Annotated in this window: 53 protein-coding genes and 2 pseudogenes (1 of these 55 cut by a window edge); 38 read left to right on the top strand and 17 right to left on the bottom strand. The window is 68.6% G+C overall.

Annotated elements, in window-relative coordinates; translation table 11 throughout:
• Window positions 1–364, bottom strand: a pseudogene (locus BLP73_RS10795) (transposase); the annotation flags it as partial.
• Between the two features lie 97 nt (window positions 365–461).
• Between BLP73_RS10795 and BLP73_RS10800 the strand changes: the two are divergent.
• From BLP73_RS10800 to BLP73_RS10825, 6 genes are all read left to right on the top strand, one after another.
• On the top strand, window positions 462–1718 hold the full coding sequence (locus BLP73_RS10800) for an MFS transporter (protein ID WP_281179928.1): 1257 nt from the start codon (window positions 462–464) through the stop codon (window positions 1716–1718).
• Complete coding sequence (locus BLP73_RS10805; protein WP_090743962.1) at window positions 1712–2350, top strand: class I SAM-dependent methyltransferase; 639 nt, start codon at window positions 1712–1714, stop codon at window positions 2348–2350. Before BLP73_RS10800 ends, BLP73_RS10805 begins: the two co-directional genes overlap by 7 nt.
• Before the next feature lie 94 nt (window positions 2351–2444).
• Window positions 2445–3194 (top strand): zinc ABC transporter ATP-binding protein AztA, encoded by a 750-nt coding sequence (gene aztA, locus BLP73_RS10810; RefSeq protein WP_090743965.1) that lies wholly within the window; start codon window positions 2445–2447, stop codon window positions 3192–3194.
• The gene (aztB, locus tag BLP73_RS10815; protein ID WP_090744602.1) at window positions 3194–4060 is read left to right on the top strand and encodes a zinc ABC transporter permease AztB; all 867 of its coding nucleotides are present in this window, start codon (window positions 3194–3196) and stop codon (window positions 4058–4060) included. Before aztA ends, aztB begins: the two co-directional genes overlap by 1 nt.
• 19 nt (window positions 4061–4079) lie before the next feature.
• Complete coding sequence (gene aztC / locus BLP73_RS10820) at window positions 4080–4991, top strand: zinc ABC transporter substrate-binding protein AztC (RefSeq protein WP_090743968.1); 912 nt, start codon at window positions 4080–4082, stop codon at window positions 4989–4991.
• 26 nt (window positions 4992–5017) lie between these two features.
• The gene (locus BLP73_RS10825; RefSeq protein WP_090743970.1) at window positions 5018–6256 is read left to right on the top strand and encodes a metallochaperone AztD; all 1239 of its coding nucleotides are present in this window, start codon (window positions 5018–5020) and stop codon (window positions 6254–6256) included.
• Window positions 6257–6275: 19 nt separating this feature from the next.
• On the opposite strand, the gene BLP73_RS10830 is transcribed toward BLP73_RS10825, so the two are convergent.
• Window positions 6276–6551, bottom strand: a complete 276-nt coding sequence (locus BLP73_RS10830; protein WP_090743974.1) for a hypothetical protein — start codon at window positions 6549–6551, stop codon at window positions 6276–6278.
• A 47-nt stretch (window positions 6552–6598) separates the two neighbouring features.
• Here BLP73_RS10830 and BLP73_RS10835 point away from each other — a divergent pair, with 47 nt between their 5' ends.
• The 4 genes and pseudogenes from BLP73_RS10835 to BLP73_RS10850 all read left to right on the top strand — a co-directional run bounded on the left by BLP73_RS10835 (window position 6599) and on the right by BLP73_RS10850 (window position 9890).
• Complete coding sequence (locus tag BLP73_RS10835) at window positions 6599–7738, top strand: CobW family GTP-binding protein (protein ID WP_090743977.1); 1140 nt, start codon at window positions 6599–6601, stop codon at window positions 7736–7738.
• A gap of 6 nt (window positions 7739–7744) precedes the next feature.
• Entirely contained in the window at window positions 7745–8329 is a 585-nt protein-coding gene (locus tag BLP73_RS10840; protein WP_217630670.1) for an amino acid ABC transporter permease, read from the top strand.
• Window positions 8326–9060 carry an amino acid ABC transporter ATP-binding protein gene (locus tag BLP73_RS10845; protein ID WP_090743980.1) on the top strand — a complete coding sequence of 245 codons (735 nt, stop codon included), beginning with the start codon at window positions 8326–8328 and terminating at the stop codon, window positions 9058–9060. The genes BLP73_RS10840 and BLP73_RS10845 overlap by 4 nt, the downstream gene beginning before the upstream one ends.
• A 61-nt stretch (window positions 9061–9121) precedes the next feature.
• Window positions 9122–9890 (top strand): annotated as a pseudogene (locus BLP73_RS10850) (IS5 family transposase).
• A gap of 400 nt (window positions 9891–10290) precedes the next feature.
• Here BLP73_RS10850 and BLP73_RS10855 read toward each other — a convergent pair.
• The gene (locus BLP73_RS10855; RefSeq protein WP_090743983.1) at window positions 10291–11154 is read right to left on the bottom strand and encodes a sugar phosphate isomerase/epimerase family protein; all 864 of its coding nucleotides are present in this window, start codon (window positions 11152–11154) and stop codon (window positions 10291–10293) included.
• Window positions 11155–11209: 55 nt separating this feature from the next.
• Between BLP73_RS10855 and BLP73_RS10860 the strand changes: the two genes are divergently transcribed.
• The 10 genes from BLP73_RS10860 to BLP73_RS10905 all read left to right on the top strand — a co-directional run bounded on the left by BLP73_RS10860 (window position 11210) and on the right by BLP73_RS10905 (window position 21806).
• On the top strand, window positions 11210–12052 hold the full coding sequence (locus BLP73_RS10860) for a phosphogluconate dehydrogenase C-terminal domain-containing protein (RefSeq protein ID WP_090743986.1): 843 nt from the start codon (window positions 11210–11212) through the stop codon (window positions 12050–12052).
• Window positions 12053–12178: 126 nt separating this feature from the next.
• Entirely contained in the window at window positions 12179–13210 is a 1032-nt protein-coding gene (locus BLP73_RS10865; RefSeq protein WP_245686631.1) for a Gfo/Idh/MocA family protein, read from the top strand.
• A gap of 103 nt (window positions 13211–13313) precedes the next feature.
• Window positions 13314–14315, top strand: a complete 1002-nt coding sequence (locus BLP73_RS10870; RefSeq protein WP_090743989.1) for a sugar ABC transporter substrate-binding protein — start codon at window positions 13314–13316, stop codon at window positions 14313–14315.
• Between the two features lie 123 nt (window positions 14316–14438).
• A complete protein-coding gene (locus BLP73_RS10875) occupies window positions 14439–15599 on the top strand; it encodes an ABC transporter permease (protein WP_245686645.1) in 1161 nt (386 codons plus the stop codon).
• Window positions 15596–17095: a sugar ABC transporter ATP-binding protein gene (locus tag BLP73_RS10880; RefSeq protein ID WP_090743999.1), complete on the top strand. Its 1500-nt coding sequence runs from the start codon at window positions 15596–15598 to the stop codon at window positions 17093–17095. Before BLP73_RS10875 ends, BLP73_RS10880 begins: the two co-directional genes overlap by 4 nt.
• Complete coding sequence (locus BLP73_RS10885) at window positions 17092–18105, top strand: ABC transporter permease (RefSeq protein WP_090744003.1); 1014 nt, start codon at window positions 17092–17094, stop codon at window positions 18103–18105. The genes BLP73_RS10880 and BLP73_RS10885 overlap by 4 nt, the downstream gene beginning before the upstream one ends.
• A 78-nt stretch (window positions 18106–18183) precedes the next feature.
• A complete protein-coding gene (nanR, locus tag BLP73_RS10890; protein ID WP_090744006.1) occupies window positions 18184–18903 on the top strand; it encodes a transcriptional regulator NanR in 720 nt (239 codons plus the stop codon).
• Between the two features lie 77 nt (window positions 18904–18980).
• Window positions 18981–19952, top strand: coding sequence for a TRAP transporter substrate-binding protein (locus tag BLP73_RS10895; protein WP_217630671.1), 972 nt, complete (start codon window positions 18981–18983; stop codon window positions 19950–19952).
• 118 nt (window positions 19953–20070) lie between these two features.
• Window positions 20071–20535 carry a TRAP transporter small permease gene (locus BLP73_RS10900; protein WP_175453327.1) on the top strand — a complete coding sequence of 155 codons (465 nt, stop codon included), beginning with the start codon at window positions 20071–20073 and terminating at the stop codon, window positions 20533–20535.
• Window positions 20532–21806: a TRAP transporter large permease gene (locus tag BLP73_RS10905; RefSeq protein WP_090744012.1), complete on the top strand. Its 1275-nt coding sequence runs from the start codon at window positions 20532–20534 to the stop codon at window positions 21804–21806. The genes BLP73_RS10900 and BLP73_RS10905 overlap by 4 nt, the downstream gene beginning before the upstream one ends.
• Window positions 21807–21811: 5 nt before the next feature.
• Here the strand turns inward: BLP73_RS10905 and BLP73_RS10910 are convergent, their stop codons facing one another.
• Window positions 21812–23182 (bottom strand): four-carbon acid sugar kinase family protein, encoded by a 1371-nt coding sequence (locus BLP73_RS10910; RefSeq protein WP_090744015.1) that lies wholly within the window; start codon window positions 23180–23182, stop codon window positions 21812–21814.
• 92 nt (window positions 23183–23274) lie between these two features.
• Here BLP73_RS10910 and BLP73_RS10915 point away from each other — a divergent pair, with 92 nt between their 5' ends.
• From BLP73_RS10915 to BLP73_RS10925, 3 genes are read left to right on the top strand one after another with little or no spacing between them, the layout of a single operon-like run.
• Entirely contained in the window at window positions 23275–24105 is an 831-nt protein-coding gene (locus BLP73_RS10915) for a phosphogluconate dehydrogenase C-terminal domain-containing protein (RefSeq protein WP_090744018.1), read from the top strand.
• Window positions 24102–25790 carry a D-apionate lactonase family protein gene (locus BLP73_RS10920; protein ID WP_483824908.1) on the top strand — a complete coding sequence of 563 codons (1689 nt, stop codon included), beginning with the start codon at window positions 24102–24104 and terminating at the stop codon, window positions 25788–25790. Before BLP73_RS10915 ends, BLP73_RS10920 begins: the two co-directional genes overlap by 4 nt.
• On the top strand, window positions 25787–27052 hold the full coding sequence (locus tag BLP73_RS10925) for a ribulose-bisphosphate carboxylase large subunit family protein (protein ID WP_090744023.1): 1266 nt from the start codon (window positions 25787–25789) through the stop codon (window positions 27050–27052). Before BLP73_RS10920 ends, BLP73_RS10925 begins: the two co-directional genes overlap by 4 nt.
• Here BLP73_RS10925 and BLP73_RS10930 read toward each other — a convergent pair.
• The 3 genes from BLP73_RS10930 to BLP73_RS10940 form a co-directional block, all read right to left on the bottom strand.
• Window positions 27049–28032 carry an ABC transporter permease gene (locus tag BLP73_RS10930; RefSeq protein WP_090744026.1) on the bottom strand — a complete coding sequence of 328 codons (984 nt, stop codon included), beginning with the start codon at window positions 28030–28032 and terminating at the stop codon, window positions 27049–27051. The two genes, BLP73_RS10925 and BLP73_RS10930, sit on opposite strands and share 4 nt — an antisense overlap.
• The gene (locus BLP73_RS10935) at window positions 28029–30401 is read right to left on the bottom strand and encodes an ATP-binding cassette domain-containing protein (RefSeq protein ID WP_245686646.1); all 2373 of its coding nucleotides are present in this window, start codon (window positions 30399–30401) and stop codon (window positions 28029–28031) included. Before BLP73_RS10935 ends, BLP73_RS10930 begins: the two co-directional genes overlap by 4 nt.
• Window positions 30402–30568: 167 nt before the next feature.
• On the bottom strand, window positions 30569–31585 hold the full coding sequence (locus BLP73_RS10940) for an ABC transporter substrate-binding protein (protein WP_090744033.1): 1017 nt from the start codon (window positions 31583–31585) through the stop codon (window positions 30569–30571).
• A 470-nt stretch (window positions 31586–32055) separates the two neighbouring features.
• On the opposite strand from BLP73_RS10940, the gene BLP73_RS10945 reads away from it, so the two are divergent.
• Window positions 32056–33096 carry a hypothetical protein gene (locus BLP73_RS10945; RefSeq protein WP_090744037.1) on the top strand — a complete coding sequence of 347 codons (1041 nt, stop codon included), beginning with the start codon at window positions 32056–32058 and terminating at the stop codon, window positions 33094–33096.
• Window positions 33097–33144: 48 nt separating this feature from the next.
• Window positions 33145–35337 carry an AAA family ATPase gene (locus BLP73_RS10950; RefSeq protein ID WP_090744039.1) on the top strand — a complete coding sequence of 731 codons (2193 nt, stop codon included), beginning with the start codon at window positions 33145–33147 and terminating at the stop codon, window positions 35335–35337.
• Between the two features lie 482 nt (window positions 35338–35819).
• Here the strand turns inward: BLP73_RS10950 and BLP73_RS10955 are convergent, their stop codons facing one another.
• On the bottom strand, window positions 35820–36062 hold the full coding sequence (locus BLP73_RS10955; RefSeq protein WP_090744042.1) for a type II toxin-antitoxin system PrlF family antitoxin: 243 nt from the start codon (window positions 36060–36062) through the stop codon (window positions 35820–35822).
• A 76-nt stretch (window positions 36063–36138) separates the two neighbouring features.
• Window positions 36139–36645, bottom strand: coding sequence for an AMP-binding protein (locus BLP73_RS10960; protein ID WP_245686633.1), 507 nt, complete (start codon window positions 36643–36645; stop codon window positions 36139–36141).
• 52 nt (window positions 36646–36697) lie between these two features.
• Between BLP73_RS10960 and BLP73_RS10965 the strand changes: the two genes are divergently transcribed.
• Window positions 36698–37165, top strand: coding sequence for a MarR family winged helix-turn-helix transcriptional regulator (locus BLP73_RS10965; RefSeq protein WP_175453328.1), 468 nt, complete (start codon window positions 36698–36700; stop codon window positions 37163–37165).
• A gap of 55 nt (window positions 37166–37220) precedes the next feature.
• On the opposite strand, the gene BLP73_RS10970 is transcribed toward BLP73_RS10965, so the two are convergent.
• The 4 genes from BLP73_RS10970 to BLP73_RS10980 all read right to left on the bottom strand — a co-directional run bounded on the left by BLP73_RS10970 (window position 37221) and on the right by BLP73_RS10980 (window position 40529).
• On the bottom strand, window positions 37221–38666 hold the full coding sequence (locus BLP73_RS10970; RefSeq protein WP_090744051.1) for an aldehyde dehydrogenase: 1446 nt from the start codon (window positions 38664–38666) through the stop codon (window positions 37221–37223).
• A 22-nt stretch (window positions 38667–38688) separates the two neighbouring features.
• Window positions 38689–39033 carry a hypothetical protein gene (locus tag BLP73_RS19035; protein WP_139165946.1) on the bottom strand — a complete coding sequence of 115 codons (345 nt, stop codon included), beginning with the start codon at window positions 39031–39033 and terminating at the stop codon, window positions 38689–38691.
• A 152-nt stretch (window positions 39034–39185) separates the two neighbouring features.
• Window positions 39186–39998 carry an anti-sigma factor family protein gene (locus tag BLP73_RS10975; protein WP_090744054.1) on the bottom strand — a complete coding sequence of 271 codons (813 nt, stop codon included), beginning with the start codon at window positions 39996–39998 and terminating at the stop codon, window positions 39186–39188.
• A gap of 3 nt (window positions 39999–40001) precedes the next feature.
• A complete protein-coding gene (locus BLP73_RS10980; RefSeq protein WP_090744057.1) occupies window positions 40002–40529 on the bottom strand; it encodes a sigma-70 family RNA polymerase sigma factor in 528 nt (175 codons plus the stop codon).
• A 174-nt stretch (window positions 40530–40703) separates the two neighbouring features.
• Between BLP73_RS10980 and BLP73_RS10985 the strand changes: the two genes are divergently transcribed.
• On the top strand, window positions 40704–41702 hold the full coding sequence (locus tag BLP73_RS10985) for a DUF2333 family protein (protein ID WP_090744060.1): 999 nt from the start codon (window positions 40704–40706) through the stop codon (window positions 41700–41702).
• 73 nt (window positions 41703–41775) lie between these two features.
• Here BLP73_RS10985 and BLP73_RS10990 read toward each other — a convergent pair whose 3' ends face one another.
• Complete coding sequence (locus BLP73_RS10990) at window positions 41776–42153, bottom strand: hypothetical protein (RefSeq protein WP_090744063.1); 378 nt, start codon at window positions 42151–42153, stop codon at window positions 41776–41778.
• A 192-nt stretch (window positions 42154–42345) separates the two neighbouring features.
• Here BLP73_RS10990 and BLP73_RS10995 point away from each other — a divergent pair, with 192 nt between their 5' ends.
• The 5 genes from BLP73_RS10995 to BLP73_RS11015 are packed head-to-tail and all read left to right on the top strand — an operon-like array spanning window position 42346 to window position 45772.
• Window positions 42346–42921: a Na+/H+ antiporter subunit E gene (locus BLP73_RS10995; protein ID WP_139165947.1), complete on the top strand. Its 576-nt coding sequence runs from the start codon at window positions 42346–42348 to the stop codon at window positions 42919–42921.
• On the top strand, window positions 42918–43181 hold the full coding sequence (locus BLP73_RS11000) for an MrpF/PhaF family protein (RefSeq protein ID WP_090744072.1): 264 nt from the start codon (window positions 42918–42920) through the stop codon (window positions 43179–43181). The genes BLP73_RS10995 and BLP73_RS11000 overlap by 4 nt, the downstream gene beginning before the upstream one ends.
• The gene (locus tag BLP73_RS11005; RefSeq protein WP_090744075.1) at window positions 43178–43471 is read left to right on the top strand and encodes a cation:proton antiporter; all 294 of its coding nucleotides are present in this window, start codon (window positions 43178–43180) and stop codon (window positions 43469–43471) included. Before BLP73_RS11000 ends, BLP73_RS11005 begins: the two co-directional genes overlap by 4 nt.
• The gene (locus BLP73_RS11010) at window positions 43464–44429 is read left to right on the top strand and encodes a Na(+)/H(+) antiporter subunit B (protein ID WP_090744078.1); all 966 of its coding nucleotides are present in this window, start codon (window positions 43464–43466) and stop codon (window positions 44427–44429) included. The genes BLP73_RS11005 and BLP73_RS11010 overlap by 8 nt, the downstream gene beginning before the upstream one ends.
• An 8-nt stretch (window positions 44430–44437) precedes the next feature.
• The gene (locus BLP73_RS11015; protein ID WP_090744080.1) at window positions 44438–45772 is read left to right on the top strand and encodes an ATP-dependent nuclease; all 1335 of its coding nucleotides are present in this window, start codon (window positions 44438–44440) and stop codon (window positions 45770–45772) included.
• A 123-nt stretch (window positions 45773–45895) separates the two neighbouring features.
• Here the strand turns inward: BLP73_RS11015 and BLP73_RS11020 are convergent, their stop codons facing one another.
• Both BLP73_RS11020 and BLP73_RS11025 read right to left on the bottom strand, forming a co-directional pair.
• A complete protein-coding gene (locus tag BLP73_RS11020; RefSeq protein WP_090744083.1) occupies window positions 45896–46240 on the bottom strand; it encodes a hypothetical protein in 345 nt (114 codons plus the stop codon).
• A gap of 234 nt (window positions 46241–46474) precedes the next feature.
• Window positions 46475–47359 (bottom strand): LysR family transcriptional regulator, encoded by an 885-nt coding sequence (locus tag BLP73_RS11025; RefSeq protein ID WP_425415689.1) that lies wholly within the window; start codon window positions 47357–47359, stop codon window positions 46475–46477.
• Between the two features lie 96 nt (window positions 47360–47455).
• Between BLP73_RS11025 and BLP73_RS11030 the strand changes: the two genes are divergently transcribed.
• Entirely contained in the window at window positions 47456–48985 is a 1530-nt protein-coding gene (locus BLP73_RS11030) for a proton-conducting transporter transmembrane domain-containing protein (protein ID WP_090744089.1), read from the top strand.
• A gap of 24 nt (window positions 48986–49009) precedes the next feature.
• Window positions 49010–51370 (top strand): YbcC family protein, encoded by a 2361-nt coding sequence (locus BLP73_RS11035; RefSeq protein ID WP_090744092.1) that lies wholly within the window; start codon window positions 49010–49012, stop codon window positions 51368–51370.
• 22 nt (window positions 51371–51392) lie between these two features.
• Here BLP73_RS11035 and BLP73_RS11040 read toward each other — a convergent pair whose 3' ends face one another.
• Entirely contained in the window at window positions 51393–51959 is a 567-nt protein-coding gene (locus tag BLP73_RS11040; protein ID WP_090744095.1) for a cytochrome b, read from the bottom strand.
• A gap of 53 nt (window positions 51960–52012) precedes the next feature.
• Here BLP73_RS11040 and BLP73_RS11045 point away from each other — a divergent pair, with 53 nt between their 5' ends.
• The 4 genes from BLP73_RS11045 to BLP73_RS11060 all read left to right on the top strand — a co-directional run.
• Entirely contained in the window at window positions 52013–52786 is a 774-nt protein-coding gene (locus tag BLP73_RS11045; RefSeq protein WP_139165948.1) for a CDP-alcohol phosphatidyltransferase family protein, read from the top strand.
• Window positions 52783–54315, top strand: a complete 1533-nt coding sequence (locus BLP73_RS11050) for an alkaline phosphatase family protein (RefSeq protein ID WP_090744101.1) — start codon at window positions 52783–52785, stop codon at window positions 54313–54315. Before BLP73_RS11045 ends, BLP73_RS11050 begins: the two co-directional genes overlap by 4 nt.
• Window positions 54316–54389: 74 nt before the next feature.
• A complete protein-coding gene (locus BLP73_RS11055; RefSeq protein WP_245686634.1) occupies window positions 54390–55403 on the top strand; it encodes an ABC transporter substrate-binding protein in 1014 nt (337 codons plus the stop codon).
• Window positions 55393–55777 carry the 5' end (the start) of an ABC transporter ATP-binding protein gene (locus BLP73_RS11060; protein ID WP_090744104.1) on the top strand. 404 nt of this gene lie beyond the right edge of the window, so only the first 385 of its 789 coding nucleotides appear in the window; its start codon is at window positions 55393–55395; its stop codon lies beyond the right edge, outside the window. Before BLP73_RS11055 ends, BLP73_RS11060 begins: the two co-directional genes overlap by 11 nt.

Raw genomic sequence — 55777 nt, forward strand, 5'->3', positions numbered from 1 at the left:
CCGATCAGACGTCCGCGCTTGTCATCGGACCCCCCTTTTTCACCCGCAGGCTCGAGGCTGTGCGATGCGCTTTCAGATACGTTGCGTCGATCATGACAACCTTCTCCTCGCCGCCTTCGGACGCCAGCCCCTCCATCATCCGGGCGAAGACCCCCATATCGCCCCACCGCTTCCAGCGATTGTAGAGGGTCTGGGGCGGGCCATATTCCCGAGGCGCATCGCACCACCTCAACCCATTGCGATTGATGAAGATTATTCCGCTCAGCACACGCCGGTCATCGACTCGCGGCTTGCCGTGGGACTTCGGGAAGAACGGCTTCAACCGCTCCATCTGCGCGTCGGTCAACCAGAAAAGATTGCTCATCATCACCCCCGTCAGTTCGGGAGCATGAATCACGCGGGCCGGACAGCCTCAAGCAAATCAATGGATCCTGACCCTAGGCACCGGGCCGCTCGCGCTGATCGCGGGAACGTATCCCCTTGTCGTGGCGATGCTTCTGCTGCCGGCGGGGCGAGCCGGCGACCGCTTCGGGCGGCGGCGTGTCTTTCTGACGGGCGGCATGCTCTTTCTTCTTGGGGCGCTGCTGTCAGCTCATGCGCCGGGGCCGGTGTTTCTGGCGGGGGCGCGGATGGTTCAGGCAATCGGCGCCGCGGCTCTGGCGCCTCAGGCGCTGGCGATGATCCCGCGCCTTTTCGCGCCCGCCGCTCAATCAGGCGCATTTGCACGGCTGGCAATGACCGGCTCCTTCGCCTCGGTTTGCGGCCCCCTGCTGGCGGGGGCTCTGCTGGTGGCCGCGCCGGAATGGCTCGGCTGGCGCGCGATCTTCGGAGCCGAGGCGGCGCTTGCGTTGACGGTGATGCTGCTGGCCGCACGGCATCTGACCCCGGACGAGCCGGCCAGTGGCGGTGGCAGCCGGCTATCCGAGATCGCCAGCTTCGCCGCCATCATCCTCTGCCTCGTGGCGCCCCTGTCGCTTGGCCCTGCCTTCGGCTGGCCCGCTCCCGTCTTCCTTATGCTGGCCGCGGCCTCGCCATGCGCGGCCCTGTTCGTCCGTCTGACCGTAAGGGCCGGACCTGCGGCCTTGATCCCGCCCTCCCTCCTGCGCAACCCGAGCTTCCGCTGGAGCCTCGTCTTCCTTCTTCTGGCCGTCTCGGCGCCGCCCGGCTTCTTCATGGTTCTGTCGCTCGCGCTGCAGAGCGAAGTGGGCCTTGGCCCGTTGCAGACGGGGTTGGTGACGGCAGGCTTTCCAGGTGGCGTCGTTGCCGGCTCCTGGGCGGCCGGGCGGCTGCCCCTGCAACCGCTGGCGCGGGCGGCGCTCGGGATCCTGCTGCTTTGCGCAAGCTTCCTGCTGATCCAGGGGGTCCTGCCTGGAATGACGCCGGCGCGCCTCTGGCCGCTGCGGGCGGGGATGCTGGCGGCGGGCGCGGCGATGGGGCTCACAATCACCTCGGTCATGCAGCTCGGCATGTCGAGCCTGCCGAAGTCGCTGGCCGGAGCGGGCGCCGGCGCCATCCAGACCATGCAGCAGGTCAGCATGGCCGCCTCCATCGCGCTAAGCTTCGCCGTTTACGGGCAGGCGCTGGAGACAAGGCCGGGGCTGGAGGCAGCCTCCATGATGATGTGGCTGCAGATCAGCGCGACCGGAGCCGCGGCGCTGCTGGCACTGGCCGTGTTGCACCAAACCAACCGTTCTCGTCGAAAGGCCGAAGCATGCTGACTGAATCAGAGCAAGACCCTGCCACCTTCTGGGAAGAGTTCTACCTCACCAAGCGCAGAACATCGAGCGGCCGCGCCACCGCTGCGCTTCAGCGGATCGCGGCCAAGTTGACGCCTGGCCGGGCGCTGGACCTCGGAGCCTCGCATGGCGACGACGTGATCTGGCTGGCCCAGCAGGGCTGGCTGGCGCGCGGCTGCGACATCTCCGAAACGGCCGTCGCCCGTGCCCGTGCGCGCGCGGCTGAAGTGGGTCTAGAACAGCAGGCGCAGTTCGAGCAATGCGATCTGTCGGCCGCCCTGCCCGAGGGGGCGTTCGACCTGATCACCGCGCTCTATCTCCAATCGCCCGTTGCCTTGGCGCGCGCCGCGATCCTCAGCCAAGCAGCTCGGCAACTGCGCCCGGGGGGTCATCTTCTAGTCCTCTCGCACGCGGCCCCGCCGCCGTGGAGCCCGAAAGCAACGCCATCGACGATCTTTCCCAGCTTGGCTGAAGAACTGGCCGTCATCGGTGCGCCCACGCCCGAGCTTGAGGCCATTCACGCCGAGATCGTCACGCGCCCCGGCCGAGGGCCGGACGGCGCCGAGGCGACGCTGGAGGACAACCTTGTGCTGGTTCGGATGCGCTTGACATAGCTGCTGCGCCTCACTCTCTTGCGCACCATGCAAATGTTACGTTATTACGCACTGACTCTAAAGGACGCTCGTTTTGGCATCACTTTCATCATACGTGGCCAGTTCCGCTGTCGCACTTCACGACCTGACTGCCGGCTATGGCAGCCATGCTGCGATCCACCACGTGACCGGGGAGTTCGCGCGGGGTTCGCTCACGGCGATCGTCGGGCCGAACGGGTCGGGCAAGTCGACGCTGCTCAAGACGATCGCCGGGCTGCTGGCGCCGATGGGCGGGCGGTGCAGCACGGGGCGTCAGGCGCTGGCCTATCTGGCGCAGATCTCGGAAATGGACCGGGGCTTTCCGGCACGGGTGCGGGATATTGTCGCGCTAGGCCTCTGGCAGCGGCGCGGCCTTCTGGGCCGGCACCGGGCCGAGGACCGGGCGCGGGTCACGGACGCCTTGGCGCAGGTCGGGCTGGAAGGGTTCGAGAGCCGTCCGCTGGACACCCTCTCGGGCGGGCAACTGCAGCGGACGTTGTTCGCGCGGGTGCTGGTGCAGGATGCGCCGCTGATCCTGCTGGACGAGCCGTTCAACGCCATCGACGACAAGACCATCCGCGACCTGACCGCCCTCATCGGGCGCTGGCATGCCGAGGGGCGCACCGTGCTGACCGTCGCCCATGATCTGGCGCTGGTGCGCGCGCATTTCCCGCATACGCTGCTTCTGGCCCGGGGCGCGGTGGCCTGGGGCCCGACCGCCGATGTCCTGAACGAAGCGAACATCGCCCGCGCCCGCAGCTTTCAGGAGGCCTGGGACGAGGCCGCCCCTTGGTGCGCACCGAACGGCGCCTGGCAGGCCGCGTGATGTGGGAATTGGCTGTCGCGCCCTTCGCCGAATTCGCCTTCATGCAGCGCGCGCTGGCTGGCGCCTTGATGCTGTCGCTCGCGGCCTGCCCTGTCGGGGTCTTCCTGATGCTGCGAAGGATGAGCCTGACGGGCGATGCCATGGCGCATGCGATTCTGCCGGGCGCGGCGGCGGGGTTCCTGATCTACGGGCTTGAGATCTGGCCCATGACGCTTGGCGGGCTGATTGCGGGCGCAGTGGTGGCCGTCGGCGCTGGCGCGGTCGCGCGGCTGACGGTCCAGCACGAGGACGCCTCTATGGCGGCCTTCTACCTCATCTCTCTGTCGGTGGGTGTGGTGATGGTGTCGCTGCGCGGCTCCAGCGTCGATCTGATGCATGTGCTCTTCGGCACCGTGCTGGCACTGGACGATGCTGCGCTGGTGTTGATCGGGCTGGTGCTGGCAGTGACCGCGCTTGCTTTCGGACTGCTGTGGCGGGCGCTGGTGGCGGAGTGCCTGGATCCGCTGTTCCTGCGCTCGGTCTCGAGGATGGGGACAGTGGTGCATTTCGGGTTCCTGGCGCTGGTCGTCCTGAACCTGGTGGCCGGGTTCCAGGCGCTTGGGACGCTGCTGGCCGTCGGGCTGATGATCCTGCCCGCCGCGGCCGCGCGCTTCTGGACGCAGGCGGTGCTGCCGATGGTCGTGCTGGCGGTGGCGATCGGCGCGGCGTCCTCGGCCCTGGGGCTGCTGCTCTCCTACCATTTCTCGCTGCCTTCGGGGCCGTCGATCACGCTGTCGGCGGGGGCGGTCTATCTCATGTCGGTGCTGATCGGGCCGCGCGGGCTGCTGCTGCCGCGCCTGCCGCGGCGCAATCACCGCACCGCCTGATCCACGGAAAGGAACACCCATGATTCTGCGCATCCTCCCGGCCCTTGCCCTGACCACTGCTGCCGCGCGCGCCGAGCCGCCGCAGGTCGTCGCGACCTTCTCGATCATCGGAGACATAGCGGCGCAGGTCGGCGGCGACCGGATCGCACTGGAGGTGCTGGTCGGCCCTGACGCCGACGCCCATGTCTACGAGCCGCGCCCGCGCGATGCGATGGCCGTGGCTCGCGCCGATGTGGTGCTGACCAACGGGCTGGGCTTCGAAGGCTTCGTCGACCGCCTGATCGCCGCCAGCGGCACGGATGCCGCCGTTGTGGCGCTGACCGACGGGGCCGAGGTGCTGGAGGACCCGGCAGGCGGGCACTACCACTATATCGGCGATCAGGCGATCTGGCATGCCGGCGCCCATGACCCCCATGCCTGGCAGGCCGTGCCGCATGCCCGCGCCTATGTGGCGACCATCGCAGATGCCTTCTGCGATGCCGATGCCGATGGCTGCGAGGCCTACCGCGCCAATGCCGCCGCCTACACGCAGGAGCTCGACATGCTGGATGCCGAGATCCGCGAGGCCGTGGACGCCCTGCCCGAAGACTGCCGCACCGTCGTCGTCGCCCACAACGCTTTTCGCTATTTCCAAGAAGAATACGGTATTGCCTTTCTGTCGCCGCAGGGCCTCAGCACGGAGTCCGAGGCCTCGGCCGCCGATGTGGCGGGCCTGATCCGCGAGATCCGCGACACGAACGCCCGCGCGATCTTCGCCGAGAACATCTCGGACACTCGGCTTCTGGACCGCATCGCGGCCGAGACAGGGCTGGAGCTGGCCGGCACGCTTTACTCCGACGCCCTGTCGGGGCCGGACGGTCCGGCCCCCACCTACCTGTCGATGATGCGCCACAACGCCGACACCATCACCTCGGCACTGGCCGCAGAGTGACCCCTTCCAACCAAAGGAGAACGACCATGTTCAGAACTTTCGCTGGCGCCGGCACGCTGGCCTTGATGGTGGCCGGCGCCGCCGTGGCGCAGGACAGCCAAGATCATGACCACGCCCATGAGGGCGACGTGACGCTCTATCGGCTGTTTGTCGGCGATCACGCCAGCGGGCAGGTCACAGCGATCGACCTGTCGGAGCCCGAGAACCGCTGGAGCTTTGAGACAACTGGCCAGACCAAGCTTTTCCCGGTTGCCGGCGGCGCGGTCGTGGCGGCCGTGCAGTCCGACGATGACGCCGTGCATTTCTTCTCCAGCGGCATCTCCTTCGAGGATCACGGCGATCACGCCGACATCTCGGTCACCGACCCCGAAGCCTTCGAGGCGTCCCTGACCGGCCCGCGCCCCTTCCACCTGGTCGATCACGACGGCAAGATCGTCATCAACTACGACCGCGGCGGCTATGCCGAGGTGCTGGACAGCGCCGCCCTGGCGCGCGGCGAGATCGATCCGCAGCGTTTCCCGCAATCCCGCGCCCATCACGGCTTTGTCGCGCCGATGGGCGCGAGCTGGCTCTCGACCGTCGCCTCGGACGAGGAAGTGACGGGTGACGCCTCCGTCCCTCGCCTCGGCCTGCAGGCCTTTGATGCCGAGGGCAACGCCACCGGCGATCTGGCCACCTGCACCGCGATCCATGGCGAGGCCTTCTCGGGCGCCTATCTGGTCGCCGGTTGCCGCGAGGGCGTGCTGACCGCGACGGCCTCGGGTGAACGTGTCGAATACGAGATGCTGGAATATCCCGCCGACCTGCCGCAGGACTTGACCACCGGCACGATCCTCGGCTCGAACGCGATCCAGATGTTCCTCGGCAATCACGGCCCCGACGGGCTGGTGGTGATCGATCCGGTCGACGAGCCGCATTTCACCCGCATCGCGCTGCCCTTCCGCCGCGTCGATTTCGCGCTGGACCCGGTCCAGCCCGCTAACGCCTTCGTGCTGACCGAGGACGGCAGCCTGCACCGCATCAACATGCTGTCCGCCGAGATCGAGCAGTCCGCCCGCGTGACCGAGCCTTATTCGATGGACGGCCACTGGAACGACGCCCGCCCGCGCATCGCCATGGCCGGGGACGAGGTCGTGGTGACCGATCCGAACGCGGGCCTGGTGAGGCGCATCAGCACGGAAGACTTGTCCGAGCTGGGCACGATCGAGGTCGAGGGCACCCCCTACAACATCGCCGTCGCCGGCGGCAGCGGCGTCATCCACTGATGCTCCGGCACCCGGCCTGTCACGGGCCGGGTGCGTTGCCCAATGCCGCGGCAATATCGGCGGCGCTGACGTTGGCGGCGGGACGGTGGATCACCATCACCCGCCGCATCAGGTCCATCCCGAGGATCGTGATCTGCGTTGCCGGCCCCTCGCAGGCTGGATCCTCGCAGGGGATTTCGGCCACGCTGACCAGCACCTGCGGCGCCAGCCCGGCCTCGGCCCGCACCAGCCGGCGCAGGCGCCCGAAATGCCACACGGCTGCAGCCTTGTCCCTGATCTGATCTGCAAGGCTCATGCCCACCTCCGGCCCTCAGCCAACCACCGAATGACAGGACCCGCAACATGGCAGACCGCATACCCGTCACCCTGCTGACCGGCTTTCTGGGCGCCGGCAAGACCACGCTCCTGAACCGACTGCTGCACGATCCCTCAGCCGGACGCATCGCCGTGATCGTCAACGAGTTCGGCGAGGCCGGGCTGGACCACGACCTGATCGAGAACGTCGCCGAGGATGTCGTGCTGATGGAGTCCGGCTGCATCTGCTGCACCATCCGCAACGACCTGTCGCGGACGCTGGCGGAGCTGCATGACCGGCTGGACGCGGAAACGCTGACCTTCGACCGGGTGGTGATCGAAACGACGGGCCTCGCCGATCCCGGCCCCATCCACCACACGCTGATGCTGGACGCCCGGATCGCCCGCAGCTTTCGGCTGGACGGAATTGTCACGGCGGTGGATGCCGCTCTTGGCGCCTCGACGCTGGACCGTCACGCCGAAGCGCAGGCGCAGGTCGCGATGGCCGACCGGATCGTGCTGACCAAATGCGACCTCGTCTCGCCGATGGACCGCGCAGCTCTGGAGCGTAGGCTGGACGCGTTGAACCCGCAGGCCGCCCGGCTGCAGGCGGACCGGGGGGCGCTGCCGCCGGGCTGCCTGTTCGACCTCTCGACCGGGCGCAGCAGCGGGAACGGCCTTGCCGCGCTGGAATGGGTGGGCGAGGTCGCCGACCCTCTGGCCGGGCTGTCCGGCTTCAAGGCACCGTCACCCGCGTCACCCGCGTCACCCGCGCCAGCTGCGCTTGCCGGCTTCCCCTCGACCGCACCGCACCACGCGCGCGAGAACAACATCGCCACCGCCTCGATCACGATCGACCGACCCATTCCCGCGCCGGTTTTCGACTTCTGGATGGACATGCTGCTCGGCACGCAGGGTCAGTCGATCCTGCGCCTGAAGGCCATCGTCCATATCGAGGACGCCCCCTGTCCCTTCGTGCTGCACGGCGTCCAGCACATGCTGGAGGCGCCGGTGCCGCTGAAGGACTGGCCTAAAGATGATCAGACAAGCCGCGTCGTCCTGATCGCCCGCGATCTCAGTGCCGAAGCGCTGGCCGGCACGCTGGAACTGCTGCGGTTGAGGCCGGGCGGGACCGGCCGTGAACCTGATCTCGAAGTCGAGGTGTCGCAGCAAGTCCCGGAACGGTGAGAGGGAATGACCGCTGCCCGCCAGCATCCACAGCCCGTGCTGACGGCCGATCAGCCGGTGGTCAAGGCCATCTCGGTCAGCGTGATCGAGCTGGTGCGGGGCCTGCCGCTGGTTGGCCTTCTCTTTGTCGCAGCCATCCTCTTGCCGTTGCTGCTGCCTGCGGGCTGGACCATCGACAAGCTGGGCCGCACGGTCGCGGCCCTGACCATCTTCGCCGCAGCCTATCTGGCCGAAGTCCTGCGCGGCGGGCTTCAGGGCCTCGGCCCCGGACAGGCGGAGGCGGCGCGGGCGCTCGGCATCCCCTACTGGAAGATGATCTGGAACATCATCCTGCCGCAGGCGATCCAGAAGGTCATTCCGCCGCTGACGAACACCGCCATCGTCATGGTCAAGAACACCTCGCTGGTGATGATCGTCGGCGTCTTCGACATGCTGGGCGCCGGCCGGGCGGCCGCGGGCGATCCGACCTGGCCCGCGCCCTTCACCGAAACCTACCTCTTTGTCGCGGCCATCTACTTCGCGATCTGCTTTTCCATCTCGATCTATGCCCGCTGGCTCGAGCGCGGCGTCAAGGCAAGGAGCCACGCATGACCGACGCGATCACCGTCACCGGCCTCAACAAATGGTATGGCACCTACCACGCCCTGCGTGACGTGGACCTGAGCGTGGCCACGGGAGAGCGCATCGTCATCTGCGGCCCTTCGGGGTCCGGCAAATCAACGCTGATCCGCTGCCTCAACCGGCTGGAGGAGCATCAGTCGGGCACCATCGAGGTCGGCGGCACGGTGCTGAACGACGACCTGAAGAACCTCGACGCGGTGCGCCGCGAGGTCGGCATGGTGTTCCAGCACTTCAACCTGTTCCCGCATCTGACGGTGCTCGAGAATTGCGCTTTGCCGCAGATCCTCGCCCGCCGAACGCCGCGCGCAAAGGCGGTCGAGCAGGCGCGGCACTACTTGGGCCGCGTGCGCATCCCCGAGCAAGCGGACAAGTATCCCGGACAGCTTTCCGGTGGACAGCAGCAGCGCGTCGCCATCGCCCGCGCCCTCTGCATGTCGCCCCGCATCATGCTGTTCGACGAGCCAACCAGCGCCCTCGACCCCGAGATGATCGGCGAGGTGCTGGACACGATGATCCAGCTTGCCGAGGACGGCATGACGATGGTGGTGGTGACCCACGAGATGGGCTTTGCGCGCCGCGTCGCGGACCGAGTCGTGTTCATGGCCGATGGCCAAATCGTCGAAACAGGCCCGCCTGACAGCTTCTTTAACCGCCCCACCAACCCCCGCACGCAAGAATTTCTCCGCCAGATCGTTCGCTAGGGTCAGGACCCATTGATCATCTGCTCGCGGCGTGATTCTGCCTCCGCAAGGAGACTGGATCATGAGCAACCTTTTCTGGCTTACAGAAGCGCAAATGGCGCGGCTGCGGCCCTTCTTTCCCAAGAGCCACGGCAAGCCTCGCGTCGATGATCTGCGGGTGCTGAGCGGCATAATCTTCATCAACCGCGATGGCTTGCGCTGGTGCGATGCGCCGAAGGATTATGGCCCGCCGAAGACCCTCTACAACCGTTGGAAGCGGTGGAGCGACAAGGGGGTCTTCGCTCGGATGATGGCTGGGCTGGCCGCCGAGGCCGCCGTCCCGAAGACGGTGATGATCGAGCGACCTATCTCAAGGCGCACCGCACGGCGACCAGCCTGCGGTCGAAAAAGGGGGGCTAGGCGACCAAAGGGGGCGTCTGATCGGCCGCACGAAGGGCGGCATGAACACCAAGTTGCATGCCATCACCGATGCCGATGACCGCCCGATCCGCTTCTTCATGACCGCAGGCCAGGTGAGCGACTACACCGGTGCGGCGGCCCTGCTGGGCAGCCTACCAAAGGCGGAATGGTTGCTCGCCGACCGCGGTTATGACGCTGATTGGTTCAGGGAAGTGTTGAAAGACAAGGGGATAAGGCCCTGCATTCCCGGCAGGAAGTCTCGCGGCAAGCCCATCAAGCACGACAAGCGCCGCTACAAACGCCGCAATAGGATCGAGATCATGTTCGGGCGTCTGAAGGATTGGCGACGGGTGGCAACGCGCTACGACAGGTGCCCGAAGGTCTTCCTCTCAGCCGTCGCACTCGCCGCTACCGTCATGTTCTGGCTATAATGAAAGAACGAGTCCTGACCCTAGAAGAAAGACAAGGAAAGCGTGGGCCAGGAACGACTCTAGCTGGAGCGAGGCTGCCCGACATGCACCACTGGCTGACTTCGGGTGGCACTCCACTTCAACCAGTTTAGGCCCGGTATGGGTGCGGAGTGCCGCGGGACGGCAGCACGCCCTTACAGTAGCAGCAATCGTCTGATCAACATAATGCAACCGTTTTGTCTATCTCTCCAACTACGCGCCCAATGCAATCGTCGGCTCTTTTCGTCAGCGTGAGCAAAGCTGCCCAAGGTTTATCACATACGCTAGAGCCGCGGGGCCCGTCGTCCGGCAGTGGCAGAACGCGCAGAAGCCGCCGCTGGCGGAGCAGAGGTCGCAGGGACTCTCTCACACGTATCCGGGTTCAATCGCCGCTCAGCAGCCGGTCTAGAGCAGTCGCGGAGGCTGCAAGTGCGACTCGGATTTCTGCCTCGGTCGGGGCCTCGGCGCGGCGGACGGGATCGCCGCGGCCGGGTCGGTGCAGGCGGATCGGATGCTCGACCGTCAGCGGCAGACCCTCCAGCACCGACCGATCAACCCGCTCGCCATAGCCGACAAAGCCCTCGCCGATCGGGCAGAAGGTCCAGTCCGCGCCTGTTACCGCCACGTCCTTAAGATGCAGGCGGCTGGCCTGCCCTCGTACGGCGGCAAGGTCGGCAGCCAGATCGATCCGGCCACCAGAATACGTGACGGCATTGCCGATGTCATAGTTGAACCGGACCCACGGGCTGCCAAAGGAGGCGACGAAGGACGCGCCCGCCGCGCCATCCGGCAGCAGTGCTTCGCTGCCATGCCCGGGGTTTTCAAGCGCAAGCACAATGCCCGCCGCCTCCAGTTCCGGCACGACCGTCTCCAGCGTGCGCAGAAGCCCGTCCAGGTTCCCCGACGCGGTGGCATTGGAAATGACCGTCCCCGCGCCCATAGCCGCCGCGAATGTCAGCCGCCGCAGCAGCCGGTCCGCGCCATCCGCCCGGCCCAGATCGGTATGGGCGGACATCGCGCGGATCGACAGCCCTTCGGCCGCGAACAGAGCAGCGACTGCGCGTCCGTTGGCAGCGCTGAACGTGGCTTCGTCGAAGGGGGTGTACCCATCGATATAGGCCGGCTCAACCTCGGTCGCACCGGCTTCTGCCAGAACCCGTGCGCCGCGCGCAAAGTCCATTCCGTCGATCACCGTTGTCGAAACCGCCGCTTGCATACAGACCCTTTCTGAAGGCTTGACATACATATACTCATCATACCATCATCTGAGCAAGTTGCAGAACCGGCCTGAGGAGAAAGACATGAAGCGCAGTGTGGCCGTCCTTGGCGCTGGCGGAAAGATGGGGTTCCGGGTGACCGGAAAACTGGTCGAGGCGGGGCATGACGTGCGCGCGGTCGAGATTGGCGCAGCGGGGATGGCCCGGTTGAATGATGCCGGGATTGCCGCAACTGACGCCGCCGCCGGACTGGCAGGGGCCGAGGTGGTGGTACTGGCCCTGCCCGACAACGTGATCGGCAGCGTGACCGCCGAGATCGCGCCGCATCTGGCCTCGGGCACGATGGTCCTGATCCTGGATGCTGCCGCGCCCTATGCAGACGTGCTGCCAAAGGACCGCCCTGACCTGACCTATTTCATCGGCCACCCGTGTCACCCGCCCTTGTTCAACGACGAAACCGAGATGGCGGCCCGACGCGATTACCATGGCGGCGTCGCCAAGCAGTCGATCGTCTGCGCGCTGATGCAGGGGCCAGAGGAGCACTACGCGCTTGGCGCGGAGATTTGCGTCGACATGTGGTCGCCTGTTACCAAGGTGCACCGCGTGACGACCGAGCAGCTGGCGATTCTGGAGCCCGGCCTGTCCGAGATGCTCGCCATGTGCATGATTGACGTGATGACCGAGGCCGTGGACGAATGCGAGACGCGCTACGGCATCCCGCGCGAGGCGGCGCATGATTTTCTCATCGGGCATCTGAATGTCGAGATCGCGATGTGGTTCGGCTACTCGCCCAAGGTGCCGTCCGATGCTGCGCTGAAGTTGCTCGAATTTGGCAAGTCCAAGATCATGAAGGACACCTGGCGCGAGGCGTTGTCGCCCCAGGTGGTGCGGCAGGCATCTGATCTTATCGTGCATGGCAAGATCTGATCCGGCTTCGGCAAGGGGAACAGCTGTTATCCGGGGGCAGCCTTCGCTCCGGCCTGACCATAGGGGACCCGCAATGCCCGATACAGCCAGGACCATCCTCGCCGCCCGGATGCCAGGGGCGTTGCTGTGACCGTTCGGGTGGCGCTGATCGGATGCGGCTTCTTCGCGCGCAACCATATGCTGGCTTGGCGCGACCTGCCGGGGGCAAAGGTGGTGGCGGTTTGTGATCTGGATTCCGGCAGGGCCGGCAATTTCGCTGCCGAGTTCGGAGCCGAGGCCTTCACCGATCCCGCTGTCATGCTGGCAGAGGTCCGGCCCGATGCGACGGATATCGTCACGACCGTGGCTTCGCACCGCAAGCTTGTGACGCTTGCGGTGCAACATTCAGGTGCAGTGATCTGCCAGAAGCCGTTTGCGGCTTCGCTGACCGACGGACAGGCGATGGTTTCGGCCTGCGCGGCGGCGGACGTGCCGCTGTTCGTGCACGAGAACTTCCGCTGGCAGGCTCCGTGGCGCGCGGTGCAGGCGCGGCTGGCGGCGGGCGTTGTCGGGACGCCTCGCTTCCTGCGCCTGTCCTTCCGCCATGCCTTCGACATCTACACCGCCCAGCCCTATCTGGCCGAGGAGCCCGACCTTGCCCTGATGGATGTGGGCCTGCATCTGTTCGACATGGCAAGTTGCCTGATGGGCGATGTGGTGCGGGTGTCTTGCGAGACGCAGCGCCTGAACCCGCGCGTGGCAGGGCAGGATGCGTTCCAGGCGCTGCTCCGCCACAGCTCTGGCGCGGTCAGCAGCGTCGAGTGCAGCTTTTTCGCCCAGCTGTCGCCCGATCCGTTTCCGCAGACACTGGGCCGGGTCGAGGGCGATGCCGGCACGCTGGAGGTGCTGGCCGGCTACCGCCTGCGCCAGCACGGTTCGGACGGTCCCGCCGATATCGATGTTGAGCCGGAACTGCCCATCTGGGGCGCGCGGCCCTGGCATCTGATCCAGGATTCGGTGTGCGCCTTCCAGACCCATGTGCTGGAGGTGCTGGCCGGCCGCGCGCAGCCGCAGCCATCGGGCGCCGACAACCTGCGCACGCTGGCGGTAACGCTGGCCGCGATCCGCGCGGCCAAGTCCGGCGCGACGCTCGTTCCAGAAGGCGCGGCGCCAGGCTGAGGCCTCCGCCACGTCTGCACGACCGGCCGGAGGAGCGGCCGCACTAACGGCGGGGAGCGATGCACTCCGCGCCTTGTCCATCAGCATTTCCAGGGAGGAACACATGAACCTGCTGACAAAATTCGCCGCTCTCGCCGTTGTTGCCGGAGGTGCCAGCCTTGGCGGGCAGGCACAGGCCGCGACGATCTGCTTCGCGTTCCAGGATCTCGAGACCGAGTTCTGGGTCGCCGGCCACAAGGCCATCACCACCACCTTGACCGAGGCCGGTCACCAGGTGATCGAGCGCAACGCCAACGAGGACGCCAACCGCCAGCTGGAACAGGTGCGCGACTGCGTGGCCCAAGGCGTGGACGGGATCATCATCATCCCGCAGGATGGCGACAGCGCAACAACCATCGTGCGCGAGGCGCAGGATGCCGACGTGCCGATCGCCGTCTTCAACCGCCCCCCCACCGACCTGTCGCGCGGCATCGTGGTGGTGGCCGACAATGCGACCATCGCCGAGGCCGCGACGGATTTCGTGGTCGAGCAGGCGCTGGAGAACGCGACCGAAGACCGGCAGCTGAATGCGCTGATCATCGTGGGCGATCTGGGCGATCCGAATGCGGTCGGCCGGCGCGACGGCTTCCGCGCGGCCATCGCCAAGCACGAGGACCGGTTCAACGTGATCGAGGTCGCCTCGAACTGGGACGCGGGCACGGCGCTGGCCAATCTCGAGGCCGCGGTCACCGCCAACCCGCAGATCGACCTGATGTTCACCTCGTCCGACTTCCTCTTCCCGACGATCCGCTCGGTTCTCGAGCCGCGCGGCATGTGGAAGACGGCCGGCGAGGAGGGCCACATCCCGCTGGCCGGTCTGGACGGCGACGCGACCGCCTGCCAGCTGATCAAGGACGGCTACGTCTCGGCGACCGGCGTGCAGGACCTGTATTTCGAGGCCGAGAGCGCGCTGACCGCGATCCTCGCCGCCATCGAGGCCGGCGACACAGCGCCCAACGAGGTGATCGAGGACCCGGGCTTCGCGCTGACCCAGGACAATCTGGCCGAGCGCGAAATGGACATGTGGGGCTGCGTCCTGCTGGCCGACGGGTTCCTGAACCGCTGACCCGCTATCGGGCGCCGCCGGTCGCTGCGCCGGCCGCGCCTATCGCTGGTCATGCACGAGGCGCGCGCCCGATCCGGGCCGTGGCGCCTTCGCCCGCCCTGTCAGATCCGGAACCCCGTGCCGATGATCCCTGCCGCCACTGCCCCACCCTCTGCCAGCCCCCCGCCCTTTACGCCACGGCGTGGCCTCGGCGCGCGGGCGGGCGACCTGATCCTGTCGGACTACTTCGTCCTCTACCTGTCGATTGCCTATGTGGCGGCGCTGGCGCCATTCCTGCCGACGCTGACGGCGCCAGGGAACATCGTCAACGTCATGTCCAACATGTGGCCGCTGCTGGTCGTGGCGATCGGGCAGACCTTCGTGCTGGCCATCGCCGGTATCGACCTGAGCCAAGGGTCGGTGGTCGCGCTCACCTCGGTCGTGGGCGCCATGCTGATCACGACGGCCGCCGACCCGGCCGTGCTGGCGAAAGCGCCAATCTGGGGGCTGGTCCTGACCGAGGGCGGCGGGCCCTTTGCGGGCCTCATGGGCGGCGTCGGGCTGGCGGTCATGGCCATGCTGCTTGTCGCGGCGCTTGTCGGGCTGCTGAATGGCACGACGGTGGCGGTGCTGAACATGCCCCCATTCATGGTCACGCTGGTGGGCCTGATCACGATCAGCGCGTTCGCCATCTGGCTGACCCAGTCCGAGAACATCGCCCGCCTGCCCGAAAGCTTCATCAAGCTGGGCAAGGGCGACATCGTCTCGGTCCATATCGGCGCCAAGGACAGCCCGCAGATCCCCCGGCGCGAGGTCTATTCCTTCGTCACCTACGCTATGGTCATCGCGGTGGGCGTGGCAGTGGCGGCGCATGTGCTGCTGAACCGCACGATCTTCGGCCGGTGGGTGCTGGCCATCGGCATGAACCGCCGCACGGCCGAAATCTCGGGCGTGCCCGTCCGCCGGGTCATCATCGCAGTCTACGTCATCTCGGCCATGTGCGCCGCAGTTGGCGCGATCCTCTATTCGGCACGACTGGAGGCGGGTCGCCCCACGCTCGGCGGCGGCACCTTCCTGCTGGACGTGATCGGCGCCGCGGTCATCGGCGGGACCAGTCTTTTCGGCGGCAAGGCCAAGATCATCTGGACCTTCTTCGGCGTGCTGTTCTTCGTGCTGCTGTCGAACACGCTGAACCTGATGAACCTGTCCTCGTTCCAGGTGGACATGGTCAAGGGTGCGGTGATCCTGGGCGCCGCGCTACTGGACGTGCTGCGCACCCGCCTGATGCAGGAGCGGCGGCGATGACCGACATCCTGACCCTCGAGGGGCTGACCAAGGACTGGTTTGGGGTGCCGGCCGTCTCGGACCTCACGCTGCGGGTGCGGCAGGGGGCGTGCCTCGGGCTGATCGGCCAGAACGGCGCAGGCAAGTCCACGCTGATGAACATGATCGGCGGCATCGTCGCGCCAACGGCGGGGCGGATGCTGTGGCGAGGCCAGCCCTACAGCCCGGCCTCGGCCGCCGACGCGGCTGCCGCCGGGATCGCCTTCATCCACCAAGAGCTGAACCTCTTCTCGAACCTCTCGGTGGCCGAGAACCTCTATATCGACGGCTTTCCGCGCCGCCTCGGCCTGATCGACTGGCGCCGCGTGCATGCCCGCACCCGCGAGATCCTGGCCCGGCTGTCGCTGGACGTGGACCCGCGCCTGTCGGTCGGCAACCTGTCTCCGGGAGAGCGGCAGCTGGTCGAGATCGCCAAGGCGCTGCACAACGAGGCGCAGCTGCTGATCTTCGACGAGCCGACGACCTCGCTCACCGCGCGCGAGACCGAGCGGCTGTTCGACACGATCGCCGCGCTGCGCGCCGAGGGGCGCACCATCGTCTACATCTCGCATATCCTGGGCGATGTGCGCCGGCTGTCGGACGATATCGCAGTGCTGCGCGACGGCCGGCTGGTTGACGAGGGGCCTGTGGACGCCTTCCCGGTGACGCGGATGATCCGCTCGATGATCGGGCGCGACCTTGGCGGCCTCTACCCGCCGCGCACAGCCGCCCCACGCCCCCGCCCGGTGCTGGAGGTGCGGGGCGTCACCCAGCCCGGCGTGGTCGAGGACGTGTCGCTGACGCTGCACGAGGGCGAGGTGCTGGGCCTCTTCGGTCTCATGGGCTCTGGCCGCAGCGAGTTGGCGCGAATCCTCTTCGGGCTCGATCCGCACCAAGGCGGGCAGATCTTGCTGGACGGCGCGCCGCTGCCGGCAGGGCCGCGGGGCCGGATCCGGGCCGGCATGGCCTTCGTGACCGAGAACCGCCGGGACGAGGGGCTGATGATGGAGGCCTCGATCGCCGACAACCTCTCGCTGGTCTCGCTGCGCGAGTTCGGCCGCCGCCCCGTCGGGCTGATCGACCCGCAGGCCCTGAGCGCGCGGACCGAGGCGGCGCGGACCGAGCTGGCCGTCAAGGCCGGCGACATCGCCGTGCAGCCGGTGAAGGCGCTGTCGGGCGGCAACCAGCAGAAGGTCGTGATCGGCAAGTGGCAGATGAGCGCGCCGCGGCTGTTCATCCTGGACGAGCCGACGCGCGGCGTGGACGTGGGCGCAAAATACGAGATCTACGCGCTGATCGACCGGCTGGCCGCCGCGGGCGGGGCCGTCCTGATGATCTCGTCCGAACTGGAGGAGCTGACGGGCACCGCCGACCGCATCCTGGTGATGAACCGGGGCGAGATCGTCGGCGGCCTCGACCGCGCGGCCTTTTCGGACGAGCGGATCCTGTCGATGGCTTTCCGGGAGGATGCCGCATGACCAGCCTTGCCGAACGCGCGCTGGACGCGGCCGTGCGCCATGCGACCTACCTGATCTTCGCGGCGGTGCTGCTGTGGTTCGGGTTGCAGTCGCCGGTCTTCCTGATGCCCGAGAGCCTGGCGAACATCGTCAAGCAATCCTCGTTCATCGGAATCGCGGCGATCGGGATGACCTTCGTGCTGCTGACGGGCGGCATCGACCTGTCGGTCGGCTCGGTCATGTTCCTCGCCGCGCTGATCGCGGGGATGGTGATGCGCGCGCTGGACCTGCCGGTGCCGGCCGGCATGGTCGTCGCCCTGCTGACCGGGGTGGTGCTGGGGCTGATCAACGCCTTCTTCATCGTGGTCCTTCGCGTCATTCCCTTCATCGTCACGCTGGCCACGCTGTTCCTGTTCCGCGGCTTCGGCATCTGGCTGACGAGCTCGACCCAGTTCGACTTCCCCCCCGCGATGCGGGCCTTCGGCCTCTCGTCGATCCTGGGCGTTCCGCTGCCTATCGTCGTCTTCGCGGCCTTCGCGCTAATGGCGCATGTCGTGCTGGCGCACACGACCTTTGGCCGGCAGGTCTACGCGTTCGGCAACGATCCCGAGGCCGCGCGCAAGTCCGGCGTCAAGATCGCGTGGGTGCAGGCCCGCGTCTACGTCATCTCGTCGGCCTGCGCGGCCGTTGCGGGCTTCGTGCTGATCGCGCAGATCGGTCGGCTGGACGCAGGCTTCGGCGAGGGGCGCGAGTTCGACGTCATCGCCGCCGCAGTGCTGGGCGGGGCCAGCCTGATGGGCGGCTCCGGCACCGCGCTCGGGGCCGTGATGGGCGCGACGCTGATCCAGACGGTGAAGATGGGTCTGGTCTTCACGGGGGTGAACCTTTACCTGCAGCCAATCCTGCAAGGTGCGATCATCTTCCTTGCGGTACTGGCCGACGGGCTTCGCAACACCAGGATGCGCAGCCGGCTGCGGCGGACGATCCGCACGGTCGAACCTGCATCAGGGCCTGCAGGCCGCAGGATTTGACTGCCGCCGGGTTCTGCCGGTAAAGGGCCGGGACGGCAGGGCGGGAGCGCCCTCGCCCCATGAGAGGAGACGCGACGGATGCTCAAGGGGACGCCGATCCAGAAGCGCAAGCTGGCCGACGATGTGCGCGAGCGGCTTCTTGCGATGATCGAGAACGGCGAGCTGCGCCCGGGCGACCTGCTTCCATCAGAGCGGGAGTTGATGGAGGGGCTGGGCGTCGGGCGTCCGGCGATCCGAGAGGCGATGCAGGCCCTCGAGCGCGCCGGCCTGATCCAGATCCGCCATGGCGAGCGGGCGCGGGTGGCCGAGCCGTCGATCGGCCGGATGGTCGATCAGATGATGGACCCGATGAAGCATCTGCTGGTCCACTCGTCAGCCAGTCTGGACAATCTGAAGGACGCGCGCCTGACCTTCGAGCTGGAGATGGCCCGCCGCGCCGCCGAGAAGCACCGCCCCGAGGACATTGCCGCCCTGACCGCTACGGTGGACGAGCAGGAGGCCGCGCGCGGCAATGCCGCGGCCTTCAGGCTGCTGGACGGCCGGTTTCACCGCGAGATCGCAAGGCTGAGCGGCAACCCGATCTGGCCCGCCCTCTCCGATGCGCTGTTCGCGTGGCTGAACGACTTCCACGTCGATCTGGTGTCGGTGCAGGGGAAGGAGCGGCTGACGATTGCCGAACACCGCGAGATCATCGGCACCATCGCCTCAGGCAGTCCCGACGCGGCCGCGACTGCCATGCGCAATCACCTGACCCGCGCGAATGAGCTTTATCGCAGGACGGAGACCGATCGCGGCTGAGCCTCCTCTTTCAGTCCACAGCGTTGACTCGATTAGGTCTACTGATATGATGAGCTGATAATCTTGGGGAGGACAACATGAAACTGATGAACCCTGCCGTTCTGGCGGCCGCGACTGCCATGGCGGCGTTTCTGTCCACGGCCGCCTCGGCCCAAACCGTGATCCGGGTGGGCCATGGCGCACAGGCCGGGCATCCGACGCATCTGGGCCTGCTGCGCCTGTCCGAGATCGTCGCCGAGCGCACGGACGGTGAGGTGCAGATCGAGGTCTTCGCCGACCGCCAGTTGGGCGAGGAGCGTGAGATGGTCGAGGGCTTGCAGCTGGGCACTGTCGACATGACCGTGGTCTCGACCGGCCCGCTGAACGCCTTTGTTCCTGAGATTGCCGTGCTGGACCTGCCCTTCCTGTTCCGCGATTCCCAACATGCCTATGGCGTGCTGGATGGTGAGGTCGGGCAGGAGATCCTGGCAAAGTTTGAAGGGGCGGGCATCCTCGGCCTGGGCTACTTCGAGAATGGCTGGCGGCACCTGACCACCAAGGGCGCGGTGGACGCGCGAGAGGATCTGCAGGGTGTCAAGCTGCGGACGATGCAGAACCCGGTTCACATGGCGGCGTTCGAGGCGATGGGTGCCTCGCCGGTGCCGATGGCCTGGGGCGAGGTGTTCACCAGCCTCGGTCAGGGGGTCATCGACGCGCAAGAGAACCCGATCACTGTCATCTACACCAATTCGTTGTGGGAGGTGCAGAGCCACGTGACCCTGACCGGCCATGTCTATGGCCCGCATGTGATCCTCGCCTCGCAGGTGGTGTGGGACGGACTGCCCGAGGACGCGCGCACCGCCATATCCGAGGCAATGCCCGAGGTGATCGCCTTCCAGCGGCAGGAAAGCCAGCGACTGGAGGCCGAGCAGATCGACTTGCTTCGGGACAAGGGCATGACCGTCAGCGACGTCGATCCCGCGCCTTTCCGTGAGGCGGCGCAGGCCGTCTACAGCCAGTTCTCGGACAGGTTCGACCCGTCGATGCTGGAACGGATCCAGGCGCAGTGATCCGTGCCGCTGACCCCGGTCCGCCAAGCCCCGTGACGGCGCTCTGCCCGGTTGCCGGAGCGGGCGGGTGACGGCCCCCGTGCGGGCCGTCCTGCGGCTTTGGTCTTGCGTCGAAGCCGTGGCAGAGGCCGCGATCGTGCTGCTCACCGTGGCCATGGTGGCGGCGGCGGCGGCGCAGATCGTCGCGCGCTACGCCTTCGCCGCCCCGCTGGCCTGGTCGGAGGAACTGTCGCGCTACCTGTTCGTCTGGCTGGCCTTCCTCGCAGCCTGGCTGGCCTGGCGGCGGCGCGAGCACATCTCGCTGGACATGCTGCCGGGCCGGGTCCGGCCCGCCACGGTCCGGCTTGCCGAGCTGCTGGTTCTGGCCTTCGCCGTGGTGGCAATGACCAAGGGGATGCGGCTGATGGGCTTGTCGGCCCGGCAACCCTCGGCGGCGCTCGGGCTGCCGATGGTCTGGGTCTATGCAGGTTTCTACGCCGGGATGGGGATGGTGGCCGGCGACATTCTGACCGGCTGGCTGCGCGCGTTCGACCGGCGCGGCTCCGGGACCGCGCCGCAGTCCGGACCGGGGGCGGCCACATGATCACCGCGCTGCTGCTGTCCTTCGTGCTGCTGCTGGTGCTCGGGATGCCGGTGTCATTTGCGCTTGCGATCGCCTCGGCACTGGCGCTTTACGCGGGCGGCGTGCCGCTGTCGCTGATCGTGCAGCGGATGACCGCGTCCATTGACAGCTTCGTGCTTCTGGCGGTGCCGTTCTTCCTGCTGGCAGGGCAGCTGATGGCGCGCAGCGGCATCTCGCGGGACATTGTCGGACTGTCGCAGTCGCTGCTGGGGCATTTCCGCGGCGGGGTCGGCCATGCCAATGTCGCAGCCAGCGTGCTGATGGGCGGGATGACGGGATCGGCCGTGGCCGACACCTCGTCGACCGGGATGGCGATGATCCCGCCGATGATCGAGCGCGGTTATCCCGCGCCCTTCACCGCGGCGATCACTGCGGCCTCGTCGATGATCTCGGTGGTCATCCCGCCTTCGGTGCCGATGATCATCTTCTGCGTCGTAACTGGGGTGTCCGTTTCCGAACTTTTCATGGCCGGGCTGGTGCCGGGAATTCTGATGGCGCTCGGCATGATGGCCGCGACCGCGCTCGTGGCGCGGCGGCAGGGCTTTCCGCGCGAGCCGCGGCAGAATGCTCGGGCTATCCTTCGTGCGCTGCGCAGCAGCCTGATCGCGCTGACGCTGCCGGTGGTCATCATCGGCTCGATCCGCTTCGGCGTTGCCACCCCGACCGAAGCCTCGGTGGTGGCGGTGATCTATGCCGCGCTTGTCGGGCGGTTCTGGTATGGCGCGCTGCCGTTCCGGGCGCTGCGGCCGCTGGCGCTGGAGGCGGCGGCAACGACGGGGGTGGTGATGCTGATGATCGCCGCTGCCTCGCTCTACGGCCTGATCCTGACGCGGGCGCAGGTGCCGCAGGCGGCCGCGGCGGCCATCGGGACGCTGACGCAGGATCCGACGCTGGTGCTGCTGCTTGTGCTGGTGATCTATGTGGTGGCGGGGGCGATCCTGGATCTGGGGGCAAACATCATCATTCTGGTGCCGGTGCTGTTCCCGACCGTCACCACGCTCGGCATCGACCCGGTGCAGTTCGGCGTCGTGACGGTGATGGGTCTGGCACTCGGGCTGGTGACCCCGCCGGTTGGGGCCTGCCTGTTCATCGCCTCGACCATTGCGAAGGTGCCGCTGATGGTCACGGCACGCGCCGCGATGCCGTTCCTGATTTCAACCCTCGCGCTAATCGTGGCGATCATTCTGGTTCCCGAGATCGCGACCTGGCTGCCCTATTCTATGCGGAGGTGAAGGGCTCAGCGCGCCCCGCCGCCGTCCCGGATCCAGCCAAAATAATCCTCGGACCCCATCTGCCCGCCCTTGAGCGCGATCTGCAACCCGTCATGCGCCCCCGGCCCGTGCGCCCGGCACAGCGACGCGCCGGGAATGGTGGGGGCAAGGGCCTCCAGAGCCTGCAGGCCAAGCTGGCGCATGCCGTGGCCCGAGGTGTCGCCGCCCGAGATCACCGCCCGTCGCAACCCGCTCTGGCGCAGCACGCTGTCGAGGATCCGGCCCAAGGCCTCGCCGATGCGCCGGTTCGCCGCCTCGGCCGACCATGTGCTGCCGGACAACGCCGCACGGAAGCGGCCGATGGCGGGATCGTCCAAGCTGGCGGAGGAATGGACCAGCGGACTGAGGCCCCGGCCTGCGGCTTCCACGGCGGCCGCAGCGGCCCGCGTCTCCTCTGCGGCAAGTGCCGCGTCGCTGCCGCAGGCCGCCGCCGCATCGAACGGCAGCAACGCGAAGCCATGGGCCCCGGCCCAGGCTAGCTGCCGCCCCGTCACCGGCGAGACGGAGCCGGAGACGGCGGCGATACGGTCCACCGTCCCCGCCGACGGGACGGGCGGCACGGCAGGCAGCAGCCCCGTCTCCTGCCAGTGGCGCACGAGGGCGTACTCCACCCCTTGACTGCCGAAGACGAGGCCCATCCGCGCCCGGTTCTGCCAGATCAGCCGACCTGCCACGGCATCGGTATCGGGGCCTATGGTGTCGACCGAAAGCACCCGTGCGCCCGCCGCGATCAAGGCCTCCATCCGCCCCTGCGCGTCACCCGCGAGCGCTTCAAGATCCAGAAGCGCGCCAGTCAGCCCCGTCTGCGCCGACAGGTGGCGCAGCAGATCGGACTCGGTCATCGGCGTCACCGGATGGTGCATCATCACCGGATGCCGGTCCAGCCGGAAGACGCCGTCCGGGCTGCCGGCGAAAAGGTGGCCGAACGCCTGATAGCGCCGCATCGCCGGCGCGGCGGTCAGCAGCGGCACGGCCGGCGCGGGCCGCACCGCAAGGGCAAGCTCCAGCGCGCGACCGATGCTGCCGGACGTCGGCGCCGAGTCGAAGGTGGAGCAGATCTTGTAGTGCAGCAGCGGCGCGCCGAGGCCGTCCAGCCAGCCCAGCAGCGGCGGCAGATGCGCGGTCATCCAAGCCGGATCATGGCTGCGTGCCGTCGTCGCAAGCCCGATGCCGCCGACACCGGCAAAGCGCGCCAGCAGCGCGGCATCTGGAATCTCGGTGAACAGGACCGATGGCACGCCCGCGAAGGCGAGCACCTCCATCACAGCGGACGATCCGGTGAAGTCGTCGCCCAGCCAGACCACCCGCAGTTGCGTTGCCGCGTCCTCCGATGACATCGCACCCCATCCTGTCTTGTATGCCACACATGGTCCGCTTAGTATGAGACTATACCAGTTGCGCCACAACACCCGACCCGAGAGGAGATGCCGTGACTAAAATTGCCCTGTTCGGTGCTGGCGGAAAGATGGGCGTCCGGCTGTCCACCAATCTGATCGGCACCGAGTTCGACGTGAGCCATGTCGAAGTCAGCGCCGCCGGGCGCGCGCGCCTGAAGGCCGAAACTGGACTGGACTGCGTGGAGCGCGATGCCGCCCTTGCGGGAGCGGCTGCGGTCATCCTCGCCGTTCCCGATACCCATATCGGCCGGGTTGCGTCCGAGGTGGTGCCGCTGCTGGCCTCCGGGACGATGGTGCTGATCCTCGATGCGGCGGCGCCCTTTGCCGGACATCTGCCGGAACGGGCGGACATCACCTATTTCGTCACGCATCCATGTCATCCGCCGATCTACAACGACGAAACGACGCCCGAGGGGAAGGCCGATCATTTCGGCGGCGTCGCGGCGAAACAGGCGATCGTCAACGCGCTGATGCAGGGCCCGGCCGAGCATTACGATCTGGGTGACCGGATCGCGCGGGCGATCTTCGCGCCCGTCATGCGCAGCCACAAGGTGACGGTCGAGCAGATGGCGATGCTGGAGCCGGGGCTGTCGGAAACCGTCTGCGCCTCGCTGCTGACCGTGATGCGCGAGGCGATGGACGAATGCGTGGCGCGCAGCGGCGTCAGTGAAGCCTGCGCGCGTGACTTCTTGCTCGGCCACATGAACATTCTGGGGGCGGTGATCTTCGAGGAACGGCAGGGCGTGTTCTCGGATGCGTGCAACAAGGCGATCCAGTTCGGCATTCCGGTGCTGATGAAGGACGACTGGAAGCGCGTATTTGACTGGGACGAGATCACCGCCTCGATCCGGCGGATTACCTGAGCAGTAGCAGCGCCATGAAGGAGATGACCTTGCGCAGCGGCGCGTTTTCGGCCCGGGTGACGGAAGGCGCAATCGGTGCCGTGACCTGCGGCGGTGTGGAGGTGCTGCGCGGCCTGACCTGCCCGGTCCGCAACGCCGACTGGGGCACGTACCTGACCGAGACGGTGAGCGAGCAGCTGGACACCGCCCGCTATGCCCGCCGCTTCACCGATAGCGACAAGACGTTCGACGGGGCGCTCGACGTGAAGCTGGACGAGGTGTCGCCGGGCGCGGGGCGGCTGGTGGCCGAGGTTTCATTCACCTTCCGCCGCGCCGCGCGGGTGAACCGGGTCGGCTTCACCCTGCTGCATCCGCTGCGCGGTGTTGTGGGGCAACCTCTGACACTTCGCCATCCGGGCGGCGGGATCAGCGAGGCGGCCTTTCCGTCGCGGGTCAGCCCCGCCCAGCCCGCGCTGGACATCGCCGGACTGGCGCATGTGGTGCAGGGCGTCGCTGTGGAGATCGCGATGGAAGGCGAGGTGTTCGAAATGGAGGATCAGCGCAACTGGTCCGATGCCTCGTTCAAGACCTATTGCCGTCCGCTGTCCCTGCCCTTCCCCTATGGCGTGGCGGCGGGCGAGACGGTGCGACAGCGGATCGTCCTGACGGTCAGGCAGACGGGCGAAGAAACGGGGCGCAAGCCGGATGCGCCTGCCGCGCCGCGTTCCGTGCGGATGCCGCAAGTCATGCTGGCACATGAGTCGGGTCTGTCCGACCGCGCCGCGCTGGCCGCATTCCCCGGCGTTCCGGTGTTGTTGCGCCTGACGCCCGACACGCCGCAAGCCGAGCTGGAGTCTCTTGCAGCTCGTCCCGGCACCGCGCTCGAAATCGTCTTCGAAGACCTGCCCGGGCTGCAGTCGCTGATCGCGCGGGCGCGGATGGCGGGTTTGATGCCGCTGCGGGTCACCGCCTTGCCACGCCTCTGGCTGAAGAGCCACCAGCCTTCGGGGCCTTGGCCGGAAGGTCCGCGCCCGGAGGCGGCGTTGCCGCTGCTGCGCGCCGGATTTCCCGGCAGGCCCGTCGGCGGAGGCAGCCTGACCAACTTCACCGAGTTGAACCGCGCTCGCCCCGATCCGGAAACCGTGGATTTCGTGACTTTCGGCAATACGGCCCTTGTCCACGCCGCCGACGATCTGTCGGTCTGGCAGACGCTGGAGGCGCTGCCCGACATCTTCCGGACAGCGCAGGACATCGCAGGCGGCAAGCCGCTGCATCTGGGCCTGCTGTCGATCGGGATGCGCAGCAATCCCTACGGGGACGGTGTGGCGGCGAACCCGCAGCGCCTGCGGCTGCCGATGGCGCAGGATGATCCGCGTCAAGGCACCGGCTTTGCCGCTGCCTATGCGGTTGCCGTATTGGCCGGCGCTGCGGTAGCTGGGGTGGAAAGCCTTGCGCTTGCCATGCCGGACGGTCCGCTTGGGGCCACGGGTCCGCTGGCCGATGTGGTGCGCACCGCTGCCGCCTTGGCCGGACAAGAGGTGCAGATTGCGCGGACGGGCGGAGTGGTTGTCGTTGACGCCGGCGGCTCCGGCCTTGCCGCAAACTGCACAGGCAGCGTCGCCAACGTGGACGGCCTGCCGCCCCTCATCCCGGAAAGCGCGACAATCTGGGACGCGCCGGCCCCTGAACGACAGGACACAGCATGACGGACGCAAGGATCAAAGCCGACTACATCCTCGAAACGCCGATGGATCCCGCACGGGCCGCCGCCATCCTGGCGGGAGAGCAGTCGTCGGGCACCTTCATGGCCGTTCCCGGCGAGACGGAGGCGCTGAAGGCCCGTTCGGCCGCGCGGGTGGAACGGCTGGAGGATCTGGGTCCGGTCCCCGCCGCGGCGCTGCCCGGAGGCGCCGGTGCGGACCGCCCGCATCGGCGCGTGGCGCTGTCCCTGTCCTGGCCGCTCGGCAATACCGGCACGAGTCTGCCAAACATCCTCGCGACCGTTGCGGGCAACCTGTTCGAGTTGAGCTGCGTGGCCGGCCTGCGCATGACCGCGCTGCGGGTTCCACCGGAACTGGTGACCGCCAGCCCCGGCCCCGCTTTCGGCGCGCCCGGCACGAGGCGGCTGACCGAAGTGCAGGGGCGGCCGCTGATCGGCACCATCGTCAAGCCGTCCATCGGGCTGACGGCAGAGGAAACGGCGGCACTGGTGGACACGCTCTGCACTGCCGGGATCGACTTCATCAAGGATGACGAGCTGCAGGCCGATGGCGCGGTCTGCCCCTTCGACGACCGGGTGCGGGCGGTGATGCGCGTCATCAACAGCCATGCCGGGCGCACCGGGCGGAAGGTGATGTACGCCTTCAACCTGACCGGCGAGGTGGACGAGATGCGCCGCCGCCACGATCTGGTGCTGGCGGAGGGCGGCACCTGCGTGATGGCCAGTGCCAACTCGGTCGGCCTGACCGGCATGCTGGCGCTGCGTCGGCACGCCGTGCTGCCGATCCATCTGCACCGCAACGGTTGGGGATATCTGTCGCGCCATCCATCGCTTGGCTTCGATTATACCGCGTGGTCGGTGCTGTGGCGGCTGGCAGGGGCCGACCACATGCATGTGAACGGCATCCGCAACAAGTTCTGCGAAAGCGATGCCAGCGTGATCGCCTCGGCCCGTGGTTTGCTCACCCCCCTTTCGGCAGAGCAGCCGGCGCTTGCGATGCCGGTCTTCTCCTCGGGCCAGTCGGCGGGGCAGGTACATGACACTTGGGCCGCGCTTGGCACTTCGGACCTGATCTTCGCCGCAGGGGGCGGGATCATGGCGCATCCCGACGGGCCGGCGGCGGGGGTCCGGTCTCTTCAGGACGCTTGGGCCGCGGCGATGGGCGGTATGTCGCTGCAGGCGGCCTCCAAGGACAGTCCGGCGCTTGCCGCAGCCCTCAGAACGTTCGGTTCCGGCGCGGGAGGCTAAGAGGGCTGCGCCGGCAGCGGCCTGCCGCTCCGCCGCCCTGGGCCCTTGGCGGCAAGGGCGAGCACCAGGATCACCACCGCGCCCTGCGCCAGATCCTGCGTGCCCCGTGGCAGGCTGAGGATCTGCATGATCGTCACCATCAGGATCAGCAGGATCGCCGCGAACCAGGTGCCGACCGCGGTGCCTTGTCCACCCGCGATCAGCGTGCCGCCCAGCACTACGGCCGCCACGGATTGCAGCAGGTAGGGCTGCCCGATCTCCAGGAACGCGCCGCCGACATAGGCGCCCAGCACTAGCCCGGTCAGCGCCGCCAGCACCGCGCTGGCCACGAAGGCGCTTACCAGTACCCGGTTCACCGGGACGCCTGCAAGTCGCGCCGCTGCCCGACTTTGGCCGATCGCCGACAGCTGCCAGCCATGCACGCTGTGGCGCAGCAGAAGCGCTAGCGCAGCCACCAGCGACAGCGCCACAAGCGCGAAGACCGGCACGCCGCCGATCTTCCCCGCCGCCAGCCAGCGAAGCCCCGGCGCGACCAACCGTGGGCCGAACTGCGTGGCATTGGTGATCAGGGCGGCCGAGGCGAGGATATAGCCGGTCGCAAGCGTAGCGATGATTGCCGGAATCCGCAGCCGGATCACGAGCGCTGCGTTCACCAGCCCCACGCCGACCCCCAGCCCAAGCGCTGTCAGCACGCCCAGCCAGATCCGCCCGTCCTGCCCCTTGACTACGAGGAGGGCGAGAAAAGCGCTCAGCGTCAGCACGCCCGCCACCGACAGGTCGATATTGCCGCGCCCGGTGGTCACGACCAGCATCTGTCCAAGCGCCACGCAGGTCAAAAAGGACGCCGACAGCACTATGCCCGACAGGCTGTTCAGGCTCCACCGGCCCGAGACTGCGGACAGCACGACCCACAGGATCGCCACTGCCAGCGCGGCCCAGATCCAGCGGTTGCTCCGGGCGAATGTCTGCAACGCGGTCATTCTGCATCCTCTCTCGGCAGGGACAGGCTGCGCAGGGCGAGAACCGCCAGCAGCAGCAGCCCCTGCGTTGCGGGGTTGAGGTTGGAAGGGATGTTCAGCATTGCCAGCAGCGCCCCGATGAGCGTCAGCGTCATCGCACCCACCACGGCGCCGGCGGGCGAGATCACTCCTCCCATCAATGCCGCACCGCCCATGACGACCGCCGCCACCGACATCAGCGTGTAGGATGTACCGGAGTTGATGTCAGACGCAAAGTTCACGGCGGTCAGCATGATCCCCGCGAGCGCGAGGAAGCAGCCGGCGATGGCATAGCGGATCACCGCGCATCGAAGCGGGGACCAGCCGCTGCGCTGCATGGCGGCGGGATTGTTGCCGAAGCCGCGCAGCCCGACCCCCAATGGCGTGCGGTTGATCCACAGCGCGAGCGCCGTGAAAAGGCAGATCAGCAGCACCGAGGTCGGAACGCCCGGGATTCGCCAACGGATCAGCGCCTGCGTCCAGCCGGCGGCCGTCCCACCTGGCGTCGGCTGGATCGAAAACCCGATGCCCAGCCAGATGAAGGACGCGCCCAGTGTGACGACGATGGCAGGGATCTGCCGCCACTGGATCAGCGCGCCAACTGTGGCATAGGCAGCAAGCGCCGCGGCGATGGCTGCCAGCCCGAGCGGCGTGGACGCCGGCAGCACCGTGGCCGCCAGCACCGAGATCAGCGCCGCGAAAGCCCCGGCCCCCAAGTCGATTTCTGACCCTCCGATGATGAACATCTGCGCCAGCGCGATCAGCATCAGCGCAACGGCGGGTTTCAACAGCAGTTCCAACCCGAAGGCGCTGACCGTGTTGGGGTTGGCATTGAACATCAGCCCCAGCACGACAACAAAGCTGACATAGGGCAGCGCCGCCGCCGCCAGCCGCAGCGCGGTCCGGCGCGTGCCGCCCGGCTCCTCCGTTTGGGTGGAGGGGACGCCGAAGGCAGCTTCCAGCACGGTGGGCGCCTTGATCGCGTCCCCCTCGAGATCGGCCACGATCCGCCCGTCGGCGAAAACAAGCGCCCGATGCGCAAGGTCCAGTTCCGCATCCTCGGTGGTGTGCCAGACGATCGCGCGACCTTCGGCGGCCAGTTCGTGCAGCAGATTGTAGAAATCCTGCTTGGTGGCGATGTCGACGCCGCGGGTGGGGTCGTCCAGCAGCACCACCTTCGCATCGCCCACAAGAGCGCGGGCGACGAGCGCCTTTTGCTGGTTGCCGCCGCTCAGATCGCCGATCGTCGACATCAGGCGCGCGGGATCCAGCCGCAGCCGCTTGGCGGGTTCAAGCGCGGCGACGCGGTCGGCTGCCCTGTCCACACGCGAAAGGCCCGGCAGCCCTGCCCACCGGCCGATGGCGATGTTAGCCAGCACATCCCAAAGCGGAAAGATGCCCTCCTTCTGCCGGTCACCCGCGACGAAGGCGGCTGTGCCGTCGCGGCTCGTGCCGGGCGCTCCCTGAAACAGCGCGTGAAGGAAAAGCTGCTGGCCGCTGCCCTCCAGCCCGGTTAGAGCAACGATCTGGCCTGCGCGCAGAATGTACGGAGTTTGCGTCCAGGGCGCGCCGATCCGCATCAGGGGCGCCCCGTCTGCGCGGGCGCGGCGGTCCCGCGCCGGGCCGTCGCTTCGCCCGCCCATCAGCTCGATCAGATGCGCCGCCGAGGTGTCGGCCGCCCGCCCGCGCCACGCCATTCGCCCATTGCGCAGCAGCGCGACCGAGCTGGCGATCTTGGTGATCTCCTGCAACTTGTGGCTGATGAAGATGAAGGCAGTTCCTTCGCCCGCACGCGCCTGCACGAAAGCGATCAGCTGCGCCGCCCGACGGGCCGAAAGCGAAGAGGTCGGCTCGTCGAGGATGATCAGCCGCACGCCGGGGGTGGCGGCTGCGCGGGCGATCTCGACCATCTGCCGCTCGCCCAGTGTCAGGCTGCCGAGCGGCGCATCCGGCGAGATGCCATGGCCGGGGAAGACGGCGTCCAGGGCCTCGCGTGCCCGCTGGCGGTAGGGGCCGCGCCAGCCGGGGCGCAAGCTCGCGGCGCCCGGCGCTTCCACGAAGAAGTTTTCGGCGACCGTCAGGTTCGTGCAGAGCGACAGTTCCTGATGCACCATGCGGATACCATGCGCCTGCGCCGCGGCGGCGTCATGCCCAGCCTCGGCCTCGGCCCCGTCCAGCAGGATCTGCCCTTCCGAGGCGGGAACCATGCCGCACAGCACCTTCATCAGCGTGGACTTCCCGGCACCGTTGCCGCCGACCAGCCCCAGCACCTCGCCTGCCGCGATGTTCAGATCGATGCTGTCATTGGCACGGGTCGCGCCATAGGTCCGGCAGATGCCTCGCAGAGACACCAAGGGCACGGCCTGTGCGGGCAAAGGCAACGAAGAGGCGATGGCTTGTGGGGCTGTCATCGGCGCGGGCGCAGTCCTGCGGGGGCCACCCTTGCGGCGCGGCGAAGAAAAACGGGATGTGTATGGATGGGGGTGCGGGCCAGCAGCTCGGCCCCCACCATTCAAGCTCACTGCAGCAGATTGTCCTGCACCCATTCCAGCGAATAGCTGGGACTGATGATCATTCCGGCCGGCAGATCGGCATATCCCGCCAGGTTGTCGGCGTTGACCGTGGCCACCGGCATGATCATCTCGCGCGGGGGTTCGGCCCCCTGCAGCATCGACACGGCAAGCCACAGCGCCGCGCCGCCGATCCCCGGCGTCGTGTTCATCGAGATCGTCTGATAGCCGCTGCGTGCGTTCTCTTCTGCCCACCACTTGACGAAATCCGTGCCGCCACCGCCTTCGATCACGGGCATCTTCTCCGTGTAGGAGCCGCCGTATTGCAGGAAGGCCTGCACGATGCCCATGTCGTCGCTGCCCCCCTGCGCGAGGACCACATCCACCTGAGGAAGGCTGGGCAGCACGTTGGCGATGGCGCTTTGCGCGACCGCTGCCGTCGCCTGCCCGTAGACCTCGGCCGCCACCGTCACCCCGGGATATTCCTTCAGCACGTCCATCTGGGCTGCGTACATCGCGGCATCAGGAGCGGAGCCAGCAACACCCCGCACCACAATGGCATTTCCTTCGCCGCCGATCAGGTCGAGCGCTGCGCGGGCCTGAGCCTGCTTGTAGCCGGTGAAGTCGAAGTTCAGTTGGTAATTGCATGGAGCCGACGCGATGGAATCGAAGCTTATGACGGTGATTCCGGCACCGCAGGCTTCCTCGATCACGCCGTTCAGCGCGGTTTCCGAGGCAGAGTTGATCGTGATGATATCGACCCCGCGAAGGATCAGTTCGGCCAAATGCGCCTGCTGCTGCACCACCGACCCGTCGCCGTTCATCACGATGTAATCGCCGATCAGCCCCTGCGCTTTGGCCGCCTCTGCCGCCTCTTCGAAGGCGGTGACCATCTGCTGCCGCCAAGTATTACCGTAAAACGAGTTCGACAGCGCCACCACCGGCGCATCCTGCGCCAGCACCGGCTGTCCGCCGCCCAACCCCGCCGCTACGGCTGCGACACTGATCCATCCTTTGACCGACATTAGGCCACCTCCACTGACTCATCGTTACACTGAGGTCACCTTATCATATCAGCATTCCGAAACCGTGATGAATGTTTTTGTTGTCACTAGAAGGATGAACAGACTTTAGAGGGAGGGGCAGGGGCTCCGTCGCAAAAAATCCAAAGAGGTACAGAGTGTCCGTGATTCCCTTGACTTCAGGCGGCGAGCTTACAGAATTGCACCCGGCACGGCGCTGCGGCGCGGTTGCGCAGGCCAGATTTCGGGCTCGGCGCGGCGGGCTTTCTCTCCGGCCTCAACGCGGCGGCGCTGCACCCGCTGGTGCTCATCGCCGCCTGATCCCTCTCGATATCATCTGACAGCCATCTGCCGACGCACACCCGACGTCAGCCGCCGGGCTGCCTGAGCGCATCATGGACTTTATGCCGCGGCTGTCCGGTCTCCGGCCAATGCTGCCGCTTTCTCATCCCGATCCAATGGGAGGACCACTCATGTCCGACTGCAAAAAGCTTCACCCGACCATGACCTTCGGCGATCGCGAATGCGTCATCTTCGACGGCGCGATCCATCCGCAGTGGCAGGAAGCTGCCAGCCAAAAGGGCTTCGAGATCATCGCCCGCATTCTCGACCGCTACCACCTTGGCTTGCGCCATCACGCCTGCGGCCGCGACATGATCTGCAAGCTCTTCACGCTGCGGACCGCGATCCCGCTTTGCCCCCACTGCCTTGAGGATCGGCGGCGCGAACTCTGCGACGCCGCAGGCGTGACTTTCCTCGCTCCGGCGCGGCCCCACTACTTCCGCATCCAGCTATCCTGCGGTCACGAAGTGGAGCGACAGCAGGAGTTCCTGGAGCGCGTCAGAGCCGGGAAGACCGAGATCCGCTGCGACGCCTGCCTCGAGGCGCGACTCGAAGCCGCAGCGGGCGGCCGCGGCTGGACGCTGCTGGGCCCTGATCCCAAGGGTGATCGAAACTATCGGCTGTATGGTCACGAATGCGGGCATACGCAGCGGGTTGCGATCGTGAACATGCAGACGGGCCGTTTCACCTGCCACGCCTGCAGCGACACGTGGACGAACGATCCCAGCTTCATCTACCTGATGCGCTTCATCCTGCGCAGCGGCCGGATCGCTACCAAAGTCGGCTTTTCGCGCAACCCTGCATCGAGGCTGCGTTATCAGCTCGTCATGGATCTTGAGCAGAATGCCCAACTGCTCCGGGTGATCCCGGTGCCAACAGGTCACCAGGCAATCTGCTATGAGAAGCGGCTGCACGTGAACCTGCGCAAGCTTTTTCCCGGTGCCGTTCTTGATCGGGCAGAGTTCGAGGGCGAGGTTCGTGTTCTTTCTGAACTCTACTGCGCCAGCATCGAGCCCGAGATCATGGCGCTGCTCGACGACATCGAGCTCCGGGTCAAGTCGCTGGCAAAGCGCGCGGCGAAGCTTGCCCGGCGCAGCGCGCAGCAGGACGCCCGCCGCGCAAGTAACCGGCAGCGCCGCAAGCGCTCGGGCGGGTCCGCCAAAGCAGGTTGACCGGAAGCGCCGATCACGCCCCCCACCCAAGTCCCTCCGGAGGTCCCGATGACCAAGCCTGACACGGGGACGGCTGCGCCGTCCCGCCCCGCCTGGCGCGCATACGCCGCCGACATCCTGAACCGCGCCCGCGAGATGGAGGCGCGCACCGATGCCGAGCGCGCCACTCTGCTGGAAGAGCATGACGCTGCGGATGAAGTCCTGCCCCGGCTGCCCGGAGACGCCGCCGTCTCGTTCACATCACCGCGTGACCAGATGATGATCCTCTGCCTCGCGGCCACGATCGGCAGCGAAGATCGCCTGCGGGCAGAACTGCAGCAGGGTGCGATCATCGCGGTCATCGGTCTGCCTGATGATCTGCTGAAGGATGCGCGTCGGCTTTTGCCCCTCTTGCTTCCGCCGGGCTGGCGGATCGCCCGGAGCGAGCACGAGCGCCGCCGTCCCGGCGCGGTCGCGGTCGTCGAGCCTGCACCGACCTATGCCAGCTATGCCCAGGAAGGTCTGACGAGGACCCTCGAAACGGCCCTGACGTTCGATGTGCCGGTCGTGCTGCTGCTGCCCGAAGGCCTGGCCGCGGCCAAGGCTCTCGAAGGGGCGGAGGTGCCGCTCTGGCCCTTCCGCCGGATGGATCGCGAGATCGTGGCCGAGCGTCTCGCGCTGAGCTGGCCGCAGGCCGACCCTGCCGCGCTGCGCGAGCAGCTTCCGCCGGACGATCAGCTGGCCGTGATGCCGATGCTGCCCCTGATGCTGTCTCTGCGGAGCAAAAGCGTCGAAGAGGCGGTGCGGGTTCTGCGGAACACAACGGGCGCGTCCGCAGCGCGACCCCGACAGGACGACCCGAACGCGGGCGCGGCCGGCATGGACCTGCCGGAGGGACGGACGCAGCCCGGCATTCGTCTGGCCGAGCTTGCCGGTCTCGGCGCCGCCCGTGACGTGACTCTCGGGATCGTCGAGGATCTGCGCGCCTGGCATGCAGGCGAGTTGCCCTGGGACGCGGTGCATCGCGGCATGCTGGTCGTGGGCTTGCCCGGCTGCGGCAAGACCGAGCTGGCCCGCGCGATGGCACGCGAACCCGGTATTCATCTGGAAAGCGCCAGCTATGCGCAATGGCAGGCCCGGGGCCATCTTGGCGACATGCTCAAGGCGATGCGCGCCAGCTTCGCGGCAGCGGCCGATCAGGCGCCGTCTATCCTGTTTCTCGATGAGCTCGATGCCTTCGGGTCACGGACGGGAGGGGGCATCACGCAACACCAGAGCTACGACACCAAGGTGATCACCGCGTTTCTCGAGCAGCTCGACGGAATTGACGACCGGGTGGGGGTCGTCATCGTCGCCGCCTGCAACCATCCTGGGGTGATCGACCCGGCGGTCTTGCGGGCCGGCCGTTTCGATCAGCGGGTTACGCTCCGCCTGCCGGATGCCGAAGCGCTGGCCATCATCCTGCGCCAGCATCTCGGATCCGACCTGCCCGAGGCGGACCTCGCCATGCTCGGGCAAATGGCCCTCGGCCTCTCGGGCGCGGATTGCGCCGCCGCTGTCCGGGCGGCCCGCGCCGCCGCGCGGCGGCAGAAGCGCCCGTTGACGGCCGAGGACCTGCGCGCCGCCCTCGCGCCGGACCATCTGTCTCTTCCCGCCGACATGCGCCGCCGGGCGGCGATCCACGAGGCCGGCCATGCCGTCGTGATGACCGCGCTCGGCCTCGGGCGGGTCAAGGCCCTGCGGCTCGGACCGAATGGCGGCGAGACACGCATGCGTTGGTTCGACTCCGACTCGACACGGGAGCTGCTGCAGCGGCGCTGCGCCGGGCATCTCGCGGGGCGCGCGGCCGAGATCCTTCTGCTCGGCACGGCCAGCGGCGGCGCAGGCGGCACCGAGGACAGCGATCTGCACCAGGCAACACGGCTGGTGATGCAATGCGAGATCAACTTGGGCCTGGGCAGCATGGGTCATCTCTCCGTCGGTGCGCCGCCGCCCACAACAGCACTGCTGTCGCTGCCACCCCACCTGCGGCAGCAGATGAAGCGCGATCTCGACAAGGCCCTTGCGCTGGCGCTGGAGATCTTGCGGCAATACCGGACGCTGCTGGAGAGCCTGGCACGGGATCTCGAGATCCGCGGTTTCTTCCTGGAAGCAGACTTGGCGGTGGCTCTGGCACCCGTCATAGGGAAAAATAGGGGTAACTCCCTGGAACCGCATCAACGAGACAGTAGGCAACCCATCAGTTTCTGGCGCAAACCGTAGGGCAAGACGCAAGGGATTGGTGATCTGGCCGCGAAAAAGCCCGATGTGAGACGGCACCATCCCGGGCCGCACGCGCGCGCACCATTTCGGGCTGCGTAATCTGAGGCTCGAACCTAACCTCTGCGGGACGTCCGCCCTGTCGACCGGCCTGCGGATGGTGACGAAGTTCCCACTATGTCTCGGAACATGGCCGACTGGTCCGTTGCCCGGCGGAGGCGCCCGCGCAACGCACGGTCAGTTATCCACAGCGGCCTGTGTCATCCCCGCTTGCACAACCGCCTTTCGATCAAAGCTGTAGATCGCCGTGCAGCCGCTGTCCCGTGCGCAAAGCGCGATCATGTGGTCCGAGAAGCCTGCGCCGCCGTGGCGATAGCGCTCTGTCGCTAGTCCGACACGATCGGCTGCCTCGACGACTAATTCTTGCGAAGACAGCCGCCTGCTGCGAATCGTCCTGCACCAGGAAGCGGACGACGACATTGGTATCAAGCGCGATCATTCGCGCCCTGTGCCACGACCTCGTCCATCTGCTCCAGCGTAACGGGCGCCTGCCCCTTGCGCCACAGCATGCCCCGAAGCCCCGCGACCGGGCGCGTCCGCATGATCCGGACCTGACCTCCATCCAGAATGACATAGCGCAGCCGGTCGCCCGGCATCAGATCAAGCGCCCGCCTCACGGATTTCGGCAGCGTCGTTTGACCTTTTACGGTTATGCTGGACTCAGACATGGCGCCACCATAGCACGAAGACGTTCCGCCTTACATATTGTAGTACCGCCTTGGGATTTCAAGATCCCGGCTTGGCCTAAGGCATTTTGCAGACCGGATCCGCCTCAGCGTGATCGGGCAGAGGCGCTGCGATGTCTTCGGCAATATCGGCACGGCGATAAGCCCTGACGGTGAAGAGCGCCGAGACCTTCCCCTGCCCCAGCAGATAGCCCAGTTCCTGGCTGCGGAATGCCGGGTTGACGGTGACCATCACGGCGCCGATCCGGGCCAGCGCATATTCAAGCAGCACCCATTCCACGGCGTTCGGGGACATCACGGCGACCCGGTGGCCAGCCTGGATTCCGAGCGCGATCAACGCCCGCGCCAGCACATCCACCCGAGCATACAACGTCGCGTAGTCGATCTCATCATCCGCGAAGATCAGCGCGGTCGCATCGCCATTCTTCCGCGCCTGCTGGCGCAGGGCCTCGCCTATAGTGATTTCGACCAAGGGCATCACAGGATGCGATGCGCTGACGCTTGCGCGCCGGCTCGCTGATGTGAGAAAGTCAGGCACCGAACAGATCTCTCCCGTACTGTTCATGATCGAACAATACGGGAGAGAGATGATTCGTCAACGACCAAGAGGAGGCCTCATGACCGAGCCTGTCGATCCGGATGCCGGTACCGCACGACTTGGAAGCCCGGCGATCGACGGGCAGATCAGCTACAAGCTGCGACTTGCGCAGATCGTCGCCTACCGTGCGTTCGAAGGTGTCGTCACTGGTTTTGGCGCGGCGCCGCGTTATCTCGGCCTTTTGTGCCTCATCCGCGACAATCCAGGCCAGGCGCAGAGCAGGCTGGCCGAAGCGGTCGCCTTGCAACGCTCTTCCTTGGTCACGATCCTTGACCGGCTCGAGGCGGACGGCCTTGTGGAACGCCGCGCCGTGTCCGGGGACCGGCGGATGAAGCAGGTTTGGCTGACCCCCGAGGGAGGGCGTGTCGTCGACCTGCTGCTCCCGCAGGCCGAGGCCCATGAGGCGGCCTTGACCGCCGGGCTGAGCGCGACGGACAAGGCCTTGTTCCTGCGGGCCTTGGATCAAGTCGTGCAAAACCTCAGCTGAGCGCCAAGCCCCTTCAACCCTTTCTTCGAAGCGCTCAGTGCCATCCCGGACCGGATTAGAACGGGTAGTGCTGGTTCGGGTCCTCGATGGTGATCCAGCGCAGTTCGGTGAAGGCGTCGATGCCGGCCGAGCCGCCGAAGCGGCCGTAGCCACTGTCCTTGACGCCCCCAAAGGGCATCTGCGCCTCGTCCCCGACCGTGGGGCCGTTGATGTGGCAGATCCCCGACCTGATGCGCCGCGCCACATCCAATGCCCGCGGAATGTCGCGGCCGAAGACGGCGGCCGAGAGGCCGTAATCGGTATCATTGGCCAGCTCGACCGCATGATCGGTGTCACGGGCGCGCACGACGCAGACGACGGGGCCGAAGGATTCCTCGCGGAAAAGGCGCATGTCCGGCGTCACGTGATCGACGATGGTGGCTGGCATGATCGTGCTTCCGCTCGCGCCGCCAGTCGTGACCCGCGCGCCGGCATCCGCCGCGTCGCGGACCAGCTCGTCGACCTTTTCGACCGCCCCTCGAGAGATGACCGAGCCCAGCACAACCTGTCCGCGCGGATCGCCATGGGACAGCCCCGACGCTTTGGCCGTAAACTTCTCGACGAAGGCGTCGGCGATGCTCTCCGCGACGATGATCCGCTCGGTCGACATGCAGATCTGGCCCTGGTTCATGAAGGCACCGAAGGTCGCCGCGTTCACCGCCCCGTCCAGATCGGCGTCCTCCAGGATCACCAGCGGCGCCTTGCCGCCCAGCTCCAGCAGCACGGGCTTCAGGTGCTTGGCCGCCTCGGCCGCGATGATCTTGCCGACCCGGGTCGAGCCGGTGAAGTTCACCCGTCGCACATCGGGATGGGCGATCAGCGCCTTCACGACCTCGGGGGCGTCCTCTGCGGCGTGGCTGATGACGTTGATCGCGCCTTCGGGAAGGCCGGCCTCTGCCAGCACCTCGCCAATCATGGCATGAAGGCGCGGGCACATTTCAGAGGATTTCAGCACCACCGTGTTCCCGCAGGCTAGCGGCATCGCCACGGCGCGCACCCCCAGGATCACGGGAGCATTCCAGGGCGCCATGCCGACAAGAACGCCAACCGGCTCTCGATAGGCCATCGCCAGCGTTCCCGGCTTGTCCGAGGGCACCACCTCGCCCTTGATTTGGGTCGTGCTGGCAGCGGCCTCGCGCAGGATCTTGGCGGCAAACAAGACGTTGAAGCCCATCCACGGTCCGGTCGCGCCCGTCTCGGCGATGCCTGTCTCGATGAAGTCCTGCGTGCGCGCCTCAAGAAGATCAGCAGCCTTGTTCAGGATCTTGCGCCGCTCGCTCGGGCCGGTGCGGGACCAGGCGGGAAAGGCAGCCGCCGCAGCCGCGACCGCCGCGTCCACATCCGGCTTGCGCGCGGCGGCGGCGAGTGTCGCCACCTGCCCCGTCACCGGATCGCGCCGCTCGAACGTCCCGCCCCCCGCCGCAGCCATGGCCTTGCCACCGATCAACAATGTCGCCGTCATGAATCCTCCTCCGGATCTCTCTTCAGTGATGGTGAGCGGGCCGGGCGTCATTAAGTGACGCTTCGACCCGGTGGATGGCCTGCTGCGAGGATGCGACAAGGCCCCGCAGAACGTCTTCTGTCAGCCGCCCTGTTGGCCGGAAGATCGACAGTTCGCAGATCATCTTGCCGCTGCGCGGCAGGACCCACGAGTGTCGTCCAATCGTTGCAGCAACCGCTCGTTCTTGGTGGCTGTTTGGGCCGCTCATCAAACGCAGACTGGCCGATCCGATATACCGCCGCAAGTGGTCCGGCAACAGATGCGCCAGCCACAGCGTGAAATGTGCGGTGTAATACGCTTCTGGCCGAGTGCCCTTGGGGGTATCCACGGAAAGCAGCCGGGCCGCGACAGCACGATCAGATTGCCCATACTGCGGCACCGACCTTACCATGATCTCATGACTGCCCGTGGCAGGGCGACGCCGGCCGGCAAGTGAGCCATAAGCGCATGGCGCTGATATGGCGGATGAATTTTCTGCTCCTACTGAGGATCGAAAGCACCGAACGAAGCAAGTATCGGCAAAATCTCTTTATCATCCAAGGCAGCAATCATGGTGTAGTCCACGGCATCGTCGCTCCAAGACGCGATGCTTCCATAGACGCCCAGATCGACGCTCAGGCCATAGGCCGGCTCGCCTGGACTGTGAGGCTGGATGGCCAGGGTTGCGGGGCCGCCACTGGAATCGCGGTAGCTGAAAAGCGCGACCGGCCCGTTCTCGTTCTGCATGTAGCGAACCGTCTCGATCCGGTAGTCGGGCAGGTCGAAGGCCGCCAGTCGGAGGTCATGGCCAAAGCGCTCCGAGATGAACTGGACCGCAGTTGGCAGTTCGGCGGCGGCGAAGCGGTGAGCCTCGTAGGCGTCATCCGCGTAGAGCAGGTGCCCCCCGAGCGCGCGGGCGACGTAGTCGGGATGCCCCGCCAAGGGATCGCGGTCCGGAGAGATGAGGGAATGTGTGCCCCAGCCCGCGGCGAAGACGAGGATGGCGGCGGCCGCGCTTCGCATCTGCGGGCCGATCAGCGCTGCACGCAGGCGGCTCCTGCGCAAGCGGCCAGTCAGCTGACGCTCGAGCTGGGCGATCTGCAGATTGACCGGCAGCTCGTCCGCGCGGGCGCCAGCTTCCCGGATGATCCGGGCCTGCTGCCGCCATGCGGCGACGGCCGCGCGCGCCTCGGAATCTTGGGCCAGAGCGGCTTCGACCTCCGCGACCTGGTCCGGGGGCAGCATGTCGTCGGCATAGGCCAGCAGATCCACCTGCAGGCCGAGGTCTTGATCGCGGTCGTCTTTGCGTTCCATGTCTCAGGCTTCCTTGATGTTCTCTTGCGGCAGCTGCCGCGTCTTCTGACGCGTCGCGGCGTCACGCCCGCCGACCAGCCGCCGCAGCGCCTCGCGGCCGCGGCCAAGGCGCGACATGAAGGTCCCGAGCGGAACGTCGAGGCTGCTCGCAGCCTCGGCATAGCTCATCTCGCGCAGGGCGATCAGGACGATCGGGCGGCGCTGCGCCTCGGGCAGCGTCTCCAGTGCCTGCAGGACCTGCCGCAGCTCCAGCCGGTCCAGCTGCGTCTCGGGGGAGACGGGGGCGGGCAGATCCGGTGCAGCTTCGGTCCGGGTTCTTGCCCGGCGCAGATCGCTGACATGGGCATTGTGCATGATCCGGAACAGCCACGGTCGCAGGTCGCTGCCGGGCTGCCACGTCTCGGCACGCGCCAGCGCGCGTTTCAGGGTCTCCTGAACCAGGTCATCTGCCGAACTGGGATCGCGTGTCAGCACCAGCGCGTATCGGCGCAGGCTCTTGACGTGCTGGCTCAGATCGGCCGCGATGCTCACGTGCTCCTCCTGTCAGGCTCTCTTGGCACACATACGCGCGGCGCGGCGCTTTCATCCCGAGATAGATGCCGATCGCGACCTAAATCTGCGCCGGGATGATCCGGTGGGCTGAGACGTATTCCGGCAGCGCCCCCTGCGACGCGCGCAGGCGTGGCGTCCAATACGGAGGAGCCCATGGCCAACACATTGCCAAGCATCGTCACGCAGCCGGCACGCCCGCCGCGCCGCCCGCTCTGGCGACGCCTCCTTAGCGACAAGCCGAAGGTGGCGCTGCGCCGCATCGCCATCGTCGCCGCAGCCTTCTGCATCATGTTCTACGGCGTGATCGGCAGCCTGCTGAACAATGTCGACGCGGACATCACCTTCATGCCGCCCCAACCCGTGACCGGCGGAAGCCACGCCGTCAACATGGCCGAGGCGCTGATCCTGCGCGAGGTGACCGACAACCGGTGGGCCCCCAACGACCCTCCGTTCTTCCCGACCGCCATGCATGACAACATGGCCAACTTCCAGCGAGGGATGATCCGGGCGATCGGGCGGTTCACGCTGCAGCTGGAAAGCCAGGTCGGCAGGCTGCGCGGATCTTCGGCCATCGACGAGGATCTCAAGCGCGCCGCGGGCCTTCTGCAATTTCCGACCGATGTCTGGCTCTTCGACTTCAACCAGTCGCTGCTGCCCGTCCAGCCTGCCGAGGTCCAGTACGAGGCGGCGGCCCGGGCGCTGCGGAACTACAACCTGCGGATCGCGAGCAACACCGCCGTCTTCGAGGCGCGGGCCGATGCCCTTGCCCTGACGGTCGAGCAGATGGCGAGCGAGCTGAGCGCGCGGGCCGCGCTGATCGACTCGCACATCTCGGCCGGGTATTTCGTCGTGAACCGGACGTCGGACGACATCTTCTATGCCAACAAGGGCATGGCCTATGCGACCTATCTGCTGCTGCGCGAGCTGGGCCACGACTTCGATCAGGTGATCCAGTCGCAACGCCTGTCGCGGGTCTGGGGGCAGGCGCTTGAGAGCCTGCGCCACGCGGCCGAGCAGCGGCCGGCCATCGTGCTGAACGGCGCCGGGGTGAACAGCCTCATCGCCAACCATCTCCACATCCAGGGCTTCTACATGAAGCGCGCGATCCTGCAGCTGGACGAGGTCGCGCGGGTGATCCGCGCAGGGCGCTGAGGCTGGAAACATCCTGAACGGCGAACGCCCGGACGGCTCGTCCGGGCGTTTCCACGAGGCTCGAGGGGCAGGCCTACTCTGCGGCAACGATCCGTTGCCGCGGCGGTGCCAAGTCTTCGTTGGCAGGCGACTGCATGTCGCGCGGAGCGGCATCGGCGACAAGCTCCAGGACATCGGCCCCCACGCGCTGGCGACGCTCGACCTCGAGGAACAGCATCTCCACGTCCAGCCCGAGGGTCGAGCGGGTCATGCCGATCCGCTTCAGCTGACGGTCGTTCAGCCGCAGAAGCGCGGCGATGATGGAGGTCAGATCCCGCTCGCAGAGCCAGGCCTCATAGGCTGCGGGATCGCGGTGGCGCAGGCGCCCCCAGAGCATCGCAAGGCTCTCCAGGCTCCAGCGAGCAGGATGCGTCTTGCCCGGAAGTGCAAGATGGGCCGTGCCGGTCTGCATGATGGTGTCCTCCTGTGTTGACGATCCACATACGCCTGAGCGCCGCGCCTCTTCCGAAGATCACGGGGACGTGAACTTCCGATAACGGTCGCCGGCGGGGATGAAACTCGAAGATCGCACGTATGTGGCCGAACGGACCGGGTAAGGGCTTTGTCGGCTGCCACCCGGGCCTTGACCCGCAAGGAGGTGCGCGTGAAGTCGTTCCAAGCTCTTGATGATGGCCTCGCGGTCGCGGGGCAGCACCGGAAGCCCGCGCCGTTGGTCAGGATGCCGCGGCAGCGGCTCCGCCGGCTGACGTTTCCGGCGGTCATTCTCGCGGTCATCTGGGGCGTGCTGGCCGACTGGCGGCTCGAGTCCTGGCTCTTCGGCGGGCCGGCCGTCCTGCTGGCCCTGTGGCTTCTGACGTTGCTGCCCCCGGCCCGGCGCTGGACCATGGCGCCGCTTGCCGCCCTTCGCTTCGCCGGCTGGTTCGCGGTGCAGGCCGTGCGGGGGGCGGTGGATGTGTCGCTCCGTGCCGTCTCGCCGCGGATGCCGCTGAACCCCGGCTTCCGCTCGTGGCGCACCACGCTGCCCGAGGGCACGCCGCGCATCATGCTGGCCAACGCGGTCTCGCTGCTGCCCGGAACCCTCTCGGCCGAGATCGAGGGCCAGCGCCTCGTCATCCACCTTTTGGACTGCCACACCGATCTGGCGGCCGAGATCGGCCGGCTCGAGGCCCGCATCGCCGCCGTCTTCAACCTGCCTGCCGGAAAGGAAACCGCCGCATGAGCATGTATCTCGGGCTCATCGCCGTCCTGCTGCTTGTCACGCTGCTGTCCGGACTGGCGCGCGTGATCCGTGGACCCGAGCCTGCCGCCCGCCTGATGGGGGGGCAGCTTCTGGGCACGACGGCGGTTGCGATCCTGCTGGTCCTGTCGCAGATGTCGGGCCAGCGCGCCTTCCTGGACGCCGCGATGGTCTTCGTGATCCTGGCGGCCGTGGCGCTGGTCGCCTTCCTGGTGCTGTCGCATGGCGAGGCCGGGCAATGATCGCGCTTATCGGCATGGCGCTGATCGGCGCGGGCACCCTGTTCTTCATTGCCGGGACGGTCGGCCTTCTGCGCTTCCCCGACCTCTACTGCCAGCTTCATGCGCTGACGAAGGCGGACGGCCTGGGGCTGGCGCTGATCGGTCTCGGCGCGGCGCTGCTGTCGGGATCTGTCGGAGACATCGCCCGCATCGCCTTGATCTGCGCCTTCGCGGCCCTGTCGGGCGCGACCTGCGGCCATCTGATCGCCCGCCACGCCCGCCGCGCGGGGCAGGAGGACGCCGATGCCTGACCCGCTGCTGGTCTTCGACCTGATCCTGGCCGCGGCGGTCGTGGGCCTGGCGCTCGGGGCGCTGCTGGTCCGCGACGCCTTCGCCGGGGTGCTGCTGTTCGTCGTGTTCGGCCTCCTTTCGGCGCTGGCTTGGGTGCGGCTGGCGGCGCCCGACGTGGCGCTGGCCGAGGCCGCCATCGGCACCGGCCTGACGGGCGCGCTGCTGCTCAAGACCCTGCACCATCTGCGCGGCGACCTCGCGGCGTGGCAGTCGCCTCCTGTCGCGGCGGCGTCCGTTCCTTCGGCGCTGCGCTGGACCAACGCCGCGCTCGCCATCCTGATCGTCGCGGGGCTGGGCTGGGCGATCCTCGGCTCGCCCCTCCGCACCACCGGGCTGGAGCTGCTGGTGGCCGATGCCCTGCCGCACAGCGGCGTCGAGAATCCGGTGACGGCCGTGCTGCTCAACTTCCGCGCCTATGACACGCTGATGGAGGTCGTGGTGCTTCTGGCCGCGGTCATCGTCGTCTGGCAGATCGAGCGCGGGCTGGACCGCCGCCCGGCGCCGGACCTTGGGCCGGTCTGGCAGGGTTTCGCCCGCCTGACCCTGCCCGCTGCGGCCATCGTCGGCGTCTATCTGCTCTGGGCCGGGGCCGATGCCCCCGGCGGCGCCTTCCAGGGCGGCGCGATCCTTGCCGCCACGGGCCTGCTGGTTCTGCTCGGCGGTCTCTACCGGCCCGACCCGGCGCACCGCCCCGTCGCGCGCCTGCTCTTCGTTCTCGGCACCGTCGCCTTTGCCGGCATCGCGCTGCTGGTGGCCGCGGGCAGCCGGGTTAGCTTCGAATACCCGCAGGACCAGGCCAAGGCGCTGATCCTGCTGATCGAGGGCCTTTTGACGATCTCCATCGCCGTCACACTGATGGCCCTCTTCCACGGCCGCGAGCCGGCGGCCCAGCACAGGGAGATCCGCCATGAGCGCTGAGTACATCTATGGCGCGGCCGGCCTGGCTGCGGGTCCTCTTCGACTTCGTCGGCCTGCAGGCGTCCGAGATCCTGGAATTGGGCCGCGACTTCCGCGACATCCACGAAGAGGCCGAGCGTCGGGTCATCGCCGAGGAAGGACACAAGGCGCGCCTGCGGACGCTGTGGCAGCGTGCGCGCGGGGACGAGCCCGCGCCCGATGCCGACACCATGGCCAGCATCGCCGAGGCCAAGCGCACCCGCTCGATCCTGCTGCAATCGGCCGGCACCAAGCTGACCGAGCGCTTTGCCGAGTGGTGGCAGCAGGGCGATTACCGCTTCCGCTTCGAGGCCGACGGCAACCATTTCCGCATCTGGGTCTCGGACAGCCGCCGCCCGCAGGAGGTCGAGCTGGAGCACCGCTCGACCGGGCTGCAATGGTTCCTCAGCTTCTTCTTGGTCTTCCTGCACGAGGCCCGCGGCCGGCACGAGAACTGCGTCCTCTTGCTGGACGAGCCGGGCCACTCCCTGCACCCCCTGGCGCAGCGTGACCTGTCGGCGTTCTTCGAGGCTTTGGCCGAGCGGAACCAGATCATCTACACCACGCATTCGCCCTTTCTGATCGACGCCGACCGGCTGGCGCGGGCCCGCAAGGTCTTCGTTGGCCGCGACGGCTCGACCCGCGCCAGCGGCGATCTTCTGGACGCCGAGGGCAGCGACAGCCAGCGCGGCGCCGGCTTCGTGGTGCGCGCGGCGCTGAACCTGTCGGTGGCCGAGGCCATGCTGGGCGGCGCGCAGCCCGTTCTGGTGCAAGGCCAGGTCGAGCAGACCTACCTGTCGCTGATCCGTACCCTCGCGGTCGCCTCGGGCCGGTTCCGCCCCGGCCGCGACCTGATCTTCGCCCCGGTCTGCGGCCTCAACGTGATGCCCGTCCTCGCGCGGATGCTGAGCGGGGCCGATGCGCGCCCGCCCCGGCTTGTGGTGGACACGACCCCCGCCGGCGCCGAGCTTGCGGCAGCGATGGCCATTGCGGACGAGGGCCGCCTCGTCCGGCTGGCCGAGATCATGGGCCGCGACAAGGTCACCATCGAGGACCTTCTTCCCAAGGCCCGGCTGGCCGCCCTGCTGGACCGCATCGAACGGCGGCCCGAGCGGATGTTCTCGGATGTGCTGGTCGACTGGCGGCCGTTCGTGCCGCAGGTGCTGGACTGGGCGCGCGAGGAGGGCATCACCCTGGCACCGGACTGGCGCCTCAGGCTGGCGGAGCGGCTGCGGACGCAGCTTCTGGACAGTTCCGGCGGCGCGGAAAATGACGCGCATCTGGACGAGTGGATCAGGCTGCTGGAAGCCCTTCAGGCGCGCTGAGCCGAAGGCTGGCCTGCGGGCGAGCGCCCGCGGGCTTTTCTTGTTTCCACCTGTCGATTCTCCTGATCCACAGAGAAAAGCCGCCCGAGAACGGGCGGCTTCCCTCGTTCGCTCGAGGTTGGATCAGGAGGCGCCGAGCCTCGTGTCGCCGGTATGGTCGAGGCGCAGCCACAGCCCCGCGCCCAGCATCGCCGCGGCACCGGGCAGCAGCACCCACAGGGTGGCGCCGCCGATCACGACGGCCAGCAGCACGGCGGCCGCCCCTGCGCCGATCATCAGCAGCGCGTCGATCGAAGAGGGCCTGAACAAGGCTTTCGCCGCGATGGCGATTCCCACCAGCCCGACGGCCACGGCGAGCCCCGCCCGGCCTCCGTAGAGGGTGGAAAGCATGGGGCTGAACGCGATCAGCAAGGCGCCAAGCACGGCGATACCGCCGGCGATCTTCGTCTTCGGAATGTCCTTCATCATGTTGATCCTTTCCTGCTCATGGTGATGCGACGGCCGGGCGGGCGCGGAAGGAATGCAGCTCACTCGGCTCGCGCGGGTGACTTCACGATGCAATTACGCCTGGCGGGATGACTTAATCCGGCGCGCCGTGCCGGAGCAGGACGAAGTAGAGATACTCAGGATCACGGACGAACAGGCGCCCGTCCCTGACCTGCAACTTCGGCCGCCCTGCCTGCCTTCCGCATCGGCATCACGTCACGCGGATGGCGCCGGCTGATCCTGTCGCAGCACCTCGGCTAGCAGCGGGTTCGGGAAGCGGCGTTGCAGCGTCACGGCGTAGAAGGTCTCGGTCAGCGGGCCGAGGCGCGCGGCCTCGAGAAGCATCCCCGCCTCCAGCTCGTCGCGCACGACGATGGGCGGGATGACGGCCAGGCCCGCCCCCTCGCGGGCCAGCAGGCGCAGCATCGCCATGTCGTCGGCCTCGGCCGCGATCAGCGGCGCGATCCCCATCCGGGCGGCCAGCGCGTCGAAGTCGGCCCGCAGCGCCGTCTCGGGAACCGGCAGGACCAGCGGCACCTCGCGCAAGAGCTGCTCGAGCGTGCGACCCGTGCCGACCAGATCCGGCAGCCCGATCAGCCCGACCGGCTGGTCCGCGAGCCGGTGCACGAGCCACGAGCTGGAGGCGTCGCGCGCCGGGGCGTGGTTCGTCAGCACCACGTCCAGCGCCAGCGCCTCGAGGCTGCGGAGAAGCTCGGCCTGGGTGCCCGAGCGCAGCACGACCTCGACATCATTGCGACCGATCAGCGGATGTAGGAACAGCATCTGGAAGTTGCGCGACAGCGTCGCCAGCGCCCCCACCCGCAGCGCGCGCCGGGCGCGCCCCGTCTCGCGCAGCGTCGCGGTCAGGTCCTCGGCCGTGCGGAAGATCGCCTCGGCATGATCCAGCGCGATCCGGCCAGCCTCGGTCAGGACCAGCCCCCGGCCCCGCCGCTCGAAGAGGTCGTGGCCGAGCGCGGCCTCGAGCGCGCGCAGCTGCGTCGACAGCGCCGATTGCGACAGGTTCAGCCGCCGCGCCGCGCCGGTGAGCGTGCCGTCCAGCGCGACGGCGCGGAACAGGCGCAGGTGATGAAGGTTGAGCATCCATATACCAGACAGAACGTTTCCGTCGATAATATGTAATTTTCAGAACGCCCGCCAGTCGCTACTTCAGCGCAAGTTGATCTTGCGAGGCCATCCATGACCGCGATCCTGCCGCTGACCTTCCTTGCCCCGGCGCTTCTGCTCGCCGCTATCCCCTTGGCCCGCGCGCCGCGACTGACCGAGGCCGCTGGTATCGGCGCGCTGGCGCTGGCCGTCGCGGGCACGGTGCAGCTGATGCTGACCGGCCCGCAGGCGCTGGTGCTGCTGCCCGGGATCAGCCTGACCCTCGACGCCGTCGGCGCGACCATGTCCCTGCTGGTCGCCTTCGTCGGCTGGATCGTGCTGCGCTACTGTCGCAGCTACCTGGTGGGCGAGGCCGGGGCGCCGCGGGCGCAGGCGGGCATCCTCGTCAGCCTGGCCGCGGTGCTGGTGCTGGTGCAGGCGGGCGATCTGGTGCTGATGACGCTCTGCTTCGTGGTGATCGGGCTCGCGATGCGCGGCCTGTTGCTCTTCTACCCCGGCCGCCCCGAGGCGCAGCGCGCCGCGGCCAAGTTCAGCCGGGTCTGGGGCGCGGGCGATCTGGCGCTGGTCCTTGCGGTGCTGCTGGCCGTCGCGGCCTTTGGCACGACCGACCTCGGCGCGCTGAAGCTTGCCGCCGCCGCGGGCCCGCTGCCGCTGGCGGCGAAGGGCGCGGTCGCGGCGCTGGTGCTGGCGGCGCTTCTGAAGACCGCCGCCTTCCCGCTGCACGGCTGGCTGACCGAGGTGATGGAGGCGCCAACCCCCGTCTCGGCCCTGCTTCATGCCGGCATCATCAACGGCGGCGGGCTGCTGCTGATCCGCACGGCCGATCTGGTGCAGGCCAGCCCCGGCGCGATGGCCGCGCTGGTCACGATGGGCGGGCTGACCGCGCTGTTCGGGGCGGCCGTGATGCTGACGCAGAGCGCGGTCAAGACGGCGCTCGCCTGGTCGACCGTGGCGCAGATGGGCTTCATGCTGCTGCAATGCGGTCTGGGCCTTTGGCCTCTGGCGCTGCTGCACATCGTCGCCCACTCGCTCTACAAGGCGCATGGTTTCCTCGCCTCCGGCACCGCGGTCGAGGCCGTCGCCGCCGCCCGCCGTCCCGGCCCCGTAGCGGTCCCCGGCTTCGGCGCGGTGGCCAAGGCCTTCGGGCTGGCGCTGGTCCTCTACGCCATCGTGGCGCTCGGCTTTGCGGCCATCGGCGGGCCGAAATCGGCGCAGGCCCTGGCGCTCGGCGCGATCCTGATCTTCGGCACGGCCTACCTGGTGGCGCAGGGCCTCGCCGACGCCGCCCCGCGGGCGCTGACGCAGCGCACGGCGCTGGCCTCGCTGGCCGCGGCGGTGGGCTACTTCGGCTTCCACCTCGTCGCCGCCCGGCTCTGGGGTCCGCATCTGCCGGTCCCGCCCGTGCCGGGCGCGCTGGAATGGGCGCTGATCGTGCTGGCGCTGGCCTCCTTCGGGCTGGTCGCGGTGGCGCAGGCACTGTTCCCGCTCTGGGCGCATCACCCGGCCACGGCGGCGCTGCGCGTCCACCTGGCGAACGGGCTCTACCTGAACGCGCTCTTTGACCGGCTGATCGGCGGCTTCCGCGCCATCCGCGCCCACTGAACCCCTATTCCCTCCGAGGCCGCCATGTTCCTGAACCACGCCACCATCACCGCCGACCACGCCGCCGCCCTTCTGGAGGCCGCGACCGAGGCTGCCCGCGCCATTCCGCCGGCCTTCCCGCTGTCGGCCACGGTCGCGGTGAACCCCTTCCTCGGCCAGTCGGGCGAGGACCTGCCGACCGCCGCCGCGCGGCTGGCCCGCGTCGCCGGCCTGTCGCTGACCCGGCCCCGCGCCGAGTTCGCCCGCCTGATCGCCGCCGGCGAGATCAGCGATGACGACCTGGCCGCCGCGCTGATCGCCAGCCCCTCGGTCCTCAAGCCCGTCGATCTGGCGACGCTGAAGCTGCGGGTGAACGCTCCCGCCCCCGCGCCCGAGATGCTGCCGACGCTGGCCGATCTGGCCGCGCGCCGGACCGGCATCGACTGGCCCGAGGTCATCGCGCGGACCATCGGCCTCTGGGCGGCGGGCCGGTTCGATCAGGGCCAGGCGCTCTGGACGCCCGCGCCCGGCGCCAGCGCCTTCGCCGCCTGGCGGGAATGGGCGACCCATGACCTGACGCCCGAGATCGCCGGCCTCAAGGGCTTCTGCGCCCATGTCGCCGCCGCGCCGGACACCGCCGAGCGCGCGATCCTGCGGGCGGCCGAGCGCCTGTCGCTGACGCCCGACGCCGCGCCGACGGCCTTCCACCGGCTGTTGGTCGATCTGGGGGGCTGGGCGCAGCACGCCCGCTGGCTTTCGTGGCAGGCCGAGCAGGCGGGCGGCTCGGACGGCACGCTCATCGACCTTCTGGCGATCCGCCTGATTTGGGAGGAGGCGCTGCTGGCCCATCTGCCGGAGCTGGCCGACCCCTTTGCCGCCGTCGCCATGGCCCATGCCCTGCCGCTGGAGCCCTCGGCCGATCTGGTGCTGGACACGATCCTGCAGGACGCGGCCGAGCGCGCCTACCAGCGCGGGCTCGCCGCACGCCTGTCGGGCCCGCGGGCCGTCAGCCAGCGCCCGGCGCTTCAGGCCGCCTTCTGCATCGACGTGCGCTCCGAGACCTTCCGCCGCGCGCTGGAGGATGTCGCCCCGGATGCCGAGACGCTCGGCTTCGCCGGCTTCTTCGGCCTGCCGCTGGATCACCGCGCCAAGGCGAGCGACCAGACCGAGGCGCATCTGCCTGTCCTGCTGCGGCCCGCCCTCTCGGCCACCAGCCAGGCCGGCCCCCGCGACGAGGAGGACGCCCGGATCTCGGCCCGTGCCGTCCGGGCTTGGGGCCGCTTCCGGCAGGCAGCCGTCTCCTCCTTCGCCTTTGTCGAGGCGGCGGGGCCGCTTTACGGGGTGAAGCTGCTGAAATCCGCCCTCGGCCACGGGCAGGCGCATCCCGACATGGGCACGCCGCGCCTCGCGACGGCGCTGGAGCCGGCGCAGAAGGGGCAGATCGCGGCGACGGTGCTGCGCGCGATGGGGCTTGTCGCGGGCCATGCCCGGCTGGTCCTGCTGGTCGGCCACGGCGCCAATGTCACGAACAACCCGCATGAAAGCGCCTATCACTGCGGCGCCTGCGGCGGCCGGACGGGCGAGGTCTCGGCGCGGGTGCTGGCGGGCCTGCTTAACGATCCCGACACGCGCGCGGCGCTTGCCGAGCACGGCATCGCGCTGCCCGCCGACACGCAGTTCGTCGCCGGCCTGCACGACACCACGACCGACGCCGTCACGCTGTTCGCGGCCGAGGCGCCGCCCAGCCATGCCGCCGACCTCGCCCGCGCCGCCGACTGGCTGGCGCAGGCCGGCCTGCGCGCGCGGGCCGAGCGCGCCCCGCGCCTGCCCGGCGCCCGCCCCGAGGCGATCGCCGCCCGCGCCGCAAACTGGGCCGAGACGCGGCCCGAATGGGGCCTTGCCGGCTGCGCCGCCTTCATCGCCGCGCCGCGCAGCGCCACGCGCGGGCTGGACCTCGGCGGGCGGAGCTTCCTGCACAGCTACGACCGCGCGCTCGATCCGGACTTCAAGGTGCTGGAGCTTATCCTGACCGCGCCGGTCGTGGTCGCCAGCTGGATCAGCCTGCAATATTACGGCTCGACGGTGGCGGCCCCGCTCTTTGGCGGCGGCAACAAGCTGATCCACAACGTCACCGGCGGGATCGGCGTGGTCGAGGGCAATGGCGGCCGCCTGCGCCCCGGCCTGCCTTGGCAGGCGGTCCATGACGGCACCCGCCCCGCGCATGAGGCTCTGCGCCTGACCGTCATGCTGGACGCCCCGACCGAGGCGATCAGCGACATCCTGGCCCGCCATCCGGGGGTGGCCCAGCTCTTCGACAACGGCTGGCTGCACCTGATCGCGCTGGAGGACGGCCGGGTCAGCGCCCGCTACCGTCCCGGCGCGGGCTGGCGGCCCGAGCCGCTCTGAGCCCCGGCTCAGGCGGCCCGGCTCAGACCGCCCGGCCCGGCCCGCCCGGCGGCCACATGCGTTGCCAGACCCCGTCGCGGCGGATCAGCGCGTGATGCGCGGCCGCCGCGACATGGATGGCCACGACCAGGATCAGCAGGATCCCCGCGCGGTGATGCAGGGCCTGCGCGGCATTGGCCAGTGTCTCGGACTTCGCCAGCCACGGGCCGGCGCCGAGCGCGTCCAGAAGCTCGATGGGAAAGCCTCCGGCGCGGACGCGGACGAAGCCGCTGACGGGCAGGATCACCAGCAGCGCGTAGAGCGCGCCATGCGACAGCCGCGCCGCAATCCGCTGCCAGCGAGGCATCGGATCGGGCAGCGGTGGCGCAGGATGGGTCAGCCGCCAGACCAGCCGCAGCAGGATCACCGGCACCAGGATCACCCCGAGGTTCTTGTGAAAGAGAAACAGCGCGTTGCCGAGCGCGCGGGGCAGGCCCTCGGTCGTCATGACCAGCCCGGCCAGGATCATCGGAACCACGGCCGCGGCCACGATCCAGTGCAGCCGCCGTGACATGCGGCCGTAGCCGCGGGTTTCCGGAAGCTCTGCCATACGCGACCTCCTGCGGATGATCCTAGCACGGCGCATCGCCACTCGCCACGACCTTGAGACGGCTTGACCTGCCCCGCCCGCCGGACGAGGCTGGCCGGATGCAGCCCGCCGCGCCGCCCCAAGGCCCGCCTGCCGCCGCGCCCATCGCGCCCGCGCGGTTCCTTGCCGTGGGCGCGGCCGGCCTCGGGGCGCTGGCGGTGGCGGGCTGGACGCTGGCGCTGCGCCCACCCGCGCTGGTCCTGGCGGCGCTGGTCTTCGCGGCGCTGGCCGTCGGGGTGGCGGGGGCGATGCGGCGCGGCTATCCGCATCCCCGGATCGGGGCCTGCAACCTGGTGACGCTGCTGCGCGCGGCGCTGGTCTGCGCGCTGCTGGCGGCGCTGTGGCAGGGGCGGACGGGCGGCTGGCCCATCGCGGGCATCGCGACGCTGGCGCTGGCGCTGGACGGGCTCGACGGCTGGCTGGCGCGACGCTCGGGCCTCGTCTCGGCCTTCGGCGCGCGCTTCGACATCGAGGTGGACGCCGCCTTCGCGCTTGTCCTGACGCTGCACGCCTTGGCGCGGACCGAGATCGGCGGCGAGGTCCTGATCCTCGGCCTCATCCGCTACGTCTTCGTCCTGGCCGCCTGGCTCTGGCCCTGGCTGGCCGGACCCCTGCCCGAGAGCCGGCGCCGCAAGCTGATCTGCGTGGCGCAGCTGTCGGTGCTGATCGCGCTGCAGACGCCGCTGCTGGCGCCCGACGCGGCGATCATCGCGGTGCGCCTGGCAGCGGCGGCGCTGGTCTGGTCCTTCTGGCTGGACATCCACCACCTGTACACCGCGCGGCGATGATCCGGCTGGCGCTGGCCGCTGGCCTCGTCTGGCTGGTGCTGGTCCTGCCGGATCGCCCCGCGCTGCCGACCGCCGCGCGCCTGCCCGCCGAGCTGCCGCTGCTGCTTCTGGTTCCGGCGCTGCTGGGGCGGGCGGGGCAGGCGCTGGCGGCGGGCGCGCTGTGGCTGCTGGCGGTGCAGAAACTGGCCGACATCGCGATGCACGAGGCGCTCGGCCGCGGCTTCAACGCGTGGGGCGACCTGCCGCTGCTGGGCGCGGGGCTCGAGCTGCTGGAGGGCGCCGCCGGCCCGCTGGCCCCGCCGCTCGCGATGCTCGGGGCGGGGCTGGCGGCGATCGCGCTTGCCGCCGCGCTGTGGTGGGCCTGCGGCGTCTGGCGCCGCCTGCCCGGCCGCGCGCCGCAGCTGGGCCTTGCGCTTCTGGCGGGGGTGCTGGCGCTTGTCGGGCCCGCGCGCTTCGACGCCGCCGCCTATGCCGGCGCCAAGCTGCGGCTGAACGCGCAGACCAGTGCCGCGCTGGCCCAATTCCGCGCGGCCGCCGCAGAGGATGCCCTGGCCGCGCGGCCGGGCCTTTTCGCGGCGCTGGACCGCGACCTGCTGCTGATCTTCGTGGAAAGCTACGGCCGCACCAGCCTGTCGACGCCGCTCTACGCGCCGACCCATCTGGCGACCCTGGCCGAGGCCGAGGCGGCGCTGGCCGCGGCGGGCCTTGCCATGCGCTCGGGCATCATCGGCGCGCCGACGCGGGGCGGGCAGAGCTGGCTGTCCCACGCCACGCTGGCGCAAGGGCTGCGGATCGACGACCAGGCGCGCTACCGCGCCGCCCTCGTCAGCGGGCGCAGGAGCCTCTTTCATCACGCGCAGGCGGCGGGGCTGCCGACCGCGGCGGTCATGCCCGCCATCACCCGCCCCTGGCCCGAGGCAAGCCGCATGGGCTTCGACCGCATCCTGGCCGCGGGCGATCTCGGCTATCGCGGCCTGCCCTTCAACTGGGTCACTATGCCCGACCAGTTCACCCTGGCCGCCACCGACCGGCTGCTGCGGGACCAACCGCGCACCCGGCCGCTGGTGGCGCAGACCGCGCTGATCTCGTCGCACGCGCCTTGGGTGCCGGTGCCGCAACTCGTGCCGTGGGAGGAGCTGGGCGACGGCCGCATCTTCGACGCGATGGCGGCGGCCGGCGATCCTCCGGCGGTGGTCTGGCGCGACCGCGACCGGGTGCGGGCGCAGTATCGCGCGGCGATCGATTACAGCCTGCGCGTCGTGATGGACTACGCGCGCCGCCATGCCGCGGACCCGCCGCTGCTGGTGGTGCTGGGCGATCACCAGGCCGCGCCCGGCATCGCGCTGGACGAGCGGGCCGAGGTGCCGCTGCACCTGATCGGCCCCGCGCATCTGCTGGCGCGGTTCGACCATCCCGACCTGTCGCCCGGCCTGATCCCCCCGGACGGCGCCGCCGTCATCCCGATGGAAGCCCTGCGCGACCTGATCCTCGTCGCTCTTGCCAGCGCCGGGCCGGCAGGGGCCGAATGATCATTCGTTAGTCTGGGCTTGCGGGACCGCGCGTTTTGGATTTCCATGACTTAAGGGCACAGGAGAACAGCGCGATGACGAGCCATCGGATGACCAACCGCGCCATCACGAGGCGGGCGCTTCTGGCGGCGGGGGCGGCCGGCGCGGCGGCGGCCACGCTTGGCGGCTGGCCGGCCCGCGCCCGCGCGGCGACGCCGGTGGCGCTGCAGCTCTCGTGGCTGCACTCGGTGCAGTTCGCCGGCAGCTATATCGCCCGCGCGCGCGGCTACTGGTCCGAGGCCGGCCTGGACGTCGCGCTGCTGCAAGGCGGGCCGAACGCCCCGGTCGAGCCGCCAGTCGTCACCGGCGCCGCGCTGGTCGGCATCTCGGCCGCCGACTACACCGCCGCGGCCGTGGCGCAGGGCGCGCCCTTCCGCATCATCGGCGTCGCCATGCAGAAGAACCCCTTCGTCATCGCCTCGCTGCCCGCAGCGCCCGTGAACGCGCCCGCCGACCTCATCGGCAAGCGGCTCGGGATGGCGACGGCGAACATGCCGGTGCTGCAGGCGCTCTGCAGCCTTAACGGCCTCGACATCGGCGGGATCGAGGTGATCCCGACGCAATACTCGGCCCAGCCCCTGCTGGCCGGAGAGGTGGACTGCCTGCTCTGCTGGGAGACCGACCTGCCGGTGGCGATGGCGATGCAGGGGGTCGAGTCGGTCACGATGCTGCTGGCCGATCACGGCTACGCGCTGCACTCGCAGACCTACATCGCCACCGAGGAGAGCCTCGCGAACCGCCGGGCCGAACTGGTCGGGCTGATGGCGGGCGAGCTGCGGGGCTGGGAGGCCTATCGTCAGGACACCGACGCCGCCGCCCGGCTGACCGTCGAGGCCTTCCCTGATGCCGGGCTCGACCTGCCGAGCCAGGAGATGCAGGCCGCGCGGCAGGTGCCGCTGATGTTCCCCGAGGCGGGCGAGGGGCGCGCCTTCGGCAGCTGGACGGACGAGGCGGTCGCGCAGAACATCCGGACCCTCGCGCTTCTGGGCCGCGAGGTGGGGCCGGAGCTGTGGGACCGCTCGATCCTCGACGAGATACATGGCGGCTGACGGAGCCTGGCCGTCCGGTCCGGGCGGCGTCACCATCCGCTGCGAAGGCCTGGCGCAGCGCTTCGCGGGCGGCGTCACGGCGCTGGCGCCCCTGGACCTGACCATCGCGCCGGGGCTGACGACGGCGCTGATCGGGCCGTCCGGCTGCGGGAAATCGACGCTGCTGCGGCTGATCGCGGGGCTCGACGCGCCAAGCGGGGGACGCGTCACCGCCGACGGCCGCCCGCCCGCCCAGATCTGCCGCGACGGCGAGGTCGCGCTGGCCTTCCAAGACCCGTCTCTGCTGCCCTGGCTCGACCTGCGTCGCAACGTCGCCCTGTCGCGGCGGCTGGCGCGCAAGGCGGCCGATCCGGCGCTGGTCGAGCGGCTGATCG

The organism is Paracoccus tibetensis (assembly GCF_900102505.1).
GTDB classification, from domain to species: Bacteria; Pseudomonadota; Alphaproteobacteria; order Rhodobacterales; family Rhodobacteraceae; genus Paracoccus; species Paracoccus tibetensis.

What these genes read in the sequence shown, in the direction of transcription:
- BLP73_RS10940 (WP_090744033.1), bottom strand. Translation starts at nt 31,585, where the DNA reads ATGTCGGTCAAAGGATGGATCAGTGTCGCAGCCGTAGCGGCGGGGTTG.
- BLP73_RS11005 (WP_090744075.1), top strand. Translation starts at nt 43,178, where the DNA reads ATGATCGCGCTTATCGGCATGGCGCTGATCGGCGCGGGCACCCTGTTC.
- BLP73_RS11035 (WP_090744092.1), top strand. Translation starts at nt 49,010, where the DNA reads ATGTTCCTGAACCACGCCACCATCACCGCCGACCACGCCGCCGCCCTT.
- BLP73_RS11025 (WP_425415689.1), bottom strand. Translation starts at nt 47,359, where the DNA reads ATGCTCAACCTTCATCACCTGCGCCTGTTCCGCGCCGTCGCGCTGGAC.
- BLP73_RS10875 (WP_245686645.1), top strand. Translation starts at nt 14,439, where the DNA reads ATGATCCCTGCCGCCACTGCCCCACCCTCTGCCAGCCCCCCGCCCTTT.
- BLP73_RS10905 (WP_090744012.1), top strand. Translation starts at nt 20,532, where the DNA reads ATGATCACCGCGCTGCTGCTGTCCTTCGTGCTGCTGCTGGTGCTCGGG.
- BLP73_RS10805 (WP_090743962.1), top strand. Translation starts at nt 1,712, where the DNA reads ATGCTGACTGAATCAGAGCAAGACCCTGCCACCTTCTGGGAAGAGTTC.
- BLP73_RS10845 (WP_090743980.1), top strand. Translation starts at nt 8,326, where the DNA reads ATGACCGACGCGATCACCGTCACCGGCCTCAACAAATGGTATGGCACC.
- BLP73_RS10970 (WP_090744051.1), bottom strand. Translation starts at nt 38,666, where the DNA reads ATGACGGCGACATTGTTGATCGGTGGCAAGGCCATGGCTGCGGCGGGG.
- BLP73_RS11000 (WP_090744072.1), top strand. Translation starts at nt 42,918, where the DNA reads ATGAGCATGTATCTCGGGCTCATCGCCGTCCTGCTGCTTGTCACGCTG.
- BLP73_RS11040 (WP_090744095.1), bottom strand. Translation starts at nt 51,959, where the DNA reads ATGGCAGAGCTTCCGGAAACCCGCGGCTACGGCCGCATGTCACGGCGG.
- BLP73_RS11055 (WP_245686634.1), top strand. Translation starts at nt 54,390, where the DNA reads ATGACGAGCCATCGGATGACCAACCGCGCCATCACGAGGCGGGCGCTT.
- BLP73_RS11010 (WP_090744078.1), top strand. Translation starts at nt 43,464, where the DNA reads ATGCCTGACCCGCTGCTGGTCTTCGACCTGATCCTGGCCGCGGCGGTC.
- BLP73_RS10975 (WP_090744054.1), bottom strand. Translation starts at nt 39,998, where the DNA reads ATGGAACGCAAAGACGACCGCGATCAAGACCTCGGCCTGCAGGTGGAT.
- BLP73_RS10925 (WP_090744023.1), top strand. Translation starts at nt 25,787, where the DNA reads ATGACGGACGCAAGGATCAAAGCCGACTACATCCTCGAAACGCCGATG.
- BLP73_RS10860 (WP_090743986.1), top strand. Translation starts at nt 11,210, where the DNA reads ATGAAGCGCAGTGTGGCCGTCCTTGGCGCTGGCGGAAAGATGGGGTTC.
- BLP73_RS10885 (WP_090744003.1), top strand. Translation starts at nt 17,092, where the DNA reads ATGACCAGCCTTGCCGAACGCGCGCTGGACGCGGCCGTGCGCCATGCG.
- BLP73_RS10945 (WP_090744037.1), top strand. Translation starts at nt 32,056, where the DNA reads ATGTCCGACTGCAAAAAGCTTCACCCGACCATGACCTTCGGCGATCGC.
- BLP73_RS10955 (WP_090744042.1), bottom strand. Translation starts at nt 36,062, where the DNA reads ATGTCTGAGTCCAGCATAACCGTAAAAGGTCAAACGACGCTGCCGAAA.
- BLP73_RS10825 (WP_090743970.1), top strand. Translation starts at nt 5,018, where the DNA reads ATGTTCAGAACTTTCGCTGGCGCCGGCACGCTGGCCTTGATGGTGGCC.
- nanR (WP_090744006.1), top strand. Translation starts at nt 18,184, where the DNA reads ATGCTCAAGGGGACGCCGATCCAGAAGCGCAAGCTGGCCGACGATGTG.
- BLP73_RS11030 (WP_090744089.1), top strand. Translation starts at nt 47,456, where the DNA reads ATGACCGCGATCCTGCCGCTGACCTTCCTTGCCCCGGCGCTTCTGCTC.
- BLP73_RS10930 (WP_090744026.1), bottom strand. Translation starts at nt 28,032, where the DNA reads ATGACCGCGTTGCAGACATTCGCCCGGAGCAACCGCTGGATCTGGGCC.
- BLP73_RS10910 (WP_090744015.1), bottom strand. Translation starts at nt 23,182, where the DNA reads ATGTCATCGGAGGACGCGGCAACGCAACTGCGGGTGGTCTGGCTGGGC.
- BLP73_RS10830 (WP_090743974.1), bottom strand. Translation starts at nt 6,551, where the DNA reads ATGAGCCTTGCAGATCAGATCAGGGACAAGGCTGCAGCCGTGTGGCAT.
- BLP73_RS10840 (WP_217630670.1), top strand. Translation starts at nt 7,745, where the DNA reads ATGACCGCTGCCCGCCAGCATCCACAGCCCGTGCTGACGGCCGATCAG.
- BLP73_RS10965 (WP_175453328.1), top strand. Translation starts at nt 36,698, where the DNA reads ATGACCGAGCCTGTCGATCCGGATGCCGGTACCGCACGACTTGGAAGC.
- BLP73_RS10870 (WP_090743989.1), top strand. Translation starts at nt 13,314, where the DNA reads ATGAACCTGCTGACAAAATTCGCCGCTCTCGCCGTTGTTGCCGGAGGT.
- BLP73_RS10895 (WP_217630671.1), top strand. Translation starts at nt 18,981, where the DNA reads ATGAAACTGATGAACCCTGCCGTTCTGGCGGCCGCGACTGCCATGGCG.
- BLP73_RS10985 (WP_090744060.1), top strand. Translation starts at nt 40,704, where the DNA reads ATGGCCAACACATTGCCAAGCATCGTCACGCAGCCGGCACGCCCGCCG.
- BLP73_RS11020 (WP_090744083.1), bottom strand. Translation starts at nt 46,240, where the DNA reads ATGATGAAGGACATTCCGAAGACGAAGATCGCCGGCGGTATCGCCGTG.
- BLP73_RS11050 (WP_090744101.1), top strand. Translation starts at nt 52,783, where the DNA reads ATGATCCGGCTGGCGCTGGCCGCTGGCCTCGTCTGGCTGGTGCTGGTC.
- BLP73_RS10880 (WP_090743999.1), top strand. Translation starts at nt 15,596, where the DNA reads ATGACCGACATCCTGACCCTCGAGGGGCTGACCAAGGACTGGTTTGGG.
- aztB (WP_090744602.1), top strand. Translation starts at nt 3,194, where the DNA reads ATGTGGGAATTGGCTGTCGCGCCCTTCGCCGAATTCGCCTTCATGCAG.
- BLP73_RS10835 (WP_090743977.1), top strand. Translation starts at nt 6,599, where the DNA reads ATGGCAGACCGCATACCCGTCACCCTGCTGACCGGCTTTCTGGGCGCC.
- BLP73_RS10855 (WP_090743983.1), bottom strand. Translation starts at nt 11,154, where the DNA reads ATGTATGTCAAGCCTTCAGAAAGGGTCTGTATGCAAGCGGCGGTTTCG.
- BLP73_RS10960 (WP_245686633.1), bottom strand. Translation starts at nt 36,645, where the DNA reads ATGAACAGTACGGGAGAGATCTGTTCGGTGCCTGACTTTCTCACATCA.
- BLP73_RS11015 (WP_090744080.1), top strand. Translation starts at nt 44,438, where the DNA reads ATGGCGCGGCCGGCCTGGCTGCGGGTCCTCTTCGACTTCGTCGGCCTG.
- BLP73_RS10950 (WP_090744039.1), top strand. Translation starts at nt 33,145, where the DNA reads ATGACCAAGCCTGACACGGGGACGGCTGCGCCGTCCCGCCCCGCCTGG.
- aztC (WP_090743968.1), top strand. Translation starts at nt 4,080, where the DNA reads ATGATTCTGCGCATCCTCCCGGCCCTTGCCCTGACCACTGCTGCCGCG.
- BLP73_RS10990 (WP_090744063.1), bottom strand. Translation starts at nt 42,153, where the DNA reads ATGCAGACCGGCACGGCCCATCTTGCACTTCCGGGCAAGACGCATCCT.